General features: G+C 71.4%; 50 protein-coding genes and 3 tRNA genes (2 of these 53 running past the window's edge). 20 read left to right on the forward strand and 33 right to left on the reverse strand.

The window, feature by feature from the left end; genetic code table 11:
• Together AC0VYD_RS21365 and AC0VYD_RS21370 are read right to left on the reverse strand one after the other, a co-directional pair.
• Nucleotides 1-1000, reverse strand: the 5' portion of a protein-coding gene (locus AC0VYD_RS21365; RefSeq protein ID WP_475477204.1) for a FecCD family ABC transporter permease. The gene continues 32 nt to the left of window position 1, outside the view; the window shows 1000 of its 1032 coding nt (coding positions 1-1000); it begins with the start codon at nucleotides 998-1000; the stop codon falls past the left edge of the window.
• A 33-nt stretch (nucleotides 1001-1033) separates the two neighbouring features.
• Entirely contained in the window at nucleotides 1034-2029 is a 996-nt protein-coding gene (locus AC0VYD_RS21370; RefSeq protein WP_475477205.1) for an ABC transporter substrate-binding protein, read from the reverse strand.
• Between the two features lie 637 nt (nucleotides 2030-2666).
• On the opposite strand from AC0VYD_RS21370, the gene AC0VYD_RS21375 reads away from it, so the two are divergent.
• The gene (locus tag AC0VYD_RS21375; RefSeq protein WP_475477206.1) at nucleotides 2667-5336 is read left to right on the forward strand and encodes a S8 family serine peptidase; all 2670 of its coding nucleotides are present in this window, start codon (nucleotides 2667-2669) and stop codon (nucleotides 5334-5336) included.
• Between the two features lie 115 nt (nucleotides 5337-5451).
• Here AC0VYD_RS21375 and smc read toward each other — a convergent pair whose 3' ends face one another.
• The 10 genes from smc to recG all read right to left on the reverse strand — a co-directional run bounded on the left by smc (nucleotide 5452) and on the right by recG (nucleotide 16958).
• Nucleotides 5452-8997: a chromosome segregation protein SMC gene (gene smc, locus AC0VYD_RS21380; protein ID WP_475477207.1), complete on the reverse strand. Its 3546-nt coding sequence runs from the start codon at nucleotides 8995-8997 to the stop codon at nucleotides 5452-5454.
• Between the two features lie 415 nt (nucleotides 8998-9412).
• Nucleotides 9413-9601, reverse strand: a complete 189-nt coding sequence (locus tag AC0VYD_RS21385) for a hypothetical protein (protein ID WP_191274288.1) — start codon at nucleotides 9599-9601, stop codon at nucleotides 9413-9415.
• 363 nt (nucleotides 9602-9964) lie between these two features.
• Nucleotides 9965-10252 (reverse strand): acylphosphatase, encoded by a 288-nt coding sequence (locus tag AC0VYD_RS21390; protein ID WP_475477208.1) that lies wholly within the window; start codon nucleotides 10250-10252, stop codon nucleotides 9965-9967.
• A 144-nt stretch (nucleotides 10253-10396) separates the two neighbouring features.
• A complete protein-coding gene (gene mutM, locus AC0VYD_RS21395; RefSeq protein WP_475477209.1) occupies nucleotides 10397-11251 on the reverse strand; it encodes a bifunctional DNA-formamidopyrimidine glycosylase/DNA-(apurinic or apyrimidinic site) lyase in 855 nt (284 codons plus the stop codon).
• 3 nt (nucleotides 11252-11254) lie between these two features.
• On the reverse strand, nucleotides 11255-12004 hold the full coding sequence (gene rnc, locus AC0VYD_RS21400) for a ribonuclease III (RefSeq protein ID WP_475477210.1): 750 nt from the start codon (nucleotides 12002-12004) through the stop codon (nucleotides 11255-11257).
• Between the two features lie 353 nt (nucleotides 12005-12357).
• A complete protein-coding gene (gene rpmF / locus AC0VYD_RS21405; RefSeq protein WP_013151268.1) occupies nucleotides 12358-12534 on the reverse strand; it encodes a 50S ribosomal protein L32 in 177 nt (58 codons plus the stop codon).
• A gap of 134 nt (nucleotides 12535-12668) precedes the next feature.
• Nucleotides 12669-13214 (reverse strand): YceD family protein, encoded by a 546-nt coding sequence (locus tag AC0VYD_RS21410; RefSeq protein WP_475477211.1) that lies wholly within the window; start codon nucleotides 13212-13214, stop codon nucleotides 12669-12671.
• 232 nt (nucleotides 13215-13446) lie between these two features.
• Nucleotides 13447-13935 (reverse strand): pantetheine-phosphate adenylyltransferase, encoded by a 489-nt coding sequence (gene coaD / locus AC0VYD_RS21415; RefSeq protein ID WP_473038255.1) that lies wholly within the window; start codon nucleotides 13933-13935, stop codon nucleotides 13447-13449.
• Nucleotides 13936-14152: 217 nt separating this feature from the next.
• Complete coding sequence (gene rsmD / locus AC0VYD_RS21420; protein WP_475477212.1) at nucleotides 14153-14719, reverse strand: 16S rRNA (guanine(966)-N(2))-methyltransferase RsmD; 567 nt, start codon at nucleotides 14717-14719, stop codon at nucleotides 14153-14155.
• Nucleotides 14720-14738: 19 nt separating this feature from the next.
• The gene (gene recG / locus AC0VYD_RS21425; protein ID WP_475477213.1) at nucleotides 14739-16958 is read right to left on the reverse strand and encodes an ATP-dependent DNA helicase RecG; all 2220 of its coding nucleotides are present in this window, start codon (nucleotides 16956-16958) and stop codon (nucleotides 14739-14741) included.
• 730 nt (nucleotides 16959-17688) lie between these two features.
• Here recG and rpmB point away from each other — a divergent pair.
• A complete protein-coding gene (gene rpmB / locus AC0VYD_RS21430; protein ID WP_073704548.1) occupies nucleotides 17689-17874 on the forward strand; it encodes a 50S ribosomal protein L28 in 186 nt (61 codons plus the stop codon).
• Nucleotides 17875-17968: 94 nt separating this feature from the next.
• Here rpmB and AC0VYD_RS21435 read toward each other — a convergent pair whose 3' ends face one another.
• Together AC0VYD_RS21435 and AC0VYD_RS21440 are read right to left on the reverse strand one after the other, a co-directional pair.
• Entirely contained in the window at nucleotides 17969-18622 is a 654-nt protein-coding gene (locus tag AC0VYD_RS21435) for a cellulose binding domain-containing protein (protein ID WP_475477214.1), read from the reverse strand.
• A 202-nt stretch (nucleotides 18623-18824) separates the two neighbouring features.
• Entirely contained in the window at nucleotides 18825-19820 is a 996-nt protein-coding gene (locus AC0VYD_RS21440; RefSeq protein ID WP_475477215.1) for a thiamine-phosphate kinase, read from the reverse strand.
• Nucleotides 19821-19972: 152 nt separating this feature from the next.
• Between AC0VYD_RS21440 and AC0VYD_RS21445 the strand changes: the two genes are divergently transcribed.
• The gene (locus tag AC0VYD_RS21445; protein ID WP_452548136.1) at nucleotides 19973-20206 is read left to right on the forward strand and encodes an Lrp/AsnC family transcriptional regulator; all 234 of its coding nucleotides are present in this window, start codon (nucleotides 19973-19975) and stop codon (nucleotides 20204-20206) included.
• 31 nt (nucleotides 20207-20237) lie between these two features.
• A complete protein-coding gene (locus AC0VYD_RS21450) occupies nucleotides 20238-20699 on the forward strand; it encodes a DUF3515 domain-containing protein (protein WP_475480333.1) in 462 nt (153 codons plus the stop codon).
• 121 nt (nucleotides 20700-20820) lie between these two features.
• Here the strand turns inward: AC0VYD_RS21450 and AC0VYD_RS21455 are convergent, their stop codons facing one another.
• Nucleotides 20821-21588 carry a DUF3105 domain-containing protein gene (locus AC0VYD_RS21455; RefSeq protein WP_475477216.1) on the reverse strand — a complete coding sequence of 256 codons (768 nt, stop codon included), beginning with the start codon at nucleotides 21586-21588 and terminating at the stop codon, nucleotides 20821-20823.
• A 90-nt stretch (nucleotides 21589-21678) separates the two neighbouring features.
• Here AC0VYD_RS21455 and AC0VYD_RS21460 point away from each other — a divergent pair, with 90 nt between their 5' ends.
• From AC0VYD_RS21460 to AC0VYD_RS21485, 6 genes are all read left to right on the forward strand, one after another.
• Entirely contained in the window at nucleotides 21679-22392 is a 714-nt protein-coding gene (locus AC0VYD_RS21460) for a DUF305 domain-containing protein (RefSeq protein ID WP_475477217.1), read from the forward strand.
• Nucleotides 22393-22620: 228 nt separating this feature from the next.
• On the forward strand, nucleotides 22621-24066 hold the full coding sequence (locus AC0VYD_RS21465) for a cytochrome ubiquinol oxidase subunit I (RefSeq protein ID WP_475477218.1): 1446 nt from the start codon (nucleotides 22621-22623) through the stop codon (nucleotides 24064-24066).
• Between the two features lie 12 nt (nucleotides 24067-24078).
• Nucleotides 24079-25119, forward strand: coding sequence for a cytochrome d ubiquinol oxidase subunit II (cydB, locus tag AC0VYD_RS21470; RefSeq protein WP_475477219.1), 1041 nt, complete (start codon nucleotides 24079-24081; stop codon nucleotides 25117-25119).
• 204 nt (nucleotides 25120-25323) lie between these two features.
• Nucleotides 25324-27075 (forward strand): thiol reductant ABC exporter subunit CydD, encoded by a 1752-nt coding sequence (cydD, locus tag AC0VYD_RS21475; RefSeq protein WP_475477220.1) that lies wholly within the window; start codon nucleotides 25324-25326, stop codon nucleotides 27073-27075.
• Nucleotides 27072-28868, forward strand: coding sequence for a thiol reductant ABC exporter subunit CydC (cydC, locus tag AC0VYD_RS21480; protein WP_475477221.1), 1797 nt, complete (start codon nucleotides 27072-27074; stop codon nucleotides 28866-28868). Before cydD ends, cydC begins: the two co-directional genes overlap by 4 nt.
• Before the next feature lie 9 nt (nucleotides 28869-28877).
• Nucleotides 28878-29720 (forward strand): EI24 domain-containing protein, encoded by an 843-nt coding sequence (locus tag AC0VYD_RS21485; protein ID WP_475477222.1) that lies wholly within the window; start codon nucleotides 28878-28880, stop codon nucleotides 29718-29720.
• A gap of 86 nt (nucleotides 29721-29806) precedes the next feature.
• Here the strand turns inward: AC0VYD_RS21485 and AC0VYD_RS21490 are convergent, their stop codons facing one another.
• The 5 genes from AC0VYD_RS21490 to AC0VYD_RS21510 all read right to left on the reverse strand — a co-directional run bounded on the left by AC0VYD_RS21490 (nucleotide 29807) and on the right by AC0VYD_RS21510 (nucleotide 34848).
• Nucleotides 29807-30367 carry a Uma2 family endonuclease gene (locus AC0VYD_RS21490; RefSeq protein WP_475477223.1) on the reverse strand — a complete coding sequence of 187 codons (561 nt, stop codon included), beginning with the start codon at nucleotides 30365-30367 and terminating at the stop codon, nucleotides 29807-29809.
• Between the two features lie 193 nt (nucleotides 30368-30560).
• Nucleotides 30561-31682, reverse strand: a complete 1122-nt coding sequence (locus AC0VYD_RS21495) for a D-alanine--D-alanine ligase family protein (protein WP_191274237.1) — start codon at nucleotides 31680-31682, stop codon at nucleotides 30561-30563.
• 60 nt (nucleotides 31683-31742) lie between these two features.
• The gene (locus tag AC0VYD_RS21500) at nucleotides 31743-32960 is read right to left on the reverse strand and encodes a trans-sulfuration enzyme family protein (protein WP_475477224.1); all 1218 of its coding nucleotides are present in this window, start codon (nucleotides 32958-32960) and stop codon (nucleotides 31743-31745) included.
• Between the two features lie 11 nt (nucleotides 32961-32971).
• Complete coding sequence (locus tag AC0VYD_RS21505) at nucleotides 32972-34027, reverse strand: NAD(P)H-dependent glycerol-3-phosphate dehydrogenase (protein ID WP_475477225.1); 1056 nt, start codon at nucleotides 34025-34027, stop codon at nucleotides 32972-32974.
• Nucleotides 34024-34848: a lysophospholipid acyltransferase family protein gene (locus AC0VYD_RS21510; RefSeq protein ID WP_475477226.1), complete on the reverse strand. Its 825-nt coding sequence runs from the start codon at nucleotides 34846-34848 to the stop codon at nucleotides 34024-34026. Before AC0VYD_RS21510 ends, AC0VYD_RS21505 begins: the two co-directional genes overlap by 4 nt.
• A gap of 207 nt (nucleotides 34849-35055) precedes the next feature.
• Between AC0VYD_RS21510 and cofC the strand changes: the two genes are divergently transcribed.
• Nucleotides 35056-35742: a 2-phospho-L-lactate guanylyltransferase gene (gene cofC / locus AC0VYD_RS21515; protein ID WP_475477227.1), complete on the forward strand. Its 687-nt coding sequence runs from the start codon at nucleotides 35056-35058 to the stop codon at nucleotides 35740-35742.
• Nucleotides 35743-35869: 127 nt separating this feature from the next.
• Here the strand turns inward: cofC and AC0VYD_RS21520 are convergent, their stop codons facing one another.
• The 3 genes from AC0VYD_RS21520 to leuC form a co-directional block, all read right to left on the reverse strand.
• Nucleotides 35870-36151: an HU family DNA-binding protein gene (locus tag AC0VYD_RS21520; RefSeq protein WP_014910144.1), complete on the reverse strand. Its 282-nt coding sequence runs from the start codon at nucleotides 36149-36151 to the stop codon at nucleotides 35870-35872.
• A gap of 349 nt (nucleotides 36152-36500) precedes the next feature.
• Nucleotides 36501-37091, reverse strand: a complete 591-nt coding sequence (leuD, locus tag AC0VYD_RS21525) for a 3-isopropylmalate dehydratase small subunit (protein ID WP_473038237.1) — start codon at nucleotides 37089-37091, stop codon at nucleotides 36501-36503.
• A gap of 28 nt (nucleotides 37092-37119) precedes the next feature.
• Complete coding sequence (leuC, locus tag AC0VYD_RS21530) at nucleotides 37120-38526, reverse strand: 3-isopropylmalate dehydratase large subunit (protein WP_475477228.1); 1407 nt, start codon at nucleotides 38524-38526, stop codon at nucleotides 37120-37122.
• Between the two features lie 177 nt (nucleotides 38527-38703).
• Between leuC and AC0VYD_RS21535 the strand changes: the two genes are divergently transcribed.
• The 7 genes from AC0VYD_RS21535 to AC0VYD_RS21565 all read left to right on the forward strand — a co-directional run bounded on the left by AC0VYD_RS21535 (nucleotide 38704) and on the right by AC0VYD_RS21565 (nucleotide 45561).
• Nucleotides 38704-39390 (forward strand): IclR family transcriptional regulator, encoded by a 687-nt coding sequence (locus tag AC0VYD_RS21535; RefSeq protein WP_308428452.1) that lies wholly within the window; start codon nucleotides 38704-38706, stop codon nucleotides 39388-39390.
• A gap of 56 nt (nucleotides 39391-39446) precedes the next feature.
• A complete protein-coding gene (locus AC0VYD_RS21540) occupies nucleotides 39447-39884 on the forward strand; it encodes a hypothetical protein (RefSeq protein WP_475477229.1) in 438 nt (145 codons plus the stop codon).
• A 186-nt stretch (nucleotides 39885-40070) separates the two neighbouring features.
• Nucleotides 40071-40946 carry a M24 family metallopeptidase gene (locus AC0VYD_RS21545; protein ID WP_475477230.1) on the forward strand — a complete coding sequence of 292 codons (876 nt, stop codon included), beginning with the start codon at nucleotides 40071-40073 and terminating at the stop codon, nucleotides 40944-40946.
• On the forward strand, nucleotides 40943-42676 hold the full coding sequence (locus AC0VYD_RS21550; protein ID WP_475477231.1) for an SDR family oxidoreductase: 1734 nt from the start codon (nucleotides 40943-40945) through the stop codon (nucleotides 42674-42676). Before AC0VYD_RS21545 ends, AC0VYD_RS21550 begins: the two co-directional genes overlap by 4 nt.
• Before the next feature lie 58 nt (nucleotides 42677-42734).
• Nucleotides 42735-43691 carry a metal-dependent hydrolase gene (locus tag AC0VYD_RS21555; RefSeq protein WP_475477232.1) on the forward strand — a complete coding sequence of 319 codons (957 nt, stop codon included), beginning with the start codon at nucleotides 42735-42737 and terminating at the stop codon, nucleotides 43689-43691.
• On the forward strand, nucleotides 43688-44788 hold the full coding sequence (locus tag AC0VYD_RS21560) for a PDR/VanB family oxidoreductase (protein WP_475477233.1): 1101 nt from the start codon (nucleotides 43688-43690) through the stop codon (nucleotides 44786-44788). Before AC0VYD_RS21555 ends, AC0VYD_RS21560 begins: the two co-directional genes overlap by 4 nt.
• Nucleotides 44789-44958: 170 nt before the next feature.
• Nucleotides 44959-45561 carry a TetR/AcrR family transcriptional regulator gene (locus tag AC0VYD_RS21565; protein WP_475477234.1) on the forward strand — a complete coding sequence of 201 codons (603 nt, stop codon included), beginning with the start codon at nucleotides 44959-44961 and terminating at the stop codon, nucleotides 45559-45561.
• A 148-nt stretch (nucleotides 45562-45709) separates the two neighbouring features.
• Here the strand turns inward: AC0VYD_RS21565 and AC0VYD_RS21570 are convergent.
• The 6 genes from AC0VYD_RS21570 to AC0VYD_RS21595 form a co-directional block, all read right to left on the reverse strand.
• Nucleotides 45710-45782 (reverse strand) — tRNA-Glu (locus AC0VYD_RS21570).
• Nucleotides 45783-45909: 127 nt separating this feature from the next.
• Nucleotides 45910-45985 (reverse strand) — tRNA-Glu (locus AC0VYD_RS21575).
• Nucleotides 45986-46034: 49 nt separating this feature from the next.
• Nucleotides 46035-46106 (reverse strand) — tRNA-Gln (locus AC0VYD_RS21580).
• A gap of 134 nt (nucleotides 46107-46240) precedes the next feature.
• Nucleotides 46241-47689: a glutamate--tRNA ligase gene (gene gltX, locus AC0VYD_RS21585; RefSeq protein WP_475477235.1), complete on the reverse strand. Its 1449-nt coding sequence runs from the start codon at nucleotides 47687-47689 to the stop codon at nucleotides 46241-46243.
• Nucleotides 47690-47773: 84 nt separating this feature from the next.
• Nucleotides 47774-48673: a GDSL-type esterase/lipase family protein gene (locus tag AC0VYD_RS21590; protein ID WP_475477236.1), complete on the reverse strand. Its 900-nt coding sequence runs from the start codon at nucleotides 48671-48673 to the stop codon at nucleotides 47774-47776.
• An 82-nt stretch (nucleotides 48674-48755) separates the two neighbouring features.
• Nucleotides 48756-49556 (reverse strand): fumarylacetoacetate hydrolase family protein, encoded by an 801-nt coding sequence (locus AC0VYD_RS21595; protein ID WP_475477237.1) that lies wholly within the window; start codon nucleotides 49554-49556, stop codon nucleotides 48756-48758.
• Nucleotides 49557-50065: 509 nt separating this feature from the next.
• Here AC0VYD_RS21595 and AC0VYD_RS21600 point away from each other — a divergent pair.
• Both AC0VYD_RS21600 and AC0VYD_RS21605 read left to right on the forward strand, forming a co-directional pair.
• The gene (locus tag AC0VYD_RS21600; protein WP_475480334.1) at nucleotides 50066-50860 is read left to right on the forward strand and encodes a DUF3152 domain-containing protein; all 795 of its coding nucleotides are present in this window, start codon (nucleotides 50066-50068) and stop codon (nucleotides 50858-50860) included.
• Between the two features lie 197 nt (nucleotides 50861-51057).
• Complete coding sequence (locus AC0VYD_RS21605) at nucleotides 51058-51525, forward strand: Rieske (2Fe-2S) protein (RefSeq protein WP_475477238.1); 468 nt, start codon at nucleotides 51058-51060, stop codon at nucleotides 51523-51525.
• A 179-nt stretch (nucleotides 51526-51704) separates the two neighbouring features.
• On the opposite strand, the gene cimA is transcribed toward AC0VYD_RS21605, so the two are convergent.
• The 4 genes from cimA to AC0VYD_RS21625 form a co-directional block, all read right to left on the reverse strand.
• Nucleotides 51705-53315: a citramalate synthase gene (cimA, locus tag AC0VYD_RS21610; RefSeq protein ID WP_475477239.1), complete on the reverse strand. Its 1611-nt coding sequence runs from the start codon at nucleotides 53313-53315 to the stop codon at nucleotides 51705-51707.
• A gap of 277 nt (nucleotides 53316-53592) precedes the next feature.
• On the reverse strand, nucleotides 53593-54612 hold the full coding sequence (locus AC0VYD_RS21615) for a TSUP family transporter (RefSeq protein ID WP_475477240.1): 1020 nt from the start codon (nucleotides 54610-54612) through the stop codon (nucleotides 53593-53595).
• Nucleotides 54613-54748: 136 nt separating this feature from the next.
• Nucleotides 54749-55864, reverse strand: coding sequence for a branched-chain amino acid aminotransferase (locus AC0VYD_RS21620; RefSeq protein WP_475477241.1), 1116 nt, complete (start codon nucleotides 55862-55864; stop codon nucleotides 54749-54751).
• A 203-nt stretch (nucleotides 55865-56067) separates the two neighbouring features.
• Nucleotides 56068-57000, reverse strand: partial view of a 3-isopropylmalate dehydrogenase gene (locus tag AC0VYD_RS21625; RefSeq protein ID WP_475477242.1) — the 3' portion only. It continues 132 nt past the right edge of the window; 933 of the gene's 1065 nt are visible here — the last part of the coding sequence; the start codon falls outside the window, past its right edge; the stop codon is at nucleotides 56068-56070.

Here is a 57000-nt window from a genome sequence, read left to right on the forward strand (position 1 = left end):
TGAGGACGAAGAAGGGTGCGCCGAGGAACGCGGTGACCACCCCGATGGGCAGTTCGGCGGGGGCGACGATGGTGCGCGCCACGATGTCCACCGCCACCAGGAAGGCGCCGCCCGCCAGCACGGTGACGGGCAGGATCGCCCGGTAGTTGGAACCCACGAGGCGGCGCACGATGTGCGGGACGACGATGCCGACGAAGCCGATCAGGCCGCTCACCGAGACGGCGGCCGCGGTGGCCAGGGAGGCGGCGGCGATGACGACCATCCGCACGACGGCGGGGTTCAGGCCGAGGCTGACCGCCTTGTCGTCGCCCAGGGCGAGCATGTCCAGCAGGTAGCCGCAGAGCAGCAGGACGAGGAGTCCGACGACCGCGTACGGCGCGACGAGGCGGACGTCGTCCCATCCGCCCCGGCCGAGCCCGCCCAGGAGCCATGCGTAGATGCGCTGGAGCTGGTCCACGCCCATCTGCTGGACGAGGGTCTGGGCGGCGGAGAGGAACGAGGAGACGGCCACCCCCGCCAGCACCAGGGCGGCGGTGCCGCCTCCCCCGGCGGTGGAGCCGAGGGCGTAGGCGGCCGTCACCCCGGCCAGGGCGCCGAAGAAGGCCGCCACGGGGACCAGGGCGCGCGGGTCGGCGGTCAGTTCCTGCCCGAAGACCATGACCATGGTGGCGCCCAGCCCGGCCCCGGACGCGGCGCCGAGGAGGAAGGGGTCGGCGAGCGGGTTGCGGAAGACGCCCTGGTAGGCGCCGCCCGCCGTGGCCAGGAGCGCGCCGGCCACGGCGCCCATCACCACCCGGGGCAGGCGTAGCTCCATCAGGAGCGCCTCCTGCCGTTCGGTGAGCGGTGACTCGGTACCGAACGGCAGGAGGCTGAGCATGTGGCGGAGGGTGTCCGCCGCGGAGATCGAGGCGGCGCCCGCGGAGATGCCGAGGAGCCCGGCCGCGAACAGCGCCGCCGCGGCGCCCAGGAGCCAGCCCCACGGGACCCCGAAGCCCTTCACGCCCTGTTCCCCCCGTTGCTCCTCGTACCGGTACTACCGGTTGGCGGTCTCGGTGACCGCGTCTCCGACGGCCCGGGCGAAGTCGACCACGCGCGGCCCCCAGCGGGAGGCGATGTCGCCGTCGAGCACGTGGACCGACCCGGTCTCGACCGCGGAGACGGTGTCGAAGGCCGGGCGCTCGGCGACGGCCTCGGCCGCGGCCTCGTCCCCGTAGGAGAGGAAGATCAGGTCGGGGTTCTCCTCGACCACGAACTCCGCGGACAGTTGCGGGTAGTCGCCGCTCTCGTCGTCGGCGGCCTGGTCGGCGATGTTCACCAGGCCGAAGGCGTCGTAGACCTGACCGACGAAGGTGTTGGAGGTCGCGGAGTAGAGGGTGTCGTCGAGTTCCTGGTAGAAGGTCAGCCCGGTGCCCGCGAGTTCGGCGCAGGCGGCGTCGACGATCTCGGTGAACTCGCTCTCCACCCGGTCGGCCTCGGCGTCGGCCTCCTCCGTGTGGCCCGTGGCCTCGCCCAGCAGGCGGATCTGGGAGTAGACGTCCTCCATGTCGGCGGCGCCGCCCAGGACCAGGGTGGGGATGTCGACGGCGTCGAGCTGCTCCGCGGTGTCGACGGCGCTGTCGGCGAGGATGACGAGGTCGGGGTCGTACTCGCTGATCGCCTCGACGCTGGGGGTGAAGCCGCTGAGGTCCGTGGTGGGGGCCTCGTCAGGGTAGTTCGAGTACTCGTCGGCCGCCTCGACCCGGTCGCCCGCCCCGATGGCGAAGAGCGTCTCGGTGTTGCTCGGTGAGAGGGAGACGATGCGTTCGGGCGCCTCTTCGAGGGTTACCTCGCCGAGCACGCCGGCCACGGTGACGGGGAAGGTTCCGTCTCCGACGGGCTCCCGGTCGGCGGCCGGCTCGGGGGCCCCGCAGTCGGCGGAGGCGGCCCCGGTCTCCTCCGTGGCGTCGGGTTCGGTGTCGGTGGTGCCGCAGGCCGTGAGGGCGAGGGTGGCGCCCAGGAGTGCGACGGGCAGTTGGCGAGCGATCCGCACGGTGCTCCTTCGGTGAGCCGGGAAGGGAGCACGGCCCGGTCGGGGACGGCCGGTCCTTCCCACGAGGACGGGTTCGTCGGGGCCGAAGAGGCGACCTGGCTCGTCCCCGCGCTCAGGCGGGGCCTCACAGTTGCGGGACAGCACCGGGTTGGGCGGCCGGATGTGGCCGCGGGACCGGATTTCGCTCGTTCGGCACCGGTCGTGCCGCCCGGAGGGTGGCACAACCCCTCCACTGTACGGGCACCCCTTCAGCCGTCACGCGCCCGGGTTCACCCGCTCCGAGCTGCGCTTTCCGTACGGTTTCAGGGTTGGCTCCCCGCGCCGGGGGCATTCGGTACCGCGTTCCCCGATCCGAGTTTTTGTTTGGTTTCAAACTAAAAATGCTTTATGTCCAATTTATTAACTTCTGAGGCGCCAGAAGAAACTCGCACCACTTGGACCTGCTGCGTGGCCATATTGAGTCTTAATGCACATTGACACCTCGATCGCACACAGCAATGATCTCGTTGCCATGCGCGCCGATTATCCGAATACGGACATCAAGCGGCGTATCCCCCCGTGCGCGTACACCCGCACCCGGCGGGTCGTCGCTCCCCCGGTGTCCTGAGGCGCGCACGAGAAGGGATGTGTTGACAAGGTGGCACCCCACCGATCACGCCTGGCGCCGCTCGCCGGGCTGACACTCATTGCGGGCCTGGTCGCGGTCGCACCGGCAGGCGCCGACGAGAGCTCGGAACTCGCACCCCTCCACCCGGCACCCACGGCGGAGAACGGCGAGCTGACACACCAGGTACAGGACCTGTGGTTCATTGAACTGGAGAGCCCTCCCACCTCCAGGGGAACGGCCTCCGCACGCGTCGACGACGAGCACGAGGAGTTCCGCGCCGAAGCCGAGGAGTACGGCCTGGAGTACAGCGAACGGCTGTCCTTCAGCGAGCTGTGGAACGGCGTCTCCGTGGAGATGGACGACTCCCAGGTAGGTACGGCCCGGGAGATCCCCGGCGTCGCCGCGATCCACCCGGTCGTCCGCCACGAGATCCCCGAGCAGGACGAAAGCGCACCGGAGATGGACACCGCGCTCGGCATGACCGGCGCGGACGTCGTACAGAGCGAGCTCGGACTGTCCGGTGAGGGCCTGCGGGTGGCAGTCATGGACACCGGGGTCGACTACACCCACCCCGACCTCGGCGGTTCCGGCGAGTTCCCGTCCGAGCGCGTGGTCGCGGGCCACGACTTCGTCGGCGACGACTTCAACGCCGCAGACCCGGCCAGCTCCACACCCGCCCCCGACGACGACCCGCAGGACTGCAACGGCCACGGCACCCACGTCGCGGGCATCATCGGCGCCGAGGGCGAGGTCACCGGGGTCGCACCCGACGTGGCCTTCGGCGCCTACAAGGTGTTCGGCTGCTCCGGCTCCACCACCTCCGACATCATGGTCGCGGCCATGGAGCAGGCTCTGGCCGACGACATGGACGTGCTCAACATGAGCATCGGCTCGGCCCACTCCTGGCCCCAGTACCCGACCGCCGTCGCCTCGGACAACCTGGTCGACGAGGGCATGGTCGTGGTCGCCTCCATCGGCAACTCCGGGGACACCGGCCTCTACTCCGCGGGTGCTCCGGGCCTGGGCTCCAACGTCATCGGCGTCGCCGCCTACGACAACACCCATATCCGGGCCGCGGCCGCCGAGGCCACCCAGAGCGGCGAGACCATCGCCTACATGGAGATGGACGACGCGGTCCTGCCGCCCGGATCCGGGGAGAGCGACGAACTCGTCTACGTCGGCCGGAGCTGCTCGTCCCTGGGCGACGAACTGGAGGGCGACCCCGAGGGCAGGACGGCCCTCGTCGTCCGCGGCGACTGCACCTTCGCCGAGAAGTACGACGCCGCGGTCGACGCCGGCGCCACCGGTGTCGTGATCCACAACAACGTGCCCGGCATGTTCGCCGGAGGCGGCATCACCGACCGGGGCGCCTTCGCCGTGGGCATCTCCGACGAGGCCGGGGCCCACCTCCTCGAACTCCTGGAGGGCGACGAGCCCGTCACCCTGACCTGGACCGGTGAGCAGGCCACGGTCCCCAACCCGACCGGCGGCCTGATCAGCAGCTTCAGCTCCTACGGCATGGCCGCCGACCTGGACCTCAAGCCGGACCTGGGCGCCCCGGGCGGTCTGATCAACTCCACCTACCCGATGGCCAAGGGCGGTTACGCCACCATCAGCGGTACCTCGATGTCCTCCCCGCACGTCGCGGGCGGTGTCGCCCTGCTGCTGGAGGCCCGCCCCGAGCTCGGTGCGCACGAGGTGCGCGACGTCCTGCAGAACACCGCCGACCCGACGATGTGGTGGGGTAACCCGGACCTCGGTTTCCTGGACAACGTCCACCGCCAGGGCGCGGGCATGCTCGACCTCCCCGGCTCGATCCTGACCACCACGAGCCTGACCCCCGGCAAGCTGGCCCTGGGCGCCACCGAGGGACCGGTGACCGAGACCGTCACCGTCTCCAACGACGGTGACCAGGCCGCCACCTACGAGATCTCGCACGAGCCCGCGCTGGGCACGCACGGCAGCACCTTCACCCCGTCCTTCAACGCGGCCTCCGCCGAGGCCTCCTTCAGCACGGACGAGGTGACCGTCGGCCCCGGCGAGTCCGTGGAGGTCGACGTGACCGTCACACCGCCCGCCCGCGACCACGAGCAGATGCTCTACGGCGGCTACGTCACGGTCACCGAGGTCGAGGGCGAGGGCGCGGGTGAGTCCCACCGCGTCCCGTACGCCGCCTACAACGGCGACTACCAGGAGATCGAGGCGATGACCCCGATCACCGACGCCAACGGCGACGTGCACGAGCTGCCGTGGCTCACCCGCATCACCGAGTGCGAGGCCTTCTCCGGCCTGGAGTGCGCCGACGACAACGGCGGCACCTTCGAGAACCAGCCCGACGGCGCCACCTACACGCTGGACTGGGTGGACGGGCTGCCCGACATCCCGTACGTGATCGCGCACTTCGACCACCACGTGACCAAGCTGGAGATGACCGTCGTCGACGAGCGCACCGGCCGCCCGGTCCACCCGGACCGGAACGTGGCCGTGGACGTCGACTACGTCAACCGCAGCGCCACCAGCACCGCCTTCTTCAGCTACGCCTGGGACGGCACCGTGGTGGACTCCCGCGACCGCGTCAAGGCCGTGCGGGACGGCGACTACCGGCTGGAGGCCCGGGCGCTCAAGGCGCTCGGCGATCCGGACAACCCGGACCACTGGGAGACGTGGACCTCTCCGGTCATCACCATCGACCGGGGCTGAGCCCGGCCCGGTAACGGAGCGACGGGGCCGTCCTCCTCGGCCGAGGAGGGCGGCCCCTGCGTGTGCGCGGCGTCCGCCGGGCGGTCCCGGAGGGGCGGGCTCAGGCGGGGCGGGCTCAGGCGGGACGGTCGAGCTTCTGGCTGATGACCTGGGAGATACCGTCGCCCTGCATGGTGACGCCGTACAGCGCGTCGGCCGACTCCATCGTGCGCTTCTGGTGCGTGATGACGATGAGCTGCGAGGACTCCCTCAGTTCCTCGAAGATCACCAGCAGACGCTGGAGGTTGGTGTCGTCCAGGGCCGCCTCCACCTCGTCCATCACGTAGAAGGGCGACGGACGGGCCTTGAAGATGGCGGCGAGGAAGGCCACCGCGGTCAGCGAACGCTCACCGCCGGAGAGCAGCGACAGCCGCTTGACCTTCTTGCCCGGCGGCCGGGCCTCCACCTCGATACCGGTGGTCAGCATGTCCTCCGGCGTGGTCAGCACCAGTTTGCCCTCACCGCCGGGGAACAGCCTGCCGAAGATCGCCGCGAACTCCCGCTCCACGTCCAGGTAGGCGGCGGAGAACACCTCCTGCACCCGGGCGTCCACCTCGGCGACGATGTCCATCAGGTCCCGGCGGGTCTTCTTGAGGTCCTCCAACTGCGCGTTGAGGAAGGCGTGCCGCTCCTCCAGCGCCGCGAACTCCTCCAGCGCGAGCGGGTTGATCTTGCCGAGCTGGTTGAGCTGGCGCTCGGCGGTCCTGAGCCGCTTGGCCTGCACCTCGCGGACGTACGGCAGCGGTACCGCCTCCTCCCCCGCGTCCACCGGCGGCGGCACCGGGACCCGGGGGCCGTACTCGGCGACCAGGGCGGGCACGTCCACACCCAGTTCCTCCACCGCCTTGGTCTCCAACTGCTCCAGGCGCATCCGGCGCTCGGCCCTGGCCACCTCGCCGCTGTGCGCGGAGCTGGTGAGCTTCTCCAGTTCCACGGACAGCTCCCGGACCCGGGCGCGCACGGTCCTGAGTTCGCCCTCGCGGGCCTCGCGTTCGGCCTCGGCGGCCACCCGCTCGCTCTCGGCCGCGGCCAGGGACACGGCGATCCGCTCCAGGGCCAGCCGTGCGCTCTCCGCCACCGCCCGGGCGACGGTGGCCTGCGCGGCGCGTTCGCGGCGCCGCTCGGCCTCGCGCTCCACGGCGCGGCGCTCCTCGGCGGCCTGGGCGAGCAGCGCGTCGGCCCGGCCCGCGATGGAACGGGCCCTCTCCTCGGCGGTGCGCACGGCCAGCCGCCGCTCCATCTCGGTGGCGCGGGCGCGGGAGGCCAGCGCGGCGAGCTCGTCGCGGTGGTCGGCGTCGGGCGCCTCCTCCTCGACGGCGGCGGCGATCTCCTCGGCCTCGGCCAGTTCCTCCTCCAGGCGCTCCAGCTTCCGGGCGTCCTCGCCACGCGAGGCGGCGGCCTTCTCGGCGGCCGCGGCATAGCGTTCGGACTCGGCCTCGGCGGAGCGGGCCTGTCCGCCCAGCTTGCCCAGCCGCTGCGCGGACTCGTTGCGCCTGCGGTCGCTCTGCCGGCGCCGCGCCGTGACCTCCTCCGCTGCGGCGGCGGTCTCGGCCCGTTCGCGTTTCCTGGCGTCCAGCTCCACGGCCACGCGCTTGGCCGCCTCGGTGGCGGCCTCCAACTGTTCGGCGGCCTCGTCGACCGCCGCCTGGACCTCCAGGAGGCTGGGCGCGGCCGCGGTGCCGCCGTGGACCATCTCGGCGGCGAACACGTCGCCCTCGGGGGTGACCGCACGGACCCCGGGCAGCGCGCGGACCAGGTCACGGGCGCCACGGGCGTCGGAGGCCAGGACTACCCGGTCGAGCAGCGCGTGGACCGCGTCGGACAGGTCCTCGGGCGCGGAGACGGCGTCGGCGGCGTAGCGCGCGCCGCCGGGCAGGGACGGCCAGTCGGCGCGGTCCGCGGAGGGGATGGCGCGGGCCACCACGATCCCGGCCCGCCCGGCGTCCTCGGACTTGAGGAGTTCCAGGGCCGCGGTGGCGCTGGCCTCGTCGCGGACGGCGACGGCCCCCGCCGCCGCCCCGAAGGCCGCGGCGACGGCGGTCTCGTGACCGGGATCGACCTGCAGCAGGGCGGCGAGGCTGCCGAGCATGCCGGGAAGTCCGGCCTCCAGGAGGGTCCCGGCGCCGTCCTTGTGCGCCAGGCCCAGTTCGAGGGCCTCCCTGCGGGCGGCCAGCGCGGCACGCTCGCCCTCGGCGGTGCGTTCGGCGTCGCGGAGCTCGTTGAGTTCGGCGTCCAGGGCCGACAGCCGACGGGCGAAACGCTCCTGGGTCTGGTCGAGCTCGGCGTCGCCCTCGTCCAGCCCGACGGCCTCCTCGGCTGCCATCTCGTACTCGGCCTGGGCGGCGGCGGCTCGTTCGGCGGCCTGCCGGGCGGCCTCCTCCAACCGGCTGATCTCGCTCTCCTGCGAGGTCAGCCGTCCCCGGAGGCTCTCCACTGCGGCACTCTTGCGGACGATGCCCTCCCGGCGTTCGGCCGCAGCACGGGAGGCGGCCTCCAGCCGGCGCTCCTCGCGGTGCAGGGCGTCCTCCGCGGCGGAGCGCTCGGTGACGCTGGTCTCCAGGACCTCGCGGGCCTCCTCCAGCCGGGTCTGGAGTTCCTCCTCCTGGGCGGCGGCCTCCTCGGCCTCCATCTCCAGTTCCTCGGGGTCGCGGCGCTGGACGACCTCGCCCTGCACCGCGACCAGGTTCCGGTGGCGTTCGGTGGCCAGCCCGCGTACGGCTTCGAGGCGTTCGGTGAGCCGGGACAACGCGTGGTAGGTCTCGGTGGCCCGGGCCAGGACCGGAGCGGCGGCGGTGGCCCGCTCGTCCAGTTCGGCCTCACGGGCCTGGGCCTGGTTGAGGGAGGCCTCGGCGGCCTTCCGGTGCGCCAGGACCTCCTTCTCGTCCGCCTCCTCCTTGGCCAGCTGGTCGGTGAGGGTGACGATGTCGTCGGCGAGCAGGCGCAGCCGGGCGTCGCGCAGGTCGGCCTGGATGACGGCGGCCCTGCGGGCGAGTTCGGCCTGCCGGCCCAGGGGCTTGAGCTGGCGGCGCAGTTCGGCGGTGAGGTCGGTGACGCGGTCCAGGTTGCCCTGCATCGCGTTGAGCTTGCGGATCGCCTTCTCTTTGCGTTTGCGGTGCTTGAGGATGCCCGCCGCCTCCTCGATGAGGGCGCGGCGTTCCTCGGGCCCGGCGTGCAGGACGGTGTCCAACTGGCCCTGGCCGACGATGACGTGCATCTCGCGGCCGATGCCGGAGTCGCTGAGCAGGTCCTGGATGTCGAGCAGGCGGCAGGTGTCGCCGTTGATCGCGTACTCCGAGCCGCCGTTGCGGAACATCGTCCGCCTGATGGTGACCTCGGTGTAGTCGATCGGCAGGGCGCCGTCGGTGTTGTCGATGGTGAGGCTGACCTCGGCGCGGCCCAGCGCCTGGCGGGTGGAGGTACCCGCGAAGATCACGTCCTCCATCTTGCCGCCGCGCAGGGACTTGGCCCCCTGTTCGCCCATCACCCAGGACAGGGCGTCGACGACGTTGGACTTGCCCGAGCCGTTGGGCCCCACCACACAGGTGATCCCGGGCTCGAAGCGCAGGGTGGTGGCCGACGCGAACGACTTGAAGCCGCGTAGCGTCAGATTCTTCAGGTACACCCGCGCCTCCCACGTCGGTCACCGTTCCTGCCACGGGCGGTCGCCACGGGGCCGACAACAAGGGTGCCACGAAGCGGTGACCGAGGGGCGGTGTTGGGAAGACCCGGGGCCGATGACCTGCGCCACCGTCGGCCGGAGGCGGGCAGAGGCCCGGGGGAACGAAAGGAGGGGGATATCCGGCGGACACGGAGGGTTGCATAGGGGCCCGCCGGGTACAACGGTAAAGAAGCCGCAAGGGAAAGGAAAAGCGTACGGCGGATTTCCACTGGTTCCCGGTCCGCGACGACCGGGTTTCGTCAGTGATCCGGCCAGGGACGCCTGTGATGCGTTCGGCGTCCCCGTCAGTGGATCATCAGCGGATCAACGGTGTCGTGTACGGACCACATCCCGTGGCCCCACGACGGTGAGACGGAAATCAGGCGAGCGCGGGCTCGCGGTCGGTCGCGCCAGCGACGTCGGTGACGGCCATGCTGAGCTGGTCGTTCTGGGCCTGAAGACGGCTGATCTCGTCCTCGAGGTCGCGTACCCGCTTCTGGAGACGTCGCATCTCCGAGACCATACGCGGGTCGGAGCCGCCAACGTGGCCAAACAGAGCCTTCGCCATGGTGTGGGTCCTCCACAGTGAGTGACCAGTGGTGATGCGCGCATACGTGACCCGTGTCCCTGCCGGTCCCACCTGCCGTGGGCCGACCACGCGGGCAGAAGATGCGCGGTGTATTTTCCAGAGTCTCACTCTGCGCGCCACTGGTCAAGATTGGATTACAACGGTCCGTAACGACCACAGCCCAGACGAAAACGCCCAGGGCATGTGGTATCGCACGGTACGAACATGATCCACCCCCGGCGAAGCCGGTACGCAGAGCCCGGAAACGGCTTGCGCGGTGGTCCGTGTGTCGCGGCGCCCGGCTACCGCTCGGTCGCGCCGCCCCACGGTCGATGCTCGGACCGCGTTACCCTTCCAGCATACTCACCGTTCGACGAAACCGTCGAAGGAACCCCCCGCCGGAGTCCAGCGTTCGACCACGGAGTCCACCCGTCCGGGGGTTTCTCCGCTTCTCAGGTGCCCCAGGAGCCTCTCGCAGCCCTTCCTGGACCCTTCCGCGACGACCTCGACCCGGCCGTCGTCCAGGTTGGTGGCGGCTCCGGTCAGACCCGACTCCAACCCGCGAGACCGCACCCACCAGCGGAAACCCACGCCCTGGACCCGACCGCGCACCCACGCGGTCAACCGGACGGGCTCTTCCTCTTTGCTCACGGCCCCGAACTCTCCCTTACTTCACGGAGACACTTTCCTCACCGACACGCCCCGAAAGCTCTTTCGGTCACACAGTCGGACATATCGACCATTCCCGTGGGCCTCTCCGTCGGCCTCGGCCCCGGGCCCGCAGGAACGCCGACCTCAGGAACGCGGGCGCGGAGCCCGCTGGCAGGTCGGGCAGCTGAACGACGAACGGTTCATGAACGCCTCGCGCACGATCGGTGTGCCGCAGCGCCCGCAGGGACGGTCACGCCGCCCGTAGGCGTTGAGCCCGCGTTCGAAGTACCCGCTCTCACCGTTGACGTTGACGTACAGCCCGTCGAAGGTGGTGCCGCCCACCTCCAGTGCCTCGGTCATCACGTCGCTGACGTGGCCGAGCAGTTCCCCGGCCTGGCCGTTGGTCAGCCCCCGGGTGGACCGGGCCCAGTGCAGCCGCGCCCGCCAGAGCGCCTCGTCCGCGTAGATGTTGCCCACGCCGCTGATCAGCGACTGGTCGAGCAGGGCCCGCTTGACCTCGGTCCGCTTGGCTCGCAGCGCCCGGACGAACGCCTCCGGGACGAAACCGGGGTCCAGCGGGTCCAGGGCGATGTGGTCCACCGACGAGGGCACCTCGGCGTGCTCCCCCGGGTGGTCCACCAACAGGTGGCCGAAGGTGCGCTGGTCGACGAAGCGCAGTTCGTTGCCGTCGTCCAGGGGCAGGCGCACCCGCAGGTGCCTCTCGTCCGGCTTGCCCTGCGGCTGCACCAGCATCTGCCCGCTCATACCCAGATGGGTGAGGAGCATGTCACCGCTGTCCAGGACGAGCCACATGTACTTGCCCCGGCGGCGGACCGCGGTGGGGATCTGGCCGGTCAGACGTCCGGCGAAGTCGGCGGGGCCCGGCACGTGCCGACGGACCGAACGCGGGTGCAGCACCTCGACGGGACCGATCCGCCGTCCCACCGCGTGCTCGCTGAGGCCGCGTCGGACGACCTCGACCTCGGGGAGTTCCGGCATACCTCAGCCCTGCCCCTGGCCGGGGGCCTTGCCCTTGGCCTTCTCGGCGGCGTCCGCACGGGCGCGGATGGCCTTCCAGGCGGACTCGGCGGCCTGCTGCTCGGCCTCCTTCTTACTGCGGCCCTCGCCCAGGCCGTAGCTCTCCCCCGCCACCCGGACGGTGGCGCGGAAGGTCTTCTGGTGGTCGGGACCGCTCTCGTCGACGTGGTACTCGGGCACGCCGAGCATCTGGGCGGCGGTGAGCTCCTGGAGGGAGGTCTTCCAGTCCAGCCCGGCGCCCAGCCCGGAGGCGGTGGCGATGAGCGGGTCGAAGAGGCGGTGCACGAACTCCGAGGCCACGTCGAGGCCGCGGTCCAGGTAGACCGCGCCGATGATGGCTTCGAGGGTGTCCGCGAGGATCGAGGACTTGTCCCGGCCCCCGGTGCCCTCCTCGCCCCGGCCGAGCCGGATGTAGGCGCCGATGCCCAGCCCCCGCGCGACGTCGGCGAGGGCGCGCATGTTGACCACGGCGGCGCGCAGCTTGGCGAGTTGGCCCTCGGGCAGGTCCGGGTGCTTGCGGAAGAGGGTGTCGGTGACCACCAGGCCGAGCACGGAGTCGCCGAGGAACTCCAGGCGCTCGTTGGTGGGCAGACCGCCCTTCTCGTAGGCGTAGGAGCGGTGGGTCAGGGCGCGGAGCAGGATCTTGGGGTCGACCTCGACCCCGATCGCCTGATGGAACGCCTTGGCTTCGGAGACGGAGAGTTGGCTGGCCACGCGAGTTCGCTTCCCTGTCGGGCGTGCCGGTGCGCGGCACGCGGAGGTGGAGGGGTCTCCGGTCCGGCCAGGACGCTCGAAAACGAGGTGATCGTCGCGGGAGCGGTCGCTCCCCCGGCGGCCACCACGATCTCGGGAGTCCGCACGGAACCCGGATCACCGGTGTTGGGGTGCCCCGGGAAGGTTTGTTCCCAGGGTTTTCCAGATCACTCTACAAAGCTCCGGGGCCGGGGGTCCCCGAGACAGCCCCTCCCCCTGACAGCGCTGCGGGGCGGACCCCTCAGTGGGTTCCGCCCCGATGCGCCTCGGGAGTACTGGATCGGATGCTGGACCCGAAGCCTGTCATCCGCGGGTTAGGCCGGGTTGGTGACCTGGCGGTTGTTGTAGGTGCCGCAGGTCGGGCACGCGATGTGGGGCTGCTTCGGGTCACGGCAGCGCGGGCAGTTGACCAGCACCGGGCGCGACGCCTTCCACTGGGAACGGCGGGTCCGGGTGTTGCTCCGCGACATCTTCCGCTTCGGGACGGCCACTTCAATCCTCCTGGGTCACCCCCGCGCGGTCGCGGGAGGTCGCTTATCTGGTCACCCCGCGCGCTGTGGCGGGGAGGGTGTGCTCCGGTCGTCAGCGGTGCCCGGCGGACACCGCACGCGATCGGTTCACGGGCTCACTGCTGTTCGGGATCCTCCGCGATAGAGCGGAGCGCTTCCCAACGCGGGTCGACACCGTCGCCGTGACCGTGGTCGGGCCCGGCGTCGGCGAGTTTGACCCCGCACTCGGCGCACAGGCCGGGGCAGTCCGGGCCGCACAGCGGTGAGAGCGGGAGCGCGAGCACGACGGCGTCTCGGATTACCGGTCCGAGGTCGAGCAGATCGCCCTCTAGATAGTAGTCCTCATCCTCGTCGCCCGCGTCCTCGTCACTTCCGCCGCCCTCTTCCTCGTCGGCGGCGTAGCGGTACAGCTCCTGGAAGTCGGCCTCCAGCTCCTCGCTCAGGGAGTCGAGGCAGCGGGAGCACTCCGCGTTGAGACGCCCGTGGGCGGTTCCGGTGACGAGGACGCCCTCCATCACCGCCTCCAGGCGCAGGTCCAGCTCGATCTCCTGGCCCTTGGGCACGCTGGCCATCGCCGTCTCGAACGCCTCGGGGACGGTCACGATTCGGTTGACGGTCCGCATCGACCCCGGCTGGCGGCCCAGCTGGCGGGTGTCGACCACGTACGGGTCGCGGGCATCTAGACGAGACAGAGTGATCGCGCTTTCAGAAGAGTTAACGGGTGCCGGGCACGCGGGCTCCGACGCGCTCGGCGTCGGTTGTCGCGGTGGTGCTGACCGGCCTGAGCGCACGCCGAGGACCGGCGACACCCATGGTCAAACCCAGATTCTACCTACCATGTCCCCGACCACCCAAATCAGCGCCCGAGGAGGGCCGCGCGGAGGCCCTCGGCCCCTACCCCTGGTGGCGTTCGGCGTACTTCTCCCTGAGGCGGCCCTGGACGTAGGGCGTGACCAGACTGGAGACGTCGCCGCGGTGCTGGGCGATCTCGCGGACCAGGCTGGAGGACAGGAAGGAGTACTGGGGGTTGGCGGTCATGAAGACGGTCTCCACGCCGGAGAGCTGGTAGTTCATCTGCGCGATCTGGAGTTCGTAGTCGAAGTCGCTGACGGAGCGCAGGCTGCGGACGATCGTCTCGATGCCGTTCTCCCGGCAGAAGTCGACGAGGAGCCCGTCGAACTCGCTGACCCGGACGTTGCCGAGCCCCGCGGTGCCCTCGGTGAGCATGTCGATCTTCTCGGGGACGGTGAAGAGCCCCCGCTTGTTGACGTTGTTGAGTACGGCGGCGATGACCTCGTCGTACTGTTTGGCGGCTCGTCCGATGATGTCGATGTGACCGTGGGTGACCGGGTCGAAGGAACCCGGACAGACGACTCGGCGCACGGTGGATCGCCCCTCTCAAGAACTACTCTCGGGTACCGCGATCGTAGGGGTTCACCCGTACACCAATTCGGGCAACACCCGCTTAGTGTTCTTTCCCCGGACAAATGTGTCTGTACTCACACCCGGGGCGAGCGGGGCCGGGCCGCCGCCACGGCACGCGCGGGTCGTCCGAACCCTCCGGCGCGAAACACCGGAAAACGCCCCCCGTCACCGCTTCCTACCCGGAGGCGCGGGCGTACCAGAGGATCGCCTCGCCGTACCTGCGACTGCGGTCGGGCTCGATCCCCTCGGGCCAGACCGGTTCGGCACCGCGCTTGGAGCGCTCCACCACGAGGACCGCGTCCTCGGCCAGCCACCCGTGTCCGACCAGGGCGGACAGCACCGAGGAGACCTCCTCGTCGGTGACCGCGTAGGGCGGGTCGGCCACCACCAGGTCGTAGGGGGCACCGGTCCTCGCGCGTGCGAGGACCCGCTCCACCCGGTCCGCGGCCAGTTCGGCCCCAGGAAGCCGGAGTGTGGCGATGTTCTCCTTCACCACCCGGGCGGCCCTGCGGTCGGCCTCCACCAGCAGGGCGTGCGAGGCCCCGCGGGAGAGGGCCTCCAGTCCGATCGCCCCGGACCCGGCGTAGAGGTCCATGACCCGGAGCCCGTCGAGGGAGCCGAGGTCGGACTGGACGGAGGCGAACAGGGCCTCGCGGGCCCGGTCGCTGGTGGGTCGGGTGGTGCGGCCGTCTGGGGCGGAGATGCGCCGTCCGCCCGCGGCCCCGGCGATGATGCGGGTCATGGCACAACGGTAGTGCGGTTCAGGTCTTGTCGAGGTACTCCGCCCGTTCCTCGGGCAACAGCGCGGCCAGCGCGTCGGCCAGGGGCGGGTGCCCCTTCAGTTCCGGGTCCCGGGCGACGAGGCGGGTGGCCTCCTCCCGGGCCTGGCCGATGAGCTCCTCGTCCCGGACCAGGGTGAGCATCCGCAGGCTCGAACGCGCCCCGGACTGCGCGTCGCCGAGCACGTCGCCCTCGCGGCGCATCTCCAGGTCGGCACGGGACAGCTCGAACCCGTCCGTGGTCGAGGCCACCGCGGCCAGCCGCTCGCGTGCGGGGGTCCCCTCCTCGGACTCGGTGACCAGCAGGCAGAGACCGGGCAGCCGACCCCGGCCGACCCGGCCGCGCAGCTGGTGCAGCTGCGAGATACCGAACCGGTCGGCGTCCATGACGGCCATGACCGTGGCGTTGGGTACGTCCACACCGACCTCGATGACGGTGGTGGAGACCACCACGTCGGTCCGCCCGGACGAGAGGCGGCCCATCACCGCCTCCTTGTCGTCCGGAGCCATCCGACCGTGCAGGGCCTCCACCCGCACGTCGGCCAGCGGGCCCTCCTTCAACCGGGCGAGCACCTCCAGCACCGCGAGCGGCGGGCGGGCCCCGGGCGACACCTCCTCCGGCGGAGCGTCGACCTCGTCACCGGCCTCTCCCCCGCCGGAGCCCCCGGTGCCGTCGCCGATCCGCGGGCAGACCACGAACGCCTGGCGGCCCTGGCCCACCTCCTCCCGGATCCGCTCCCAGGCGCGGGTGAGGAAGTGCGGTTTCTCGCTGGTGGGGACGATGTGGGTGGCGACGGGGGCGCGCCCCGCGGGCAACTGGGTGAGGGAGACCACGTCCAGGTCGCCGTAGACCGTCATGGCGACCGTCCGCGGGATGGGCGTGGCGGTCATCACCAGCACGTGCGGTCGGCCGTTCCGGGCCTTCTCCCGCAGGGCGTCGCGCTGCTCCACCCCGAAGCGGTGCTGTTCGTCCACCACCACCAGGCCCAGGTCGGCGAAGGACACGTGCTCCTGGAGCAGGGCGTGGGTGCCCACCACGATCCCGGCCTGGCCGGAGGCGGCCTCCAGCAGGGCCTCCCTGCGGGCCGCGGTGTTCATGGAACCGGTCAGCAGGGCGATACGGGTGGCGTTCTCGGCGCCGTCGAGCTGCCCGGCGCGGCCGAGCGCGCCGAGCATCGCGCTGATGGAGCGGTGGTGCTGCTGGGCGAGGACCTCGGTGGGGGCGAGCATGACGGCCTGACCGCCGGAGTCCACCACCCGCAGCATCGCGCGCAGGGCCACCAGGGTCTTGCCCGCGCCCACGTCGCCCTGGAGCAGGCAGTGCATGGGGTGGGTGGCGTCGAGCCGTTCCGCCAGCCGGTCGCCGACCTCGCGCTGGCCCTCGGTGAGGGTGAAGGGGAGCTGGGAGTCGAAGGCGTCGAGGAGGCCGCCGTCCGCGCCGGGGCGGGGGGTCGCGGGCAGCTCCCCGGCCTGCTGGCGGCGCTGGGCGAGGGCGAGCTGCAGGACGAAGGCCTCGTCCCACTTCAGGCGGCGCCGGGCGGTGCCGACCTCGGCCCACTCGGCGGGCCGGTGGATCCTGCGGAGCGCCTCGTGCACACCGAGCAGCCCCTGGTCCGCGCGCAGCTGCGGAGGCAGGGGGTCGGGGATGTCCACGGCGTAGTCCAGGGCGACTCCGACCGAGCGGGCGATCGTGGCGGAGTCCAGGCCCTTGACCGCCGGGTAGACGGGGATGAGCTCGTTCGCGTAGGCGCGGGCGGCCTCGCCCTCGAGGCCGTCGTCGTCGAGGAGCACGTACTCGGGGTGGTCGAGCTGTCGGCGCCCCTTGAAGGTGGAGACCCGTCCGGAGAACATGGCCAGCCGCCCGGGAACCAGGGTGTTCTGGTGGTGGGAGCCCCGGTTGAAGAAGGTCAGGTGCAGGCGGGCGGTACCGTCGGTGACGGTGGCCTCCATCATGTCCATCCGTCGGCGCCCCTGGCGGGCGGGGATGGTGCGCCGCCTGGCGTCCAGCACCTTGGCCTGCACGGTGACGTCCTCCCCCTCCCGCAGGAGGGCGAGGTCGGTGAGTTCGCCCCTGCGGTCGTAGCGGCGCGGGTAGTAGCGCAGCAGATCGCCGAGGGTGTGCAGATCGAGTTTGTCGGCGAGTGCCTTCGCCGTCCTGCCGCCGAGTGGTCCCTTGCGCAGCGGCTCGTCCCAGGTGCTCACTGTGGTTCCCGTCCTGGCCTCGTGCATCGGTCTACGCCACGTTAGACCTCCCGTGCGACGTCCGGGGCCGAACCGGAGCGGGCAGCCGCCCCCTCCCGGCAGGGGGCGGTGGACTGTTCGCCGTTGAGTGTGCACGGGTGTGCGTGCGCGTGAACGGATCCGGCTGCGACGGTGGTTTCGCGGGCGCCGCACTGGTGCAGTTACTATGTGTATGCGATCTGAGACGCCGGGTTTGGTGTCAGTGTTCGGACCCCCTTGCCGCCAGCGCGATGGCCTGGGGCCTCCCGCGCACCTGCGACCACACCCACACGGCCGGATCGTGGGGAAACCGGCCTCCGGAAACGGGCCACACACAGGATGTGTGTCGCCGAACCGGGGCCTGAGCACGCCGGGGATCCAGTGCGCCCAGGACCGTTCGGGGCGTGCGACTGAACGGGACCAACCCCGTCCAGTCCGCAGGAACGGTATACTCGTCAGAGTTCATCGTGTTTTCGCCATGCCTGCGTGGCTGATCTCGATGCTCCGGTGGGTGCGCGAGGCTTCGGCCGCACCGCGTTCCACCGTTGCGCGTACGGGTGCCTCCCAGTGGTCTGATTCCACCTTCGGGCATGTCTGCGTGTACTCTTCCACGGTTGGCGTCTTCGCCAGCCTGCCCGCCCGGCCTCTTCTGGTCGGATGACCTCTCGCGTGCGGCGACGTGCGCGATCCCGAGCACTTGAATGGAGTTACCGTGGCTTCCGTCTGCGACGTCTGCGGCAAGGGACCAGGGTTCGGTAACAGTGTTTCCCACTCGCACCGTCGCACCCGCCGCCGCTGGAACCCCAACATCCAGACCGTTCGCACCCGCGTGGGCGGCACGCCCAAGCGTGTGAACGCGTGCACCTCGTGCATCAAGGCCGGCAAGGTGGCCCGCTAGGGTCTCCCTCCGCTGTCTTCGAAGAGCCCTCCGACTCCGGTCGGGGGGCCTTCTTCGTGTTTCCGGGCCCGTCCTGCGCGGTGAGTAGGCCCTCTCACAGCCGGCAGACGTGCCCGTTGAGGGAGCACCGGACGGGGCTCTGGGCGAGACCGGCCGCGTCGAAGGTGAGGGAGGCCGAGGCTCCGGGTTCGAGTTGGCCCCCGCTCCCGGAGGGGCGGGCCAGGATCCCGTCCTCCAGGGGCTCCCAGTCAGCGTCGCGGACCTCGGTGACCTCGGCGGACTCGAAGGCCAGCGCCAGCTCCCACGTCTCGAGCCGGGTCTGCGAGGTGTTGGTGATGGTGACGCGGCCGGTGAAGCCGACCGAGGTCGTCTCCAGCACCTGGTAGACGACGGTGGTGGGTTCGGTCCCGGCCTGGACCTGCGGCCCGTCGCCGCCCTCCCCGGCGGAGGCGTCCCCGTTCCCGGGCTCCGGGGAGGCGCCGTGGCTGGGTTCGGCGCCGTCCTGGCGGCCGGGGGCCTCCGTCGCGCCGGGGGTGCCGCCGAACTGGAGGTAGATCTGTGTGGTGCTGTAACCGAACAGGAGCAGCCCGAGGATCACCCCGGAGATGATGAGGACGTTGAGCAGTCTGGGGGGTTCGACCCGTTTGGGGACCGTGCTCTCGATGAGTCCGCCGATCCGCCGCAGGGCGCCGGCGTTCTCCGGTTCGCTGCGGTGGGCTCCACGACGAGGGCCGTGCCGACTAGCCATGCCGCCCCATATGCCGCCTCCCGACGCCGCTCCGCTGGCCTTCCTGCGCTCTCACCCGTCGGCTCCCGGATCAGAGGTGGTTCCTCGTGCGGACCTTCGCGGTTCCGCTTTCCAACGAGGCCGGGCGACCGCCCGGTAGGCAGAGCTGGCCGCGTTGGCAAAGCCTAGCGTGATCGCCAAACAGGACAAATCCAAACGGGGCTCACTCCCGCCGGAAATGATCCCACCCACCGCGTTCGACCACGTCCCCGTCCAGTGTGACCGGGTGCTCGGAGTCCTCCTCCGCGCCCCGGGGCGCCTCCGCCACGACCCCCACCGCGTGCCAGTGCTCCGGGAGTCCGGTCTCCGGCGGGAAGGCGGCCGCGAGCGCGTGGTCCTCTCCGCCCGCCGCCATCAGACGGCGGGCGGCCGCCACGGCGTTCCCCGCCGGGGCGCCCAGCACACGGACGGCCTCCAGGAGCGCGGGCTCGGGGCGGAGCGCGTCCGACTCCAGGTCGACACGGACCCCGCTCGCCCGGCAGATGTGCCCCAGGTCCTGGACCAGGCCGTCACTGATGTCGAGCATGGCGGTCGCGCCCAGCACGGCTGCCTCGGGGCCCGCGCCGTAGGGCGGGCTCGGCCTCCGGTGCTCGGACAGGCAGTCCGCGGGGCCGTCGATCCCCCGCTCCAGCAGGGCCAGCCCGGCGGCCGAGAGGCCGAGGTGCCCGGTGTAGGCGACCACGTCCCCCGCCCGGGCGCCGTCGCGGCGTACCGGCGCGCGCCCCTCCAGGTCGCCGAGGGCGGTGACGGCGATGGTCAGGGTGTCCGAACCCACCATGTCGCCGCCGACCACGGCTCCCCCGGCCAGCGCGCACTCCTCGCGTACCCCGGCGGTGAACTCCTCGGCCCAGGCCAGTGGAAGGTCGGCGGGCGCGGCGAAACCGATGAGCAGCCCGGTGGGACGGGCGCCCATGGCCACGACGTCGGCGTAGTTCTGCGCCACGGCGCGGTGCCCGACGTCCCGGGCGGTGGACCACTCCCGTCTGAAGTGGCGGCCCTCGACGAGGAGGTCCGTGGTCGCGACCGTGCGCCCGTCGGGTGCGGCCACGACCGCGGCGTCGTCGCCGGGGCCGAGGATTACATCGTCCGTACTGGGGAATTGGCTCGTCACACGTGTGATCAGAGCGAACTCACCAAGTCCCCCAATGGTGCTCAACACAGAGATCAGGGTACGGTGACGCTCCGGCTCAAGTGGTCCGGACCCGGCGGTCAAGCCCCACGTTCGTCATCCGTTCGTCATCAGCTGTGCCCTTCGGCCGGGGATGCGTTCGCTCGACCTCACACCCGGCACAGCACGAAGGAGAAGACATCATGGTGCAGGCGTACATCCTGATCCAGACCGAGGTCGGCCAGGCGGCGGAGGTCGCGAACCGGATCCGGGGGATCGCTGGGGTCGAGGAGGCACACGACGTCACCGGTCCCTACGATGTGATCGTTCAGGCGAAGGCCGACGACATCGACGCTCTGGGGACTCTGGTGGTGGCCCGGATCCAGCGGCTGGACGGCATCGACCGCACGCTCACCTGCCCCATCGTCAACATCTGAAGCCGACCGGGTCGATGGAGCGGGGTTGACTGTGCGCAAGCGCTACTTCGGGGCGGCTCTGGCCGTCGCCCTGGTGACGGCCGGCTGCGGCGAGCAGACCGTGCGGATACAACCGCCCGAGCCGGACGAGCGGACCGCCGAGCTCTGCGCCTCGCTGGTCGCCGACCTCCCCGACACCCTGCTCGACGCCGAACGCGCGAGTGTGCGGCCCGACTCGGAGCTCACGGCCGCCTGGGGCGACCCGCCCATCGGGCTGCGGTGCGGTGTGCCCCGCCCCGCCTCCCTGCAGATGGACTCGGTCCTGCAGGAGGTCAACGGTGTGGCGTGGTTCTCCCCGCCCGAGGACACCCCCTCCCTGTACACGGTCGTGGAGCGCGAGGCCTACGTCGAGCTCACCGTTCCGCCCTCCTACGGTCCGCCCGCGGCCGCACTCGCCGAGGTGAGCGAACTGGTCGACGAGCACCTGGAAGAGCGCGCCGACAGCGGCCGGTGACCCCGCCGGGGGCTCTTGCGCGCCCCGGACGGACGTGCGGGGCCGGAGGCGGTTCTCCGCCTCCGGCCCCGCTTCCGCGGCCCCGGGGACACCGGGAGGCAGCGGTCCGGACGCCCCGCGCCTACTCCTCGTCCCCGGTTCCGGTGTCCTCGTCGTTGTCAGCGTCCTCGGAGCCGGAGTCCTCGTTCCCGGCCTCCTCGCTGTCCATTTCCGCGCCCTCAAGGGCCTCGGCGTCCTCACCCTGTTCTGCGATCTGGGCCTCGATCTCGGGAGCGGTCTCCTGGATGGCCCCCGAGCAGGCGGCGCCCGGTTCGGGAACGTCGCTGCCGCGCTCGTAGAACCGCACGTAGCGGGCCAGTTCCTCGTCGTCGGCGCTCTCCGCGGTGATCTGGCGGCCCCAGCTGGAGGCGACGATCGGCGCGGGCATCTCCCCGTCGTAGGGGCTGACGACCAGGTAGTCGCCGGGGTTGTAGAAGTCCTCCAGCGCCTCCACCTCCTCCTCGGGCAGCTCCGGGTCGTAGGTGATCCAGACCGCGCCGTGCTCCAGGGCGTGGACCGCGAACTCCGGCATCAGCGTGTCCGCGTAGACACCGCAGTTCTGCCAGCTGCTCCAGTGCTGGCCGCCGACCGGCGGGGACTGGGCGTAGTCGACGCGCTGTCCCGTCTGGACGTGGTTGTACTCGTCGATGGCGTACTCCTGCACGCCCTGGATGTTGCGGGAGCGGAACTCCATGAAGATCGCGGTTCCCAGAAGACCCAGGACCGCGGCGGCGGCTACGCTGATCCCGGTGATCTTGAGGGCTTTGGCGCGACGTTCCTTCTTCCGCTGCTCCTCGCGCAGCGCGGCGGCGCGAGCGCGGCGCTCCTCCGCCTTCGACTTCTTGGCCACTGGGTCTCCTGGGGATGGATGTGGTCGAATAGGACTTTCCTACCCTCTACTTTGGCACCAGAGTTGTGCGATTTGACCAAGGTGGTTCCGATGGGGCATGTGACCGGCCCGGCGTCCGCGGACGCCGACGGCACCGAAGAAGCGTCGAACGAGGACGGGCCGGACGGCCACGAGGAGTCCCCCCCGGACGGTGGGGGCGCCGCCGCGCGGCAGCGCACCGTCCCCCTCTGGATGGCCGCGACCCTGGTCGTGCTGGCGCTGGTCGGCGGCTTCCTCGTGGGCCGCCCGTCCTATCCGCTCGACACCGGGGCCGACGCCGGCTTCCTGCGCGACATGAGCGCGCACCACGCCCAGGCCGTGGACATGTCGCTGATCATCATCGACAAGACCGAGGACGTCGAGCTGCACACGGTGGCCACGGACATGGCCAGGACCCAGCAGGCCCAGATCGGGATGATGCAGGGCTGGCTGGCCGCGTGGGGGCTGAACTCGCGCTCGGCCGAACCCCCGATGGCCTGGATGGAGGGCCACGAGCACGGCGGCGGCGAGGGGGAGGTCCCCGAGACCATGCCGGGGCTGGCCACCAGCGAGCAGCTCGTGGAGCTGAACGAGGCCGAGGGGGTGGAGGCCGAGGTGCTCTTCCTCGAACTGATGATCGCCCACCACATCGGCGGGGTCGAGATGGCCGAGGCCGAGGTGGACCTCGGCAACGAGGAACTCGTCACAAACCTCGCCCAGGGGATGATCGACGCCCAGCTGTCCGAGGTCGAGAACATGGAGCGCATGATCGAGCTCCGCGAGTAGGACAGAAACGGCTCCACCTGCGAAGACGTCGAGTCTGGCGAAGACGCGGCACCGAGGCGGCGCATCCCCGTTCCGGGGGTGCGCCGCTTTTGCGTGCGGTCCCCGGCGCAGTGACCGCGCCGTCCGGACCCCCTCGGGCCGCCGGTACCCGGGGGGCGCCCTCCATTACGACGGCAAGTAGCACTACAGTTCGTAGTACTACCGGCAGTCGGTACCTGAGAGGCGGGCATGGAAGCTCTTGACCTGGCGAGGTGGCAGTTCGGGGTCACCACGATCTACCACTTCCTCTTCGTCCCACTGACGATCGGCCTGTCCTTCATCGTGGCCGTGCTCCAGACCTTCTGGTACCGCACCGGACGGCACGAGTACCTCCAGGCCACCCAGTTCTTCGGCAAGCTGTTCCTGATCAACTTCGCCATGGGCGTGGTCACCGGGATCGTGCAGGAATTCCAGTTCGGCATGAACTGGAGCGAGTACTCGCGCTTCGTCGGCGACGTCTTCGGGGCGCCCCTGGCCATGGAGGCCCTCCTGGCCTTCTTCCTGGAGTCCACCTTCATCGGACTGTGGATCTTCGGCTGGCACCGGCTGCCACGCGGCGTCCACCTGGCCTGCATCTGGGTGGTCGCCGTCGGCACCAACCTGTCGGCCTACTTCATCCTGGCCGCCAACGCCTGGATGCGCCGCCCGGTGGGCTACGACGTCAACCCCGAGACCGGCCGAGCCGAGCTCAACGACATCTGGGCCGTACTCAGCAACGACCAGGCCTGGTCCACCTACCTGCACACCGTCTCCGCCGCCTTCGTCACCGCCGGGCTCTTCGTGGTGGCGGTCAGCGCCTACAAGCTGTGGCGCAACACCAGGCACGACGACACCGGCGAGGCCGGCGTCACCCCGCCCGGGCGGGACTTCGCACTGTTCCGCTCCACCCTCAGGACCGGCCTGGTCATCACCCTGGCCGCCGGGGCCCTCACCGTCTTCTCCGGCGACCACCAGGCCAAGCTCGCAGCCGAGTACGAGCCCATGAAGCTCGCCGCCGCCGAGGCCCTGTGGGACACCGAGGAGGGCGCCGCCTTCTCCGCCTTCGCCGTCGGCGACACCGAGGCGCGCCACAACCCCATCGACGTCACCGTCCCCAACGTCCTCAGCTTCCTGGCCACCGGCACCTTCGACGGCGAGGTGCACGGTATGAACAACCTCCAGGAGGCCTACGAGGAGTACTACGGGCCCGGCGACTACATGCCCAACGTGTTCGTCGTGTACTGGTCCTTCCGGCTGATGATGGGGCTCGGGATGTTCGGGATCGCCGTCGCCGCCGTAGGCCTGTGGTGCACCCGCGGACGCGGGCGGATGCCCGGGAGCCGGTGGTTCTACTACGCGGCCGTCGCCGCGCTGCCCGCCGCGCTGGCCGCCAACATCTTCGGTTGGGTGCTCACCGAGATGGGCCGCCAGCCCTGGACGGTCCACGGCGAGCTGCTCACCGCCGCCAGCGTCTCCCCCGGGGTCAGCCTCGGAACGGTCGCCATGAGCCTGGGCCTGTTCACCGCCGTGTACGGACTGCTGTTCGTCGTCGAGGTCGGCCTGCTCTGGAAGTACATCAAGAAGGGGCCCGCACACGTCGTTCCCGACCTGGAGAACGACGAGGACGAGTCCCGGATCCCGCACTTCAGCTACTAGGAGCCAACGACCATGGAACTGGCCGTCATCTGGTTCGTCGCCATCGCCGTCCTGTGGACCGGCTTCTTCCTCCTGGAGGGGTTCGACTTCGGGGTCGGGGTCCTCATGCCCTTCATGGGCAGGCGCCACTCCGTGGACCGCCGCGTGGCCATCAACGCCATCGGGCCGGTCTGGGACGCCAACGAGGTGTGGATGATCACCGCCGTCGGCGCCATGTTCGCCGCGTTTCCCGCCTGGTACGCGTCCGTGTTCAGCGGGTTCTACGTGCCGGTGTTCCTCGTCCTGATCGCGCTCATCGTGCGCGGGGTGGCGTTCGAGTACCGCCACAAGCGCGACAGCGACCGGTGGCGGGACTGGTGGGACAGGGCGATCTTCTTCGGCAGCGCCGTGCCCGCCTTCCTGTGGGGGCTGATCTTCGCCAACCTCGTCCGGGGCGTGGCCATGGACGCCGACCACATCGTCACCGCGTCCCCGCTCGACCTGCTCAACCCGCACGCCCTGCTCGGCGGGGTGACCACCCTGGCGCTGTTCACCCTGCACGGCGCCGTCTTCCTGACCCTCAAGACCGACGGGCCGGTCCGGGTCCGCGCACGCAGGGCCGCCCTGGGCGCCGCCTGCGTCGCGGTCCCCGCCGTGACCGCCTTCCTGCTGTGGACCCAGTCCGCGCACGGCGCCCCGTGGACCCTGCCGCTCACCCTGACCGCCGTCGCGACCCTGGTGGGCGGGGTCGCGGCGGCCCGCTTCCGCCGTGAGGGGTGGTCCTTCCTCGCCACCGCGGCGACCATCGTGCTCACGTTCGCCACGCTGCTCGGTTCGCTGTTCCCGAACGTGCTCCCGTCCACCACCGACCCGGCGTTCAGCCTGACCGTCGCCAACGCCTCCTCGGCGGACTACACGCTCACCCTGATGACCTGGGTCGCGGTGGTGTTCCTGCCGCTGGTGCTGGGCTACCAGGGCTGGAGCTACTGGGTGTTCCGCCAGCGGGTCACCGGCGAACAGATCACCCGCTCCACCGTCACCACGGGCGGGGAGGAGCAGGAGCGGGCCGCCTGAGCCCGCTCCCTCCTCCGGGACCCGCGCCCCCTGCCTCCCGAATCGCCCCGGGAGACGGGGGGTGCGGCGTTCCCCGCGCGCTCCCCGGGATACTGGGCCGACCCGCACCGTGTCCCGCGTCCCCCGCATCCGCCGCGCCGGAGCCCCCTTCGGAACCGAACCCCGAGGGCCCGGTCGAGTCCCGACGCCACGAGGTACCCGCACATGAAACCGCTCGATCCGCGCCTGGTGCGCACCGCAGACGCGGTCCGCACACACCTGGCCGTCACCGTCGTCAGCGGCGTGCTGATCACCGGCCTGATCCTCACCCAGGCCTGGCTGCTCGCCCGGGTCATCACCGGGGCGTGGGCCGGGGAGGGCATGGAGGTCCTCGGCTGGATGATCGCCGCGGTGGCCGCCGTCGCCCTCGCCCGCGCCCTGCTGTCCTACCTCGCCGAGGCCTCGGCACTGCACAGCGCCGCCCGCACCAAGTCGCAGCTGCGCCGCAGGCTGGTCGCGCACGTGACCGGTTCGGGCAAGGTGTGGCTGGCCGAGGGCGGCGACCGCGAGGACGGGGCGCCCAGGGCAGGTGAACTCGTCACCCTGGCCACCCGCGGCCTGGACGCCCTCGACGAGTACTTCTCCCGCTACCTGCCCCAGCTGGTACTGGCGTGCATCGTGCCGTTCGCGGTGCTGGCGGTGGTCTTCTGGGCGGACTGGATCTCCGGGATCGTCATCCTGGTGACCCTGCCGCTCATCCCGGTCTTCATGGCGCTGATCGGGATGCACACCCAGCAGCGCACCGAACGCCAGTGGCGGCTGCTGAGCCGGCTGGGCGGGCACTTCCTCGACGTCGTGGAGGGGCTGCCGACCCTGGCGGTCTTCCGCCGGGCCAAGGCACAGGCCGCCATCATCCGCGAAGTCGGCGAGGACCACCGCAAGGCGACCATGGGCACGCTGCGGATCGCCTTCCTGTCGGCCTTCGCCCTGGAACTGCTCGCCACCCTGGCGGTGGCGCTGGTCGCCGTCGAGGTGGGTCTGCGTCTGCTGGGCGGGCACATGGACTACCAGACCGCCCTCCTGGTGCTGATCCTCGCACCCGAGGCCTACCTGCCGCTGCGTGAAGTGGGTGCTCGCTTCCACGCGAGCATGGAGGGCGTGGCCGCGGCCGACCAGGTCTTCACCGAGCTGGACCGCAGACGGGACACGGCCGGGCCCGGCGGAGCGGGGGACGAGGCGGCCGGTCGGGCCCCGGCCCCGACCGGCACCCCCTCCCCCGCCGCGGCGGGCGACATCCGGTTCGAGGGGGTCGGCCTGCTCTACCCGGGCCGCGACGTCCCCGCCCTGTCCGGGCTGGACCTGACCGTGCGAGCCGGGGAACACCTGCTGCTCACCGGGCCGAGCGGTTCCGGAAAGACCACCCTGCTCTCCCTGCTGCTGCGGCTCGGCGAACCCACCGAGGGCCGGATCAGCGTGCGGGCTCCCGGCGGTGAGTGGACCCCCCTCGATCGGCTGCCCGCCGACGACTGGCGGCTCGGCATCGCCTGGGTACCGCAGCACCCCTACCTGTTCGACGTCTCCGTCGCCGACAACATCCGGCTGGGCGCCCCCGACGCCGGCATGGAGCGGGTCCGGGAGGCGGCCCGGCTGGCCGAGGCGGACGGATTCGTGTCCGCTCTCCCCGACGGCTACGGCACACGCCTGGGTGAGCGGGGTGCGCGGCTGTCCGCCGGGCAGCGGCAGCGGATCGCGCTGGCCCGGGCGATGTGCCGGGACGCACCGCTGGTCCTGCTCGACGAACCCACCGCGCACCTGGACCCGGAGAACGCGAAGGCGGTGCGCACCGCCGTGACCCGCCTGTTGGAAGGGCGCACCGCCGTGATCGTCGCCCACGACACCGGCTGGGCCGAGTCCGTGCTCGGCGAGAACCCGCGGACCGCCGCACTGCCGCTACTGACCCGGGAGGCGCGCCGATGAACGCCGCAACGACCGGGACCGGAGGGGACCCGACCGCCATGACCGGTGGGTTCGAGGTGCACGAGCGGGAGCGGCGCAAGGACCCGCTGCGCCGGATGATCGGGCTGGCCCGGCCCCGAGGGGGCCGGTTCGCGCTGGGCGTGCTGCTCGGCGCCGCCGCCACCGGTTCGGGTGTGGCCCTGCTCGGCGTCGCCGCCTGGATGCTGGCCACCGCAGCCGACCACCCCTCCATCACCGCGCTGAGCGTGGCGGTGGTCGCCACTCGTGCCCTGGGGGTCAGCAAGGGTGTGACCCGCTACCTGGAGCGGCTGGTCACCCACGACGCCGCCTTCCGCACCCTCGCCGAGGTCCGGGTCCGGGTGTACGAGCGGCTGGCCGGGACCGAACCGTTCGGCCGCTTCCGCTCCGGCGACCTGGTCTCCCGTCTGGTCAACGACACCGAGGCCACCCTCGACCTGTTGGTGCGCGGGCTGGCACCGCCGCTGGTGTCGGTGGTCACCGGCGGCGCGACCGTCCTGTTCCTGACCGCGGTGTACGCGCCCGGCGGCCTGCTGCTCGCGGCGGGCCTGCTGCTCGCCGGGTTCGCGGTACCGCTGGCCGCGGCCGCCCTGGGCACCGGGCCGGGCCGCCGGGAGGCCGTGGCGCGCGGCAGGCTCTCCACCACCCTGGTCGACACCCTCCAGGGCGCACCGGACCTGGTCGCCTACGGGGCCATGGAGCGCCAGGTGGCCCGGGTGTACGAGGCCGACACCGAACTCACCCGGGTGGCGGCGCGCGACGCCGCGACCCTGGGGCTGAGCGCCGGGGCGAACGCGCTCATCACCGGCCTGACCGTGTGGGGCGCGCTGTTCCTGGGCGTGCTCGCCGTGTCCGGGGGCTCGATCGGTCCGACCGCGCTGGCGGTCCTGGTGCTGACCACCCTCGCCGCCTTCGAGATCGTCGCCCCGCTGCCCGCCGTCGCGGCCAGGCTGGGGGCGATCCGGGCCAGCGGGGAGCGGTTGTTCGGGGTGCTGGACACCCCTGCGTCGGTGTCGGCGCCCGCCCGGTCCGGCCTGGAGATCGACCCGGAGGCCGACACCACGGTGCGGATCCGCGACCTCCGGGTGCGGTACGGGCCCGAGGAGCCGTGGGCGCTGGACGGAGTGGACCTGGAGATCCCCGCCGGGGCGACCGTCGCGGTGGTCGGGCCGAGCGGTGCGGGCAAGAGCACGCTCGCCTCGGTCCTGCTGCGCTTCCGCGACCCGGACGGCGGCCGGGTGGAGATCGGCGGCACCGACGTCACCGACCACCCGGCCGACGAGGTACGGCGTGTGGTGTCCGGGGTTCCGCAGGACCCGCACGTGTTCGCGTCCACGCTCCGGGAGAACCTGCGGTTGGCCGGGCCGGGGGCCGGGGACGACGAACTGTGGGCGGCGCTGCGCAGGGCGCGGCTGGCCGGGGAGGTCGAGGCGATGCCCAGGGGCCTGGACACCCAGGTGGGTTCGCACGGCCTGGGGCTGAGCGGCGGGATGCGTCAGCGGCTGGCGCTGGCCAGGGCGGTGCTGGCGGGGCCGCGCGTGCTGGTGCTGGACGAGCCGACCGCGCACCTGGACCCGGACACGCGCGACGGGGTGGTCGCCGACCTGCTCGCCGCCGCCCGGGGGTTCTCCACCCTGCTCATCACCCACGACCTCACCGGCCTGGACCGGGTGGACCGGATCTACGTGGTCCGCGAGGGGAGGGTGCTGCAGTCGGGGACGTACGAGGAGCTCATCACGGAGGCCGGGTGGTTCCGCTCGGTCTCCGAGCGCTAGGGTTCGGACGTGAGTTCGGTGAATGAGGTCTTCGGTGGTTTCGGTGTCCTGCTGCGCGGTCTGGGCATCGTGCTGCGCAAACCGCGCCTGTTCCTGTTGGGTGCGCTGCCCGCGCTGATCACGTCGCTGCTGTTCCTGGCGGCGCTGATCACCCTGGCGGTGAACCTGGCGGACCTGGTGGCGTGGGCGACGCCGTTCGCCCGGGACTGGGACGCCATCTGGCAGGGGCTGCTGCGCGGCGCCCTGTCCGTGGCGCTGCTGGCCGGGTCGGTCCTGGTCATGGTGGTGGCGTTCACGACGGTGACCCTGACCCTGGGGGCTCCGATCTACGACAGGATCGCCGAACTGGTCGAGCAGGAGCTCGGCGGTGCGCCCGAGGCAGCGGAGGAGACGCTGATGGCCTCGATGGCCCGAGCGGTGCGCCAGTCGGTGGTGATCGTGCTGGTCTCCCTGACGGTGACGGTCTGCGCGTTCCTGATCGGGCTCGTCCCGCTGGTCGGCTGGATCGCCGGCCCGGTGCTGACCGCGGTGATGGGCGGCTGGCTGCTGGGGATCGAGCTGACGGCGCCCGCCTTCGACCGGCGCGGCCTGCTGCGCATCCGCGACCGCCGCCGCTTCATGGGCACCCGCCGTATGCGGACGCTGGGCTTCGCGGTGCCGACCTACTTCCTGCTGGCGATCCCGTTCGTGGCTGTGGCGGTGTTCCCGGCGGCGACGGCGGGCGGCACCATCCTCGCCCGGGAGCTGCTCCCCGGGGCTCCCGAGGGGCACCAGCCGCCCCAGGGGCACCTCCACCCGCGCCAGACACCGCCTCAGGCTCCGCGGGGACTCCAGGGGCCGTCGCCAGCCTAAGGAGCTCGCGGAGGACCGACGCCGAGGGGCGGACGACCGCGCGGTCGTCCGCCCCTTCCGCTGTTCGAGTAAACGCGGCCGCCCGCTCAAGAGAAGGAGAGCAACAGGTCGGTGACCTCAAGGCGCAGATCGAAGGGCGTCGGGATCTGTACTGATCCGCTCCGAAGGGCGCGGGTGACCTCTTGGTACTCATCTCCCTCTGGCTGACGGAACAGGGCGACCTCGTCCTGCTTCGAGTCAATCACCAGGTAGAGGGGAACCCCAGCCTGTGCGTAGCCCTTCGCCTTGTCGGTCCAGTCGTGGTGCGCGCTACTGGGCGAGACGACCTCGACGACCAACTCCACCTCTTCGGCAGGGCGAATCCAGGACGGCCCGTCCCAGTCTTTCCCCCTGGCCAGAGCAGTCGGCAGAACCACCAGATCGGGCACGTAGCGATCACCGGTCTTGGCGATCTCCAGAGTGATCATCTGCAACGCACGTAGGCCCTTGGCCCTGAGCCCGACCTCCAGGAGCGACTCGTGGACTTCAGTGACGATGTCGGCATGCCTGACTGTGGGCGTCGGCGACACGGTGATGCTCCCGTTGATGATTTCCACGCGGTAACCATCTGGGAGTTCGAGACTTTCGGCCAGAGTGTGGAGATCCATGGTCGGCTCATCCGTCCGCTCTTGCACAGCACACGTCATCGGGGGCTCCCTGAGGTATCCAGAACGTTTCTGAGCGTAGCGAGAGCACATCCCCAGCGTACGCCTTTTGACATGGGATCCCCAGGAAACACCGTGGGCGGACGACCGCGCGGTCGTCCGCCCCTCGCGGGTTCGGTGGTGCCGGTTCCGCCGGTCAGCGCAGCCCGGGGTCGCGGCGCAGGGCGGTGGTGATCATCCGCTCCACGAGCGTCGCGTAGTCCACCCCGGTGGCCCCCCACATCTGTGGGAAGGCCGAGGCCGGGGTGAAGCCGGGCATCGTGTTCAGCTCGTTGACGAGGATCCGGCCGTCCTCGGTGTAGAAGAAGTCCACCCGGGCCAGACCCTCGCAGCCCATGGCCTCGAACACGTCCGCGGCCATCCTCCGCAGCCGCCCGGTGGCCTCCTCCGGGATCTCGGCCGGGATGGTGAGGCTGCTCGTGGACAGGTACTTGGCCTCGAAGTCGTAGAAGTCGAAGCCCTCCGCCACGTGCACCTCGGCCGGCAGGGAGACGTCGGGGGTGCCGCCGTCCTCCGCCTCCAGGACTCCGCACTCGATCTCGCGGCCCACGACCTGCGCCTCGACCAGGACCTTGGGGTCGTGCTCGCGGGCGGCCTCGACCGCGGCGATCACGGCGTCGGTGTCGGAGGAGTCCTTCACCCTGCTGATGCCGACGCTGCTCCCGGCGCGGGCGGGCTTGACGAACACCGTCGCGCCCAGCTCCGCGACGTCGTCCAACAGCCTCTTGCGCTCGTTGCGCCAGGTGCGCTCGGTGATGGCGACGAAGTCGCTGGTGGGGATGCCGTTGCCGACCAGGAGGGCCTTCATGAAGATCTTGTCCATGGCCGCGGCGCTGGAGAAGACCCCGGCGCCCGCGTAGCGCACGCCCATCATCTCGAACAGGCCCTGGATGGTGCCGTCCTCGCCGAAGGGGCCGTGCAGCAGCGGCAGCACGACGTCCACCTCGGCCAGGCGCCGGGGGCCCTGCTCCGGGGCCACCGTCATGAGCTGGCCGGCCGAGTCGAAGGGCAGCACCAGGTCGGTGCCGTCCTCGGAGACGGTCGGCAGGGCCTTGGTCGCCGCGTCGATGCGCAGGCTCTCGGGGTCACCCGAGGTCAGTACCCAGTTGCCGGTGGGGGTGATCCCGACCGGAACGACCTCGTAACGGTCCTGGTCGATGACGGACAGGACGCTGCCCGCGGTGACGCAGGAGATCTCGTGTTCGGAACTGCGTCCGCCGAATACGACGGCGACCCGAATCTTGCGCTGCTCGGACATGCTGCCTGACCCTATCTCGCCTACTGATGGAACCGGTACGGGGCGAAAAACACCCGTGTGTCACTTTCTCCCGTCGAGCGCCGCGAGGGCGTCGTCGATGAGGTCCCGGGGGTCCTCCAGGCCGACGGAGAACCGTACCGCGCCCGGGGAGATGCCCGCGGCCGCCAGTTCGGCGTCGTCCATGTTCCGGTGCGAGGTGGAGGCCACGTGCCCGGCCAGCGTGTGCGTGCCCCCGAGGGAGGCGGCGATGGTGGCCACCCTGAGCCGGTCGGCGAAGGCCATGCCCTCGTCGACGCCGCCACGCGGGTGGACGGTGACGACCGCTCCGTAGCGCCCCTGGTCGAAGAGCTTGCCCGCGAGCTCGTGCTCCGGGTGCGAGGCCAGCGACGGGTGGTCGACCCGCTCCACGAGGGGGTGTTCCGCAAGTGCCGCGGCGAAGGCCGCCGCGGTCTCGCACTGGCGCTGGACGCGCAGCGGCAGCGTCTCCAGGCCGCGGTGCAGCAGGTAGGCCTCGTCCGGGGCCAGGCACGGGCCCAGGTCGATCCGGGCCGAGCGGATCCGGTCGATCAGGTCGGGGGAGGCCACCGCCACACCGCCGGTGGTGTCGCTGTGCCCGCCCAGGTACTTGGTGGCGGAGTGCACCACGACGTCGGCGCCGAACTCCAGGGGGCGGCAGACCGCCGGGGAGGCGAACGTGGAGTCCACCACCAGGGCGGCGCCCGCCTCCCGGGAGATCTGCGCCAGCCCGGGCAGGTCCGACACGGTCATGGCGGGGTTGGACAGCGTCTCGGTGAAGACCACGCGCGTCTGCGGGCCGACCGCGGCGCGCACCGCGTCCAGGTCGGTGATGTCCACGAAGTCGGTGCGCACGCCGAACCGGCGCATCAGCCGGTCCAGCAGCGAGTACGTGTTGCCGTAGATGGAACGGGAGGCCACCACGTGCGATCCGGCCTCGGTGAGCGCCAGCAGCACGGTGCTGATCGCGGCCATGCCGGAGGCGAAGGACTGGCCGCGCACCCGGTCGGGGAGCCCTGCGCCCTCCAGTGCCGCGACCGCGTCCGCGAAGGCGTCCACGGTGGGGTTGTCGATACGGGCGTAGGAGTAACCGCTCCGGGCACCGGCCAGTACGTCCGCGAAACCCTGGGAGGTGTCGAAGGCGTAGGTGGTGGACCGGTGGACGGGCATCCGCATGGGGCGTTCGGCGGGAACCGGCGCCTCCGGGAGGGAGACCGCCCTGGTGTGCTCGCCCGCGCTCCCGGGACCAGGTGTGTGTGACATCGTGCTCGCTCTCAGACCCCGTAGCGCTCCGGTTTGGTGCTGCGTGACATGAACGCCACCAGCGCCTGGGCCGGGGTCAGGTCGTGGTGCATCATCTTGACGACGGACTCGGTGATCGGCATGTCGACCCCGTTTGCCCACCCGAGTTCGAGGATCGACTCGGAGGACTTGACCCCCTCGGCCGTCTGCTTGGTCTCCGCGACGACCTGTTCGAGAGTCTTGCCCGCGCCCAGTTTCTCACCGAAGGTCCGGTTCCGCGACAGCGGGGAGGAGCATGTCGCCACGAGGTCACCCATCCCGGCCAGGCCGGACAGGGTGTGCTCGTCCGCACCGAGGGTGACCGCGAGGCGGGTCGTCTCGGCCAGTCCGCGGGTGATCAGCGAGGCCTTGGTGTTGTCGCCGAAGCCCATACCCTCGGCCACACCGACCGCCAGGCCGATCACGTTCTTCATCGCGCCGCCGATCTCCACCCCCACGAGGTCGGTGCTGGTGTAGGGGCGGAAGTACGCCGACCGGAAGAGGTCCTGGAGCAGAACCGCGGTCTCCTCGTGCGGGCAGGCCACCACGGCGGTGGCCGGCTGGCGCTCGGCGATCTCCCGGGCCAGGTTGGGCCCGGACACCACGGCGATCTGCTCCTCGGGGAAGTCCAGGACCTCACCGACGACCTGGCTCATCCGCATGAGGCTGCCCAGCTCGACGCCCTTCATGAGGCTGACGACCACCGCGTCGGAGGGGATGTGGGGGCGCCAGGCCGCCAGGTTCTCCCGCAGGGACTGCGAGGGGACCGCGAGCACCACGACCCGGGCGCCGGACAGCGCCTCGGCCGGGTCCGTGGTGGCACGCAGCCCCTCGTTGAGCGTGACCCCCGGGAAGTAGTCCGGGTTCTCCGAACTCTCGTTGATCGCGTCGACCACCGAGGCGCGGCGGCCCCACAGGACCACCTCGGTCCTGTGTCCCTCCGCCGTTCGCAGGTCCGCCGCGTCAGCGACGATGTTGGCGAACGTGGTCCCCCAGGACCCGCTGCCCAGTACCGCGACCTTCACTTCAGCGCCCATCTGGTCGGTCATGCCCCCGTGTTGTTCTTCCCGTTGTCGCCTTCGGTCCCGGCGTTCTCCGGCCGGCCGTCCTGCTCCTCCAGGGCGCGTTCGGACCGCTTGGCCTCCGCGGCCTGCTGGCGGGCCCTCTTGAGGTCGAAGGGCTCGGCCGGCGGCTGCTCGCCGCGGATCCCGGCCTGGAGGGCGGTGATGTCGGCCATGATCGCCTTGGTCGCGTCCTCCAGGACGGTCGCGGTGAGCGGCTGGTCCCGGAAGGCGGACAGGTCCACCGGCGGGCCCGCGCTGAACTGGATCCGCTTGCGCGGGAAGAGGCTGGGCTTCTTGGACCCGTAGGGCAGCAGGTTCTGCTCGCCCCAGTGCGCGACCGGGACGACCGGCACCCCCGTGGTCAGGGCCAAGCGCGCCACACCGTTCTTGGCGGTCATCGGCCAGAGCTCGGGGTCACGGGTGCAGGTGCCCTCGGGGTAGAAGATCACCGAGGAGCCGTCCCGGGTGAGCGCCTTCTCGGCCTCGCCCAGCGCCTTGACCGCGTCGGCGCTGCCGCGCTTGATCGGGATCTGCCCGGTGCTCCTGGCCACCGACCGGACCACGGGGATCTTCATGACCGCGTCCTTCATCGTGAAGGTCGGCCAGCGGCGCGCTCCGATGTAGAGGAAGTGCGCGACGGTCAGGGGGTCGGTCACCGACAGGTGGTTCGCCGCGATGATGACCCCGCCCCGGGCGGGCACGTTCTCCGTGCCCTTCCACTCGGGCTTGGTCACCATCCACAGGACGAACCGGACGATCCGGGACACGATCCACTGGACCCATCGCGATTCTCGTTGCTTGGCCACGGGACTCCTCACTTCTCGCTCCCGGCCCGGTCGGGACCACGGAAGCACAACCGACTCAGTTTAGGGTGCACTCCGCACGTGCGCTGATGCGCCGGGGGTGCGCCCGGGGCGGCCCCGGTCCGCCACACCCAGGGCGCCCGCGCCGCGCCGTACCCCCAACGCCTACCCTCGTCACTGTCGTCGCCGTATCAACGTCCCGGGGGAACCGTGACCGGCTTTGGAGAGCGCGGAGGGGCTTCGCGCGTCGGGGCGCGCTGGTCCCTGATCGTCCCAGTCAAGCACCTCGGTCTGGCCAAGACGCGACTGGCCCGGGCCGCCGGGGACCACCGGGAGGACCTGGCGCTCGCGATCGCCTGCGACACGGTGGCCGCCGCCCGCTCCTGCGCGGCCGTGGGGGCGGTGTTCGCGGTGACCGACGACCCGCGCGCCCGCGCCGCGCTGTCGGGACTGGGCGCGGTGGTCGTCGGCGGCGAGCCTGGCGGCGGACTGAACCCCGCCCTGGAGCACGGTGCGCGTGCCGCGCTCGGCCGGCTGCCGGGCTTCGGGGTGTGCGCGCTCTCGGCGGACCTGCCCGCGCTGCGCCCGGCCGAACTGGCGAGGGTGCTGACGGCCGCCTCCGCCCACGGCCGGTCCTTCCTGCCGGACTCCCCGGGGGTGGGGACCACCCTGCTCGCCGCGACCCCCGGGCAACGGCTCGACCCGGCCTTCGAGGGGGCCTCACGCGCCCGTCATCTGGCCGCTGGGGCCCGCGAACTGGTGCTCCCCGGCGTGGAGTCGGTCCGCCGGGACGTGGACACTCCTGAGGATCTGACGGCCGCCCTGGCCCTCGGGGTGGGCCCGCGGACGCGGGAGCTCCTGGGACGGGTGCCGACGTGCGCCCGGTCCGCTCCCTGAACCCGCCGTCGCGGGCGGGCCGCGCCCCGGGCACGTCCCGCCCCTCCGGCCCCGGACAGCACTCCGCCCGGGCTCCCTTGTGGGGAACCCGGGCGGAGTACGGCCTGCCCGCCTGGCGGCGGAGAGGCTACTTCTTGTCGCCGTTGACCAGAGCCTTGAAGTCAGCGCCAGCGCGGAACTTCGGAACGAAGCTCGCGGGGACGTTGATGGTGGCGCCAGTGGCGGGGTTGCGCGCGGTGCGAGCCGCACGCTCGGACTTCTCGAAAACGCCGAAGCCCGTGATGGCGACCTTGTCGCCCGACGCCACGGTGGCCTGAATGGTCTCAAGCACAGCGTTGACCGCTTCGGTCGCGGTCTTCTTGTCTCCGAGACGGTCGGAGATCGCGTCGATCAGGTCACGCTTGTTCATAAGGTTCCTCCGGTTCCCCCTTGCTCGCACGAAATTAGGGGAAGCAGAGGCCCTTACACAAATACAAACGCCCGTGGACAAGGCGTGTCGGGCCCCTCCCGACCTGCAAGGTCACGCTCCGCAACGACCGGGGAGCAAGGGGCGGGCGCGGCAACCCAGTCCCTTTTGACCCCTTCTGTGAGCCTCAAAAGCCTACGTATAACCGGATTCCGGGCGTTGGACACGCCGTGCTTAAGGGCACAAAGACCGTAAGCGAACGCTCACGTCAAGTAAAGGTAAAATTATTCGGGATCGAGGGTGCGCTGTGTCACAACGACCCTCGATCCCGCTGCGGATCGGCGTTCCGGGGCTAGAGCGTGACCGGCTTCCAGGGCTCCCGGGTCGTCTCGAACGCACCGATCTCGTCCGTGTGACGGAGCGTCAGGGCGATGTCGTCCAGACCCTCCAGAAGCCGCCAACGGGTGTAGTCGTCCAGCTCGAACGGCTCCTGCACGCCCGGGGCGCGAACCTCGCGGTTGACCAGGTCCACCGTCACCTCGGTGGCGGGGTCGGCCTCGACCGCGTCCCAGATCCGGTCGATGACCTCCTGCGGCAGCAGAACGGTCAACAGGCCGCCCTTGAGCGAGTTGCCGCGGAAGATGTCGGCGAAGCGCGAGGACAGCACGGTCTTGAAGCCGTAGTTCTGCAGGGCCCACACGGCGTGCTCGCGGGAGGAACCGGTACCGAAGTCCGGCCCGGCCACCAGCACGGACGCACCCTCGTACTCGGGGCGGTTGAGCACGAAGTCCGGGTCGGACTTGCGCCACTCGGCGAACAGGCCGTCCTCGAACCCGGTGCGGCTGACCCGCTTCAGGTAGACGGCGGGGATGATCTGGTCGGTGTCGACGTTGCTGGCGCGCAGCGGGACGGCCCGACCGGTGTGGACGTCGAACTTCTCCATGGGAGGACTCTCCTGACGGGGTCGGGGACTACCGGGCGTCCAGGTCGGCGGGCGAGGACAGGGTGCCGCGCACGGCGGTCGCGGCGGCGACCTGGGGCGAGACCAGGTGGGTGCGGCCGCCCCGGCCCTGGCGGCCCTCGAAGTTGCGGTTGGAGGTGGAGGCGCTGCGCTCACCGGGCTTGAGCTGGTCCGGGTTCATCCCCAGGCACATCGAGCAGCCCGCCTCGCGCCACTCGGCTCCGGCGTCCAGGAAGACCTGGCCCAGGCCCTCCTGGTTGGCCTGCTCCTTGACCCGCATGGAGCCGGGCACCACGAGCATCCGCACGCCGTCGGCGACCCTGCGCCCGCGGATGATCTCCGCGGCGGTGCGCAGGTCCTCGATCCGGCCGTTGGTGCACGAGCCGAGGAAGACCGTGTCCACCCGCACCTCGCGCATCGGCGTACCGGCCTTCAGGTCCATGTACTTCAGGGCCTTCTCCGCGGCGGCCCGTGCGGAGGGGTCCTCGTAGGAGGCGGGGTCGGGCACCTCGGCGTCCAGCGGCACGCCCTGGCCGGGGTTGGTCCCCCAGGTGACGAACGGGCTGAGCTCGTCCGCGTCCAGGACCACCTCGGCGTCGAACTCGGCGCCCTCGTCGGTGCGCAGGCTCTTCCAGTGCTCGACCGCGGCGTCGAAGTCGGCGCCCTGCGGGGCGTGCGGGCGGCCCTGGACGTAGTCGAAGGTGGTCTGGTCCGGGGCGATCATCCCGGCTCGCGCACCCGCCTCGATGGACATGTTGCACACCGTCATGCGGGCCTCCATGGACAGGGCCTCGATGGCCTCGCCCCGGTACTCGATGACGTAGCCCTGGCCGCCGCCGGTGCCGATCTTGGCGATCACGGCGAGGATGATGTCCTTGGCGGACACACCCGGCTGGAGCGTGCCGTTGACCGTGACGGCCATGGTCCTGAACGGCTGCATCGGGAGGGTCTGGGTGGCCAGCACGTGCTCGACCTGGCTGGTGCCGATACCGAAGGCCAGGGCGCCGAACGCGCCGTGGGTGCTGGTGTGGCTGTCACCGCAGACGACGGTCATGCCGGGCTGGGTGAGGCCGAGCTGGGGGCCGACCACGTGCACGACGCCCTGGTCGATGTCGCCCATGGGGTGCAGGCGGACGCCGAAGTCGGAGCAGTTCTTGCGCAGCGTCTCGACCTGTTTGCGGGAGACGGGGTCGGCGATGGGAGCCAGCAGGTCCGCCGTGGGGACGTTGTGGTCCTCGGTGGCGATGGTCAGGTCCGGACGGCGCACGGAGCGACCCGCCAGGCGCAGGCCCTCGAAGGCCTGCGGGCTGGTCACCTCGTGGACGAGGTGGAGGTCGATGTAGAGCAGGTCCGGCTCGCCGTCGGCACGTCGGACGACGTGCTCCTCCCAGACCTTCTCGGCCATCGTGCGTGCCATGGGCGATCGCCTCTCTCGTGTCTCGCGTCTCGGGCTCGTCTCGTGTGGTCAGCTCGTGCGGACCGCCGGCCTCGCACACGGATGCGCGGTCGACTTGCATTCCATATTTCGAGACGGCAATATCAAGCCATGGACAACTCTAGCTCATCCAGCGGTGTCGGTGTCCTGGACAAGACGATGTCCGTCCTCGACGCCCTGGAGTCGGGGCCCGCGTCGCTGGCCCAGCTGGTCCAGATCACCGGTCTGGCCCGCCCCACAGCCCACCGTCTCGCCGTCGCCCTGGAGCGGCACCGCATGGTCACCAGGGACAGTCAGGGCAGGTTCGTACTCGGACCGCGCCTGGGCGAACTGTCGATAGCCACCGGCGAGGACCGGCTGCTCGCCGTGGCCTCCCCGGTCCTCGTCCAACTGCGCGACCTGACCGGCGAGAGCGCCCAGCTCTACCGCCGCCAGGGCGACCTGCGCGTGTGCGTGGCCGCGTCCGAGCGCAGCAGCGGCCTGCGCGACACCGTGCCCGTGGGCAGCGAACTGCCGATGAACGCGGGCTCGGCCGCCCAGGTACTGCTCGCCTGGGAGGACTCCGACCGCATCCGCCGCTCCCTGGTCGGCGCCCGCTTCACCGCGGCCAGCCTCGCCCAGGTGCGCCGCCGCCGCTGGGCCCAGAGCGTCGCCGAACGCGAGCAGGGGGTCGCCTCGGTCTCGGCCCCCGTGTCCGGCCCCGGCGGGCGGGTGATCGCCGCGGTGTCCGTCTCCGGCCCCATAGAGCGGCTCACCCGCTCCCCCGGCCGCATGCACTCGCAGGCCGTGGTGTCCGCCGCCGAGAAGATCAGCGAGTCCCTGCACACCTACGAGGGCGCGCACTGACCCGCCGCGGTGTCCCCGGGGCAGAGCCCGCCCCGGCCGCTGCCAGCATCCGCCGCATGTCCTCCGGACCGCTGACCAGAGCCGATCTCCCAGAGCTGCACCCCATCGTCCGCCCGAGGCCGGTGACCCCGCCGGACCGGCTGTGGAGCGCCGATGACTGGGAACGCATCCGGCACGGGCTCGAGGCGCCGACCATGGAGGACAGGTGGGTCGCACTGGTCGAGGACGACCGGCTCCACCTGCACCGGAGCTGGACCGGCCACGGGATGTTCGAGGCGGACTTCGCGGCGGAGGGGACCGGTCGGCGGATCGTCGGGGCCCGCGGTGAGGGGGTCACCGAGGACGGCGCGGACCTGCACGGCCTCTTCCTCGAAATTCTCATCGTCGGACCCCTGCTGAAGCAGGACGCGCGGGACCTGTGGAAGCGGTTCACCTCACTGGGCGGCCTCTCCGCACTGGGCAGGACCAGTTCCGCCGGGCACCCGAAGCGCTGAGCCGCGGGGCTTCCCAGCGCCCCTGAAACGCCGGCGTCGACCAACCAACGGGCGGCACCCCACTCCGGGGTGCCGCCCCCTGTCGTTTCCGTGCCGGGCGCCCGCCGTGAAGCGCCCCGGACCGGCTCCCGCGAAAACCCGGCCCCGACCGTGGACACTTATTGACAGTTTGTCTAACATGACAACATGTCTCACAAGAAAGTGACCGGGGACACATCCTCCCGGGCCGAGCTCGACGCCTTCCGCGAGCTCCAACAGCTCGCCTACCGGGCCGCCGGCGACGTGGCCGCCACCCTCGAACCCGGCGTGACCGAACGCGAGGCCGCCCGGCGCATCCGCGAACACCTGGAGGCGCGCGGGGTCCAGGACTGGTTCCACACCCCCTTCGCGTGGTTCGGCGACCGCACCGCCTTCCGCGGCTTCCGCGTCCCGCTCCAGTTCTTCCCGACCGGACGCAGGCTGGAGGAGGGCATGCCCTTCATCCTCGACTGCGCGCCGGTACGCGACGGGTACGTCGCCGACATCGGCTACTCCGGATACCTCGGCGAGAACCCCCTGCACGACCGCCTGATGGACGACCTGCGGGCACACCGCGGCCTCATCGTGGAGAAGGTGCGCGAGGGCCACACCCTCCAGGACGTCTACCGCGCGGTCGACGCCCTCATCAGTGAGCAGGGCTACGACAACCGGCACCGGGTCTACCCCGGCCGGGTGATCGCCCACCAGGTAGGCAGGGTCGAGTCCCGCCTGCCCAGGGCGATCGTCGCGGGGTTCGGAATCCGCTCCCTGCAGACCCTGTTCGGCGACCTCCTCGTCGAGCGCATGCACCACCGCTCCCCCCTGTGGGCGGACGGCGACATCTCCGCCCACCCCGCCACCCCCGGCCTGTGGGCGGTGGAACCCCACATCGGCTTCCGCGACATGGGGGTGAAGTTCGAGGAGATCCTCGTCGTCACCCCCGACGACGCCTACTGGCTCGACGACGACCTGCCCCACGTGCGCCGCTGGGGGACCCGCTCCCCGGTCGGCGTCGGCACCAGCGAGGAGACCGCGACCGCATGACCACCAGACCGCACCGCTACGTGACCGCCACAGACGGCCAGCGCCTGGCCGTCTACTCCGCCGGTGACAGCACCGGACCCACCCTCGTACTCGTGCACGGCTATCCGGACAACGCCACCGTCTGGGACGCCCTCGTCGGTGAGCTCTCCGCCGACCACCACGTGGTCACCTACGACGTCCGGGGCGCCGGACGCTCCACCGCCCCCGAGGACCGCTCCGGCTACCTGCTGGGCCAGCTCGCCGACGACCTGCGCACCGTCGTGGACGCCGTCAGCCCCGACCGGCCCGTGCACCTGGTCGCCCACGACTGGGGCTCCATCCAGACATGGCACGCCGTCACCGAACCGGGGCACGCCCACCGCTTCGCCTCCTTCACCTCGGTCTCCGGCCCCGACCTGGACCACGCCGGGCACTGGCTCCGCAAGGCCCCCGACGGCCTCCGCAACGTCCTGCGCCAGGCCGTCCGCTCCAGCTACATCGGTTTCTTCGGCACCCCCGGCCTGCCAGAGGCCGCCTGGCTCACCGGGATCGGCGGTGCCGCCCTCTCCGGCCTGGAACGCATCGGCGGCGGCCACCGCGTACCCGCCCGGCGCGCCACCCGCGACTACCTCAACGGGCTCTCCCTGTACCGCGCCAACATGTTCCGCCGCTTCACCCGGCCCGCCGGGCGCCGCACCGGCGTTCCGGTCCAGGTCCTGGCCCCCACGCACGACGCGTTCATGGTCGACCAGGTCCAGTCCAACGCAGGGCGCTGGGCGGACGACTTCCGCTTCCACCGCTTCCAGGGCGGCCACTGGTCCCTGCGCTCACGGCCCGGCCCCGTCGCCCGCCGCGTCCGCGCCCTCGTCGGGGAGATCGAGTCCGGTGCCCCGCGACCGGTCCGCAACCTCACCGCGCAACAGGCCCGCCGCCACGGCGGCGCCTTCGCCGGACAGGTCGCCGTGATCACCGGGGCCGGCAGCGGTATCGGCCGGTGCCTGGCCTTCGAACTCGCCGAACGCGGGGCACGGATCGTCGCGGTGGACGTCAACGCGCCCGCCGCCGAGCGCACCGCCGAACTCTGCGCCATGATCACACCCGGTGCCGGCGCCCGGCGGGTGGACGTCACCGACTCCGCCGCCGTGGACGGGCTCGCCGCGTGGGTGCGCGAGGAGTACGGGGTCCCCGACGTGATCGTCAACAACGCGGGGATCGGTGTGGCCGGCCCCTTCCTGGAGGCCACCACCGAGGACCTGGAACGGGTTGTCGACGTCAACCTGTGGGGCGTCGTCAACGGCGTCCGCGCCTTCGCCCCGATGATGGTCGAGAGCGGGGGCGGCGGCCGGATCGTCAACACGGCCTCCGCCGCGTCCTTCCTACCCTCCCGCCTGTACGGCGCCTACTCGGCCACCAAGGCCGCCGTGCTGGGGCTGAGCCGCTCCCTGCGCGGGGAGCTCGCCGGGAGGGGCGTCAGCGTCACCGCGGTCTGCCCGGGCCTGATCAACACCGGGATCATCGCCAACGCCCGCGTCTCCGGCCTGGGCGAGGTGTCCGGCACCAAGGACAGGCTCAACCGGCTGTACCGGCTGCGCGGCTACACCCCGGAGAAGGCGGCCAGGCGGATCGCCGACGCCCTCGAGTCCGCCCCCGAGATCGTCCCGGTGACCAGCGAGGCGCACATCGGCCTGGCCCTGTCCCGGCTCTCCCCCGCCGCGATCCGCGGCTACGCCCGCCTCGCCCCGCCCCTGTGACGCCCCGCGCCCCGCACACCCCCGCCCCACTTCCTCGCTCCCGTCCAGGAGGCCGACCATGAGCAGCGACCACTCCCCCGTCCCCGGCCCCGCCGGACCCGCCGTGGACGAACCCGACCGCCTCGTCCTGCACGCCCGCGACGTCCAGTTCGACTGGAGCGCGCTGGACCTGCACTGGATCCCGAACGAACCCTTCGCCACCCACGTCATCAACGTGCTGCACCTGCTGCTGCCCGAGGGCGAACGCTGGTTCGTGGAGGTCTTCAAACAGGCCGTCCCGTACGTCACCGACGACGAACTCCGCGAACAGGTCCTCGGCTTCATCGGCCAGGAGGCCGTACACGCGGAGGCGCACGCGGGGGTCCTCGACCACATGGACGCGCACGGACTGGACCCGCGCCCCTACGTGGAACAGATCGCCTGGCTGTTCCGCGTGGTGCTCGGCGACCGCGAGCTCTCCGGCGCCCGCGAGTTCGCCTGGCTGCGGATGCGGCTCGCGGTCATCGCCGGGATCGAGCACTACACGGCCGTCCTGGGCCAGTGGGTACTGGACGCCGACCGGCTCGACGAGGCCGGCACCGACCCCACCATGCTGGACCTGCTGCGCTGGCACGGCGCCGAGGAGGTCGAGCACCGCGCGGTCGCCTACGACCTGTACACGCACCTGGACGGCGGGTACCCGCGCCGCGCCCTCGCGATGGGGGTGGCCGCCGTGGCACTGGCGTCCCTGTGGGTGCGCGGGGTCCGGTTCCTCATAGCCAACGACCCCTACCTGAAGGGCAGGATCGGGGGCCGCCGTCCCAGGGCCTCCTGGGCGCTCCGGGACGGGAGGCGGGGGCTCGTCCCGCACCTGGGCCGCCTGGCCCGGGCCGTCCCCGAGTACCTGCGCCGCAGGTACCACCCCTCGCACCACGGCTCCACCAGCCAGGCCGTCGCCTACCTGGCGGTCTCCCCCGCCGCGCGGGCCGCCGAGGCCGCCGAGCAGGAGGCCGCCCGGCAGGAGGGCCCCCGGTGACCGGCGGGAGCGAAGGGGTCAGGCACAGCGCCGAGTACTACGCGGACCCGCGCCCCCCGGTCGCCCTGTTCGGCCGCGGCGGGCAGCCGGACCGGTTCATGCTGGCCCTGGAGGGGCTGGCGGCGCGGCTCGAACCGCTCACCTCGCGGTGGCGGCCGGGCCACCCGCCCCCGGAGCCCGCGGGCGACCTGGCGGTCCGGGTCGCCGCCGTGGAACACCCCGCGCCGGACGTCGCGGCCCTCACCCTCGTCCCCGCCGACCCCGGCACCGTGCTGCCCCCCTGGCAGCCCGGCCACCACGTGGACGTGGTGCTGGGCGGCGGCGTGGTGCGGCAGTACTCGCTCACCGGCGACCCGGCGGACCGGTCCGGCTACCGGATCGCGGTCCGCCGGATCGAGGGCGGCACCGGGTCGGGGCTGGTGCACGGACTCGCCGCGGGGGACACGGTCGGGCTGCGCGGGCCGCGCAACGCCTTCCCCTTCTCCCGGGCCGACCGGTACCTGTTCGTGGCGGGCGGCATCGGGATCACACCCGTCCTGCCGATGGTCCGGGCCGCGCATGCCGCGGGCCGGGAGTTCCGGCTCGTCTACACCGGCCGCGACCGGGAGAGCATGCCGTTCCGGGACGAGCTGCCCGAGGACGCGGACGTGTTCGTGCGCCCCGACGACGAGTACGGGACCCCGGACGCCGACGAGCTCCTCGCCGGGTTCACCCCGGGCACGGCCGTGTACGTGTGCGGCCCGGCACCGCTGATCAACGCCCTCCGGAGGCGGGTCCCCGGGGGGACCCCGTTCTTCTCCGAACGCTTCTCCCCGGCCCCCGTCGTGGACGGCCGCAGGTTCGAGGTGCAACTGGGACGCTCCGGCCCGGTGCTCACCGTGCCGGAGGACGAGTCGGTACTGGACGTCGTGCGCCGGGTACGGCCGGAGACCGCCTACTCGTGCCGTCAGGGCTTCTGCGGCACCTGCCGGGTGGGCCTGCTGGCGGGCGCCCCGGACCACCGCGACCGGCCCACCGGCGGATCGCCGCGCGGCGGGGAGTTCGCCCTGTGCGTCTCCCGCGCCGAGGAGGACGAGCGGATCGTCCTGGACCTGTGAACGCTCCCCCGAGGCGGTAGTTTCGGAGGAGGAGAAGCCAGGAGCAGGCGGAGAGGGCTCGGGAGGTTACGACAACGGTGGTGTCCCACAGGGCCGACCGTCACCAGGCGCGGGTGACGGGTCCGGCGGTCCCGGCGCACCCGTCGGGAACCGGGCGGCGGCCACGCCGCATGGCGCCGCACGAACGCCGCGAGGACCTGATCAGGACGGCGCTGCGCGTGTTCGCGCGGCGCCCGCCCGGTGACGTCACCCCGGAGGAGATCGCCGAGGAGGCCGACGTCTCCCGGGCCCTGGTCTACCGCTACTTCCCCAACATGGCGGAGTTGCGCAGGGCCGCGCTGGAGCAGGCCGTGTCCGAGCTCCTGCCGCGGCTGGCCCCGCCCGAGGACCTGCCCCCGCTGGAGCAGCTGCGGCTGGCCCTGCGTACCTTCGTCGACTTCGCGGACTCCTACTCACCCTCCTACGCCGCCCTGCTGAACGGCGGCTCGATGGTGGCCACGGAGGAGACCGAGGCGGAGATCGACCGGGTCCGCCAGGGCGTACGGGACCTGATCCTGCGGCGGGTGGGCGTCGAGGACCCCTCACCCCGGCTGCTGATGGCCCTGCGCTGCTGGGTGGCGGCGGTGGAGACCGCGGTGATGTTCTGGCTGCGCGAGCGGGAGATGTCCCGCGACGAGCTGGCGGACTGGCTGCTCGACCAACTGGTTGCCATGCTGGTCTCGGCGGGCGGGCCGAAGGGGGAACTGGACCAACTGGTCGCCCAGGCGGGCTGAGACCGGTGAGCGGGCCGGGTTTTCCGGGCGTCCTTCGGGCACCGCGGACTCCGGACCGGCCCTCCGGCGGCACCCGGCGGCCCACCGGCTCCGGAAACGCAAGAAGGCCCCACCCGAAACGGATGGGACCTTCCTCACGTACTTCTCGTACCCCCGAGCGGATTCGAACCGCCGTTACCGCCTTGAGAGGGCGGCGTCCTAGGCCACTAGACGACGGGGGCCTGTTCGGTCCACAGAGGACCTTCGATCCGGGCCGGATCACGAAACCGCGATACCCACCCGAACCGGACACCGGTGACATGCACCGGCCAGAAAGAAAGCTCCCACGGCGTGGAAGCGACTTCCCGTTGGTACCCCCGAGCGGATTCGAACCGCCGTTACCGCCTTGAGAGGGCGGCGTCCTAGGCCACTAGACGACGGGGGCGCACCTGGGTCGAAGACCCGTGCCGACCGCGGCGAACCACGGTCATGCGCTGGCCTACCAGGACTCGAACCTAGACTAACTGAACCAGAATCAGTCGTGCTGCCGATTACACCATAGGCCAATGCTTTCGGAGGACTTGGCAGCTCTTCGCTTCCCGGTCCCCCTCGGCGACGTGTTTAACTCTAGCGGACATTCTGAGTACTCGCGAACCGGAATCGGGGTGGCCGCGCCCACAGCCCGGCCACCCCGGCCGGGTCAGCCCTCGTCCGCGGCCTTCTCCTCGGCGCGCAGGCGCTCCAGGGCGGCCTCCAGGCGCGGCTGGACGCGCTCGCGGCCCAGCAGCTCCAGGGACTCGAACAGCGGCAGCCCCACGGTCCGCCCGGTGACGGCCACGCGCACCGGCGCCTGTGCCTTGCCGAGCTTCAGCCCGAGCGCGGCCCCGGTCTCCTCCGTGGCGGCCTTGAGGGAGTCCGCGGTCCACTCCAGTGCGGGGTCGGCGAAGCGCGCCAGGGCGGCCTCCACCATCTCCCTGCCGACGCCCGGCTTCATCGCCTTGCGCCAGCTCTTCTCGTCCTCCACCGGCTCCCGCAGGAACAGGAAGTCCACGTTCGGGACGATCTCGCTGAGCACCGCCACCCGGCTCTGGGCCAGCGGGGCCACGGCGGCGAAGACCGCGGGGTCGTAGTCGGCGGCGTCCCAGGGGGTGCCCTGGCCGGTCAGCCACGGCTGGCAGCGCTCGACGAAGTCCTCGACGCCCAACTGGCGGATGTACTCGCCGTTGAAGGCCCGCAGCTTCTTCTCGTCGAAGAAGGCGCTGGAGCTGTTGACGTCCTGGATGCGGAACAACGGCATCATCTCGGACCACGGCATGATCTCGCGGTCCTCGCCCGGCGCCCAGCCCAGCAGCATCAGGTAGTTGACCATCGCCTCGGCGAGGTAGCCCTCCTCCTGGTAGGACTCCAGGGCGACCTTGTCGCGGCGCTTGGACAGCTTCTTGCGCTGCTCGTTGACGATGACGGGCAGGTGCGCCCACACCGGCGGGGCCAGGTCCAGCGCCTCCCACAGCAGCTGCTGCTTGGGGGTGTTGGACAGGTGCTCCTCGCCGCGGATGACGTGGGTGATCCGCATCTCGACGTCGTCGAGCACGTTGGCCAGGACGAACAGCGGGGAGCCGTCGGCGCGGGCGATCACGAAGTCCTCGATCGAGGCGTGGTCGAACTCCACGTCGCCGCGGACCTGGTCGCGCACGACCGTGGGCCCGCCTTCGGGCACGCGGAAGCGCAGCGCGCGGCCCGGGCCCGGCTCCAGGCCGCGGTCGCGGCAGAAGCCGTCATAGCCCAGGTTCGGGTTGTCGCGGCGCTCCTGCACCTGTTCGCGGGTGCAGTCGCAGTAGTAGGCGCGGCCGGAACGGTACAGCTCCTGGGCGGTCTCGCGGTGTTTGTCCACGTAGGCCGACTGGAAGTACGGGCCCTCGAAGTGCGGGTCGGCCTCGTCGATGCCGATCCAGGACATCGCGCGGATGATGCCGTCGGTCCACTCGGGACGGTTGCGGGCGGCGTCGGTGTCCTCGATGCGCAGGACCATGCGGCCCTCGGGCTGCTGTTGGGCCAGCGCCCAGTTGAAGAGCGCGGAGCGGGCGCCACCGACGTGGAACATGCCCGTGGGGGACGGGGCGAAGCGGGTACGAATCGGAGTCTCAGTCACGGACCCCAGGGTATCGGTGGCCCGGGATGACCTGTGGGAAGTCCCGGAGCGGGCGGAGGGGCAGCAGCACCCGGGGCGACCGCCTCAGGTACTGCCCGGCAGCGGCCTCGGATAGGCCGGGCCCAGACCGAACTCGCGCGAGAGGGCGTCGGCGAAACCCGCGGCGATCTTCAGTTCCCCGCTGTCGGTGGGGTGGGTGCCGTCGTAGGTGTCCGAGGCGATGTTCCAGCCCTCGGCCCGACCCAGGTCGAAACTGACGACCGGGGACCGCTCCGTGGACATGTCCTCCGCCACCGTACGGAGCATCTCGTTGTACGCGTACACCCGCAGTGCGAAGCCCTCGTCCTGGTCCGCACGGGCGGTGGGCAGCGTGTGGGCGAGGAGGATCCGGATCTCCGGGTTGGCCTCCCGGGCGCCCCCGACGTAGTCCCGGAGCAGCTGTTCCATCTCCTCGGCGGAGACCGGGAACAGCAGGTCGTTGAGGCCGATCATGGCGCACAGCACGTCCGGCCGGTGCGTGCGGACGTCGTCCTCGATCGTGGTGGCGGCGTCGGCCAGGGTCCGGCCCCAGCGGGCGTTGTGGTCCTGGTCGAAGTCCGGGTCCCGGTAGTCGACCTCGTCAGGGTCGCCGTCGTCGGGCTCACCGCCGGTGAGCTCCGGCGGGATGATCTGCTCGGGGGTGGCGGGCGCGGTGAAGGGCCCGACGAAGTCCAGTCCCTCCACGTGGGGATGGAGGTGGTTCCACAGGTGGAAGCGCCAGGTCCGGTCACCGTCGGAACCGTGGGTCATGGAGTCCCCCGCCAGCATCACGCGCAGCTGTGTCCGGCCGGTGTTCCCGGAGCCCGGGCCGGGGTCGGCGAAGGGGCCCGGGAACCCCGGGCCGCCCCTGGTGAACATCCACAGCCCGGACCCCACCAGTGCCAGGACCAGGGTGCACACGCCCGCGTAGAGGGCGGGGCGGGGGAGGCGGCTGAGTGCGGGCAACGGGTGGGACCTTCCGTGGTGTGGTGTGGGCCGGCCCCGGGGCGGACCGTGCGCGGGTGTGCCCGCGCACGGTCGGCCGGGCTCAGTCCCGGGCGACCACCCTGTTGCGGATGGTGCCCAGACGCTCCACGGTAACGGCGACCTCCTGGCCGACCTCGACAGGGCCCACACCAGCGGGTGTGCCGGTCAGGACCACGTCGCCCGGGAGCAGTGTCATGAACGAGGTGACATAGGAGATGATGCCCGGGATGTCGTGGAGGAACTGTGACGTACGCCCCTCCTGGCGCGTCTGGCCGTCCACGGTCGTGGTGACCGCCAGGTCCTGGGCTTCCTCGATGCTCAGTCCGGTGGTGATCCACGGGCCGATCGGGCAGAAGGAGTCGAATCCCTTGGCCCGCGTCCACTGCTTGTCCGTCTTCTGGAGGTCGCGGGCGGTGACGTCGTTGGCCACCGTGTAACCCAGGATGACGTCCTTGGCGCGCTCCCGGGGGACCTCGCGGCAGGGCCGGGAGATGACGATCGCCATCTCGCCCTCGAAGTCGACCCGCTCGGAGGCCGAGGGGTAGAAGACCGGGTCCGCCGGCCCGGTGACCGCGGTGGACGGCTTGAGGAAGACGACCGGTTCGTCGGTGGACTCCCCCGTGACGTCCTTCATCTCCGCGACGTGGTCGGCGTAGTTCTTGCCGATGCACACCACCTTGGTGGGCAGGACCGGCGACAGCAGCCGCACGTCGGAGAGCTTGGCCCGCTCACCGGTCAGCTTGATGTCCCCCAGCAGCGGGTGACCCGTCAACCGCGCGACGAACTCCTCCCCGCTGTCCGTCTCCGTCTCGACCAGGCCGAAACCGACCTCGTCACCGGCCGCGAACCGTGCGATACGCACCTGATGCCTCCCAGCAGCCCTGCTTGACTCGCTCTTGCCGTGTGCAGCGTAACGGCGCGAAGGGCGCGACCGGACCCGGGCGGCGACGGCGCGCGGCAGTCCACCGGCGCAGGCCGGGGCGCGACGGGGGCCGGAGGGCCACGACAAACGCCCGAAGCCGGGACACACCCTCATTTCCCGGGGCGCCGCCTGGCCCGCCACGGGGGCGATCTCTGGCATGCTGGGGTTCGTTGCACCGAGCCCCCGGGAACCGCCGTTTTCGGGGGTAGGCGGCACCGCTCCCAGGTGAGCGGAGACACCGCCCAGGGTGACCGCCATGACATCCGGTCATCCCGTGGGGGCGCCTCCACCGGCCGCCCTGGCCGGAGCGGCCCCACGGCCGCCGGAAGGGGGCGGAGGCACAGCCTCCCGTACCCGGGTCGGCGGTACCACCGTCCACTGTCGAGAGGTTGAGCCTCGTGCCCGCTTCCGCTCCCCGCGCCAAGCACCGTCGGCGCCGCAGGTACCCCATGGGCCTCGCCCTGGGCCTGTGTCTGGTCTCGGGTGCCTCCGCCGTACTGATGGTCAGCGTGCCCGAAACCGACACCGCCCCGGGGTCCCCGGCGGAGACCTCGGCCACCGGCCCGGTCAGCGACGGGATCCCCGACGAGAGCGGGCGCGGCCACCCCGCCACGGGGGAGGAGTCGGCCGCAGGAGCCGCCGCGGACCCGGGCAGCCCCTCCCCCGGCCCCTCGTCGCCGGAGGAGGAGACCCCGGTGCTGCTGCGCTCGGTGGAGGAGGAGGTGGACTCCGCCGACGGCGAGATCCGGGTGGTGGACGACGAGAGCGAGGTCATGGGCGAGGGCCCGCTGACCACCTTCGCGGTGGAGGTCGAGGAGGGCCTGCCCGGCGAGGACGAGGACTTCGTGGACGCCGTCGAGGAGATCCTGGGCGACCCCCGCAGCTGGGGCAACGACGGAGACCGGTCGTTCCAAAGGGTGGACGGCGACGACGCCGACATCCGGGTCCTGCTCGCCGCCCCGGACACGGTCGACCGCATGTGCGCACCGCTGAACACCAACGGGTTCGTCTCCTGCGCAAACGGCAACCGAGCCATCATCAACCAGAACCGCTGGGTGTCGGGGGTCGAGCACTTCGACGACGACCTGGAGACCTACCGGATCTACCTGATCAACCACGAGGTCGGCCACACCCTGGGCCACGGGCACGTGAACTGCCCCGGCGAGGGCGAGTCCGCGCCCGTGATGCAGCAGCAGACCCTGGACCTCCAGGGTTGCGAGGCCAACGGCTGGGTCCACCCCTAGGGTCCGCTCCGCCGCCGTGTCGCCCCCGAGGCGGCCCCGGAGCGCACGCGTCGGCGGATTTCCCGGACACGGGGGGCCTGCGCCGTGTTCCATGGAGACCGGCCCCCTCCGACGGGGCCGTCCGCCGTCCGTGCGGGGCCCGAGGACCCCGCACGCGAGTCCGCCCCGCTCCGCGCCGGGCGAGAGAGTGAGGCCGCATGTGCGACTGCCGTGACACGCGTTCCGAGACCGTCCTGTCGGAGGTGACCAGGCGCTCCGTGTTCGGGGCCGCCGGAGGCGGGGCCCTGGTGGGGGTGGTCACCGCCTGCGGGGGCGCCGACGGTGGGACCGCGGCGGACGGCGGGAACGACACCGGGGGCGGGGAGACGGGCGACGCGGAAGCGCCGATCGCCGCCACCGACGAGGTCCCCGTGGGGGGCGGCACCGTTCTCAGCGAGCACGAGGTGGTCCTCACCCAGCCCGAGGAGGGCACCTTCCGGGCCTTCTCCACCAGCTGCACGCACGAGGGCTGCCCGGTCGACCAGGTGGCCGACGGGCAGATCCAGTGCCCCTGCCACGGGAGCCGCTTCTCCGTCGAGGACGGATCCCCCGTCGAGGGCCCGGCGCAGAGCCCTCTGGAGGAGATCCCGATCCGGGTCGAGGGCGACGACATCCTCCTCGCCTGAACCGACGGGCGGAGAGGGGGCCGCGGACCTCCTCGGGGGCTCCGCAGCCCGCGGTACCGGGTTCTCGGGGCGCGCCGGGGCTGTGGCTTCGGTAAGGGCTGTCCTGACCGCGGCCGTGAAGCGGCCGCCCGACCGGCAGCGGGTCGGGCGGCCGCGCGGCGGTACCGGGTGCTCGGAGGTCAGCCCTGCGGGTAGCCCTGGCGCAGGAGCCCGTAGGTGATGGCCTGCTCCAGCGCGACCCAGGAGGCGTCGACGACGTTCGGCCCCACGCCCACGGTCGTCCACTCCTCGTTGCCGTCGCTGAAGCTGACCAGGATCCGGGTGATCGCGTTGGTGCCCGAGGAGCCCTCCAGGATGCGGACCTTGTAGTCGGTCAGCTCCAGCCCGGCCAGGGCCGTGTAGACGCTCTCCATCGAACTGCGCAGCGCCCGGTCCAGGGCGTTGACCGGACCGTTGCCCTCCGAGGTGGCGATGACCCGCTCGCCCTTGACCCGGAGTTTGACGGTGGCCTCGGAAAGGCTCTCGTAGTCGCTGGACAGGGGGCTGGTCCCGGCGGTCGGGCGGCGCTCGGTGATGACGCGCCAGGACTCGGTGTTGAAGTAGCGGACCGGTTCGCCGAGCTCCTCGCGCAGCAGCAGCTCCAGGGAGGCGTCGGCCGCCTCGAAGCTGTAACCGGACAGTTCCAGGCCCTTGACCCGCTCCACGACCCGCCCGGACAGGGCCTTGTCGCCGGACAGGTCCAGCCCCAGCTCCTGGGCCTTGAGCTCGATCGAGGCGCGCCCGGCCATGTCGGAGACGAGCATCCGCATGCGGTTGCCGACCAGTTCGGGGTCGGTGTGCTGGTAGAGGTCGGGGTCGACCTTGATGGCCGAGGCGTGCAGCCCCGCCTTGTGCGCGAAGGCCGACACCCCCACGTAGGGCTGGTGGGTGTCGGGGGCGAGGTTGACGATCTCGGCGATGGCGGTGGCCACGCGGGTCATCTCGGCCAGGCAGCCCTCGGGCAGGACCTCGCGGCCCCGCTTGAGGGTGAGCGCGCCGACCACGGAGAAGAGGTTGGCGTTGCCCACGCGCTCGCCGTAGCCGTTGGCGGTGCACTGGACGTGGGTGGCGCCCGCGTCCACCGCGGCCAGGGTGTTGGCGACGGCGCAGCCGGTGTCGTCCTGGGCGTGGATGCCCAGGCGGGCGCCGGTGGCCTCCAGCACCTCGGTGACCACCCGGGTGACGTCGGCGGGGAGCATGCCCCCGTTGGTGTCGCACAGGACGACCACGTCGGCGCCGGCGTCGGCGGCGGCGCGGACCACGGACAGGGCGTACTCGGGGTTGTGGTGGTAGCCGTCGAAGAAGTGCTCGCAGTCGACGAACACGCGCTGTCCGTGCTCACACAGGTGCGCGACGGTGTCGGCGACCATGGCGAGGTTCTCGTCGAGGGTCGTGCGCAGGGCGCGTTCGACGTGTCGGTCGTCGCTCTTGGCGACAAGAGTGACGACCGACGCGCCGCTGTCGCGCAGTGCGGCCACCTGGGGGTCGTCGGCGGCCCTCACACCGGCCCGGCGGGTCGCGCCGAAGGCGGTGAGTCGCGCGTGCTCCAGCGTGAGCTCTTGTGAAGCCCGCTGGAAGAACTCGGTGTCCTTGGGGTTGGCACCGGGCCATCCGCCCTCGATGAACGCCACTCCGAAATCGTCGAGCAGCTTCGCGATGGCCAGCTTGTCGGAGACCCGGAGGTTGATCCCCTCGCGCTGGGCTCCGTCGCGCAGCGTGGTGTCGAAGACGTGGAAACTGTCGTTCCTCATGGGTGGGACTCCCGGTTGATGCTGTGTGTGGCGGTCCCGGCCAACAAAAAAGACCCCTCGTGGACACGAGAGGTCAGCGCGCTGGCAGGGTCCGGTTTCTTCCCTGCGGTACGCGGGAAGTCGTCAGCCAGCGCGCCCCAAAATAATGAGTACCTGGGACAGCATGTGGTCAGTTTGCCACAGGGACACGGCCGAAGCCGCACCAACGAGCCAATCGTCTCATCATGTGGGACAGAAGTTTTTCATAATGGACGTTTCCGGCCAGAACTCCGGGTACTCAGCAACTGCCGCGCCCCGACGGGACCACAGCGCGGACGACCGCACCGCGCCCCTCCCCCACGGGAACGCTGTAGCGGTCGGATCCGGTCATCAGCAGGGTCACCACGACCAGGGCGGCCAGAACGGCGAGGGAGACGACCGCCACCTGGAGCGTGTACGGCACGAGCATGATGGTCGACACCAACTCGACGGCGATCAGCACCAGCAGGGTGTAGCGGATGACCAACGGGCTGAGACGGGTGCAGATCCACGCCCCGAGCGGTGCGCCGACCACGACCACCGGAACGGCCGTGATCCAGTAGTCCACCACGGGGCCGACGAACTGCCCGGTGGTGGCCGCGTGGGCCGCGAAGGCCGTGATCGAGACCACGGACATCATCACGACCGTCGTGGGGGTGGCGACCTTCTCGCAGACCTTGAAGTAGAGGACGAGCAGCATGAACACCACGAGGTCGACACCGACCCCGAGCACGGAGCTGGCGACACCGCCCGCGAAGCCGAAGACGACCACGGTCGTCCTCTCCCGGGTCCCCCAGCGGGGCACCTCCTGGTTCCGGCGGTAACCCCGGCGCCGGAGCTGCAGGCACATGGCCACGGCCAGGGCGACGATGAGCATCGTGAACAGGGAGCGGACCATGGCCGGGGAGGCGAAGGGGGCGAGCAGGTAGATGCCCGGCACCACGCCGACCATGCCCGCGACCGAGCCGTACAGGAGCACCTTCCTCTCGACCGGCACCCGTGAGAGGAGGATGCAGATCGACGCGGCCCCCATACCCATGGACTGGATGGCGAAGGTGAACACCCTGGCCTGTTCGGGAGGGACCTCCAGAACCTTCGTCATCACCGGGAAGGCGACGGCGCCGCCCCCCTCACTGCTGCCTCCCCCCACCAGGGAGCCGAAGACCATGGTGAACGCGATCGGTAGGTTGTCGCCGAGTACGGAGAAGTACTCCTCCCCCCACAGCACCCACCAGAGGATCCACACCCCGGCGGCGACCAGCAGGTTGAGAACCGGCATCGGCACCGGTGTCCGCGTCGCTACTCGCATGGGACCAGGCTGCCATCCGGACCCGCGGCGATCTTCTCCTCGACTGCCGGGCCGGAGGGGGCGAGCCCCGGGAGGGATCGCCCCCCGGGACAACGCCCCCGCGCTCCTAGAAGCGGGTGATCCAGCCGTGCTTGTCGCTGCGCAGGCCGGTCTGCAGGCCCACCAGCTCCTCGCGCAGGCGCATGGTGACCGGACCGGGCTCGCCGTCGCCGACGGTGAACTCGCCCTCGTCGCTCCTGACCCGGCCGACCGGGGTGATCACGGCCGCGGTGCCGCAGGCGAAGACCTCGGTCATCTCACCGGACTCGGCGGCCGCCTTCCACTCCTCGATCGACAGCGGCTCCTCCTCCGCCGGGATGCCCAGGTCGGGGGCGAGGGTCAGCAGCGACTCGCGGGTGATGCCCGGCAGCAGGGTGCCGGTCAGCGGGGGCGTGCGCAGGCGGGCGTTCTCCCCCTCGCCGAACACGAACCACAGGTTCATGCCGCCCATCTCCTCGACCCAGCGGTGCTCGCGGGCGTCGAGCCACACGACCTGGTCGCAGCCCTTCTCGACCGCCTGGGCCTGGGCGAGGAAGCTCGCGGCGTAGTTGCCCGCGAACTTCGCGGCGCCGGTGCCGCCCGGGGCGGCACGGGTGAAGTCCTTGGACAGCCAGACCGTCACCGGCTTGACGCCGCCGGAGAAGTAGGAGCCCACCGGCGAGGCGATGAGCAGGTAGACGTAGCTGCGCGAGGGGTTGTTGACCCCGAGGCCCACGTCGGTGGCGACCATGAACGGCCGCAGGTAGAGGCTGAAGTACTCCTTGGTCGGAACCCACTCGCCGTCGTGTTCGAGCAGGAGCTCGATCGACTTGAGGAAGAGCTCCTCGGGCAGCTCCGGCATGGCCATCCGGGCCGCGCTGCGGTTGAAGCGGGCCGCGTTGGCCTCCGGGCGGAACGAGGCCAGCGAGCCGTCGGGGTGGCGGTAGGCCTTGAGTCCCTCGAAGATCTCCTGGGCGTAGTGCAGGGAGGCCGTGGCCGGGTCCAGGCTCAGCGGACCGTACGGCTCCAGCTTGGCGTCGTGCCAGCCCTTGCCCTCCGTGTAACGGATGCTCACCATGTGGTCGGTGAACACCTGACCGAACCCGGGGTTCTCCAGCAGTGCCTCGCGCTCCTGCGGGGTCTTCCGCCGGTCGGAGAGCTGGATGTCGAACGTCAACCCAGTGGTGGTGGTGTTGTTGTTCATGTTGTCGGTGGTCCTCTCGGGTGCAACGGGTCGGCAGCGCCGCCGACCTGGGATCCAGTGTGTCGGAAGAGCGCCCCCGGTGCCAGACCGGACCCGGACGGACAGCGGGCGCGCTGGAGTGTCTCCAGGCGCGCCCGATGGTGGTCACCGCCGGCTCCCGCCGTCGGCCGCGCCTCGAAAAGGCAGGGCCGACGGTGGTCGCGTCAGCCCTGCTCGGCTACTCGCGCGGCGAGGTCGTCGCCGATCCGGGAGGTGGAGCGGACCGCGCCGTCCTGGGCGCGGGTCTTCAGGTCCGCCGAGACCGCGTCCTCGATACGGCGCGCGGCCTCGGGCACCCCCAGGTGGTCCAGCATGGTCGCGGCCGAGAGCACCGTGGCGGTCGGGTCCGCCTTGCCCTGACCCGCGATGTCCGGAGCCGAACCGTGGACCGGCTCGAACATGCTGGGGAAGGTTTTGTCCGGGTTGATGTTACCGCTCGCGGCCAGGCCGATGCCTCCGGTGATGGCGGCGCCGATGTCGGTGATGATGTCGCCGAACAGGTTGTCGGTGACGACCACGTCGAAGCGGCCGGGCTGGTTGACGAAGAACATCGCGGCGGCGTCGACGTGGCAGTAGTCCACGCTGACCTGCGGGTACTCGGCCCCGACCTCCTTGACGGTGCGCTGCCACAGCTCGCCGGCGAAGGTGAGGACGTTGTCCTTGTGCACCAGGGTCAGCTTCTGGCGGGGGCGTTCCGCGGCCTTGGCGAAGGCGTAGCGGACCACGCGCTCGACACCGAAGCGGGTGTTCACGCTGTCCTGGGTGGCGATCTCGTGCGGGGTGCCCCTGCGCAGGACGCCGCCGGCGCCCGCGTAGGGGCCCTCGGTGCCCTCGCGCACGACCAGCATGTCGATGTCCTCGGGGGCCACGCCCGCCAGCGGGCTCTCCACCCCGGGGTAGAGGCGCACGGGGCGCAGGTTGACGTAGTGGTCGAAGTCGAACCGCAGGCGGAGCAGCAGGCCGCGCTCCAGGACACCGCTGGGGACGGACGGGTCGCCGACCGCGCCCAGGAAGATCGCCTCGTGCTGGCGCAGTTCGGCGGCGACCGAGTCGGGCAGCGTCTCACCGGTGCGGTGCCAGAGCCTGGCGCCCAGTTC

Source organism: Nocardiopsis sp. iso_40, from assembly GCF_056173285.1.

Coding starts and splice junctions, on each gene's coding strand:
- rsmD (WP_475477212.1), bottom strand. CDS start 14,719: ATGACCCGCATCATCGCCGGGGCCGCGGGCGGACGGCGCATCTCCGCC.
- AC0VYD_RS21545 (WP_475477230.1), top strand. CDS start 40,071: ATGTCTCACAAGAAAGTGACCGGGGACACATCCTCCCGGGCCGAGCTC.
- AC0VYD_RS21500 (WP_475477224.1), bottom strand. CDS start 32,960: ATGTCACACACACCTGGTCCCGGGAGCGCGGGCGAGCACACCAGGGCG.
- AC0VYD_RS21535 (WP_308428452.1), top strand. CDS start 38,704: ATGTCCGTCCTCGACGCCCTGGAGTCGGGGCCCGCGTCGCTGGCCCAG.
- AC0VYD_RS21565 (WP_475477234.1), top strand. CDS start 44,959: ATGGCGCCGCACGAACGCCGCGAGGACCTGATCAGGACGGCGCTGCGC.
- AC0VYD_RS21550 (WP_475477231.1), top strand. CDS start 40,943: ATGACCACCAGACCGCACCGCTACGTGACCGCCACAGACGGCCAGCGC.
- cimA (WP_475477239.1), bottom strand. CDS start 53,315: ATGAGGAACGACAGTTTCCACGTCTTCGACACCACGCTGCGCGACGGA.
- cydD (WP_475477220.1), top strand. CDS start 25,324: ATGAAACCGCTCGATCCGCGCCTGGTGCGCACCGCAGACGCGGTCCGC.
- leuC (WP_475477228.1), bottom strand. CDS start 38,526: ATGGCACGCACGATGGCCGAGAAGGTCTGGGAGGAGCACGTCGTCCGA.
- AC0VYD_RS21505 (WP_475477225.1), bottom strand. CDS start 34,027: ATGACCGACCAGATGGGCGCTGAAGTGAAGGTCGCGGTACTGGGCAGC.
- AC0VYD_RS21495 (WP_191274237.1), bottom strand. CDS start 31,682: ATGTCCGAGCAGCGCAAGATTCGGGTCGCCGTCGTATTCGGCGGACGC.
- AC0VYD_RS21435 (WP_475477214.1), bottom strand. CDS start 18,622: ATGGCTAGTCGGCACGGCCCTCGTCGTGGAGCCCACCGCAGCGAACCG.
- AC0VYD_RS21620 (WP_475477241.1), bottom strand. CDS start 55,864: ATGAACAACAACACCACCACCACTGGGTTGACGTTCGACATCCAGCTC.
- AC0VYD_RS21385 (WP_191274288.1), bottom strand. CDS start 9,601: ATGGCGAAGGCTCTGTTTGGCCACGTTGGCGGCTCCGACCCGCGTATG.
- cydB (WP_475477219.1), top strand. CDS start 24,079: ATGGAACTGGCCGTCATCTGGTTCGTCGCCATCGCCGTCCTGTGGACC.
- AC0VYD_RS21600 (WP_475480334.1), top strand. CDS start 50,066: ATGGGCCTCGCCCTGGGCCTGTGTCTGGTCTCGGGTGCCTCCGCCGTA.
- AC0VYD_RS21445 (WP_452548136.1), top strand. CDS start 19,973: ATGGTGCAGGCGTACATCCTGATCCAGACCGAGGTCGGCCAGGCGGCG.
- AC0VYD_RS21615 (WP_475477240.1), bottom strand. CDS start 54,612: ATGCCGGTTCTCAACCTGCTGGTCGCCGCCGGGGTGTGGATCCTCTGG.
- leuD (WP_473038237.1), bottom strand. CDS start 37,091: ATGGAGAAGTTCGACGTCCACACCGGTCGGGCCGTCCCGCTGCGCGCC.
- AC0VYD_RS21555 (WP_475477232.1), top strand. CDS start 42,735: ATGAGCAGCGACCACTCCCCCGTCCCCGGCCCCGCCGGACCCGCCGTG.
- AC0VYD_RS21490 (WP_475477223.1), bottom strand. CDS start 30,367: ATGGATCTCCACACTCTGGCCGAAAGTCTCGAACTCCCAGATGGTTAC.
- cydC (WP_475477221.1), top strand. CDS start 27,072: ATGAACGCCGCAACGACCGGGACCGGAGGGGACCCGACCGCCATGACC.
- AC0VYD_RS21460 (WP_475477217.1), top strand. CDS start 21,679: ATGGGGCATGTGACCGGCCCGGCGTCCGCGGACGCCGACGGCACCGAA.
- AC0VYD_RS21605 (WP_475477238.1), top strand. CDS start 51,058: ATGTGCGACTGCCGTGACACGCGTTCCGAGACCGTCCTGTCGGAGGTG.
- AC0VYD_RS21520 (WP_014910144.1), bottom strand. CDS start 36,151: ATGAACAAGCGTGACCTGATCGACGCGATCTCCGACCGTCTCGGAGAC.
- AC0VYD_RS21465 (WP_475477218.1), top strand. CDS start 22,621: ATGGAAGCTCTTGACCTGGCGAGGTGGCAGTTCGGGGTCACCACGATC.
- mutM (WP_475477209.1), bottom strand. CDS start 11,251: ATGCCGGAACTCCCCGAGGTCGAGGTCGTCCGACGCGGCCTCAGCGAG.
- AC0VYD_RS21540 (WP_475477229.1), top strand. CDS start 39,447: ATGTCCTCCGGACCGCTGACCAGAGCCGATCTCCCAGAGCTGCACCCC.